We start from the raw sequence: 55,077 nt of genomic DNA, 5'->3' as shown, positions 1-55,077 counted from the left end.
CGATCAGCGGATTGTTTCCGCCCATCTCAAGGGCGAGGATCTTCTCCGGCTGTCCGGCAAGCTGGCGATGCAGCTGGTAGCCAGTGCTGGCGCTGCCGGTGAAAAGTAAGCCATCAAGATCCGGCAGGCTACTGAGGGCCTGGCCCGTTTCACGTCCGCCCTGCACCAGGTTGAGCACGCCAGCAGGAAGGCCCGCCTGCTCCCAGAGCTTCACCACCGCCTCGCCGCTGTGCGGCGTCAGCTCGCTGGGCTTGAAAACCAGCGTATTGCCCGCCAGCAGGGCTGGAATGATATGTCCGTTGGGGAGATGGCCCGGAAAGTTATAGGGGCCGAAGACCGCCAGCACGCCGTGGGGCCGATGGCGGAGGGTTGCCGCCCCATCCGCCATCCCCGTCTGCTGCTCGCCGGTTCGCACATGCCAGGCCTTCACCGAGATGGCAGCCTTGTTAATCATGGCTCCGACTTCGGTCGCGGCTTCCCAGCGCGGCTTGCCCGTCTCGCGGGCGATAATCTCCGTTAGCGCCCCCCTGTTCTCCTCCAGCAGCGCAGCAAATTTTTCCACGATGGCCTGGCGGGCAGCAAAAGGCTGTGACGCCCAGCCGGGAAACGCAGTGCGGGCGGCCCGGCAGGCCTCGGCTACCTGCTGTGCATCCGCATCCTCTCCCTGCCAGAGCAGATCGCCCTTCACCGGATCGCGTTTTTCACGCCGAACGCCCTGACCGGTCACCCAGTCACCGTTGATCCATAAGCTCATACTGTTTTCTCCTCGGCGCAAAGGCGTACCAGGCGCACCGTGTCGCCCGGCTGACATTTGAGAACATCTATTTGGGCGGCGCTCAGCACCAGCCGTTCGGTATCGGGGTTAGCGGCAACCAGCATGACGCGAAACTGATGGTACTGCTCATTAGCCACCATACAGAGCGGCCACTCGCCTGGTGCGGGCTGCCCTTCGACCACCTCTACCAGACGGCTTTTGCGAATGGCACGCACCCGGTCAATATCACACTCCAGCGTCGGCCCGCCGTCGAAAATGTCGATATAGTTGCGGTAGCGGAATCCCTCTTTCTCCAGCACCGCTCGCGCCGGGGCAGTTTGTGGATGCACTTCGCCAATCACCGCCTGCGCCTCTGCCGACAGGAACTGGGTATAGATAGGATGCTTAGGCATCAGCTCGGCAATAAAAGCCTTCTGCCCGATGCCGCACAGACGATCGGCGCGGCTGAAGGACATGGAAAAGAAAGTTTTGCCCAGGCTCTCCCAAAAAGGCGAGTAGCCGTCCTCACTAATCACGCCGCGCATCTCCGCCACCACCTTTTCGTTGAAGCGGTCGCGAAACGCGGCCATAAACATAAAGCGTGATTTAGAGAGCAGGTAGCCGTTGCCCGCCTTGCGCCAGTCAGGATCGAGAAACAGGGTGCACAGCTCGCTGCTGCCGGTGTGGTCATTGCTCAAAAACAGCGTGGGCAGGGCGTTGTAGACGTTAAGCTCTTTTGAGGCATGTACCAGGGTGCCCACCCGGTAGTTGTACCAGGGATCGTTCAGCCCAACGGCAACTTCAATGGCGCAGACTCCGGCTACCTCGCCGCTATCGCTATCCTCTAACACAAACAGATAGCCCTGCTCGCTCTTCGGCAGCTCGCCCTGCCAGGTCTGTCGCGCCCGGGTGATACGCGCCGCAAGCGTGGCCTCGTCGGCGGGCAGCGAGGTTAGCCCGCCCCCGGTTTTGCCCGCCAGCCGCATCAGGGCGGGCAGATCGCTATGCTCAATCGGACGGATCACCATCATGTTGCATACCCCGCAAGAAATCGTTCGCAGGCGCGAGAGAAGCGTGCCATGCCGGTGCGGATCTCCTCCTCGCTGATATTTAGCGCCGGGGCGAACCGCACCACGTTACCTCCGGCAATCAGCACCATCGCGCCCTCCTCGGCGGCTAGCTGAGCGATCTGTTTCGCTTTACCGGCCCAGGCGGTGTTCAGTTCACAGCCAATCAGCAGGCCGATGCCTCTGATCTCGTTGAACAGGTCTGAACGGGCGTTAATGGCCTGCAACTGCTCAACAAACGTCTGCTGGCGCTGCTTGACGCCGTCAAGGAAGGCGCGGTTATTGACGTTATCCAGCAGCTCACCCGCTACGGCGGCGGCCAGCGGGTTACCGCCGTAGGTTGTCCCGTGCGTGCCGACGGTCATTACGCTGGCGAACGCTTCCCGCGTCAGCATCGCCCCAATCGGGAAACCGCCTCCCAGCGCTTTGGCGGTGGTCAGTACGTCAGGCGTGACGCCGTAGTGCATATAGGCATAGAGATCGCCGGTACGCCCTACACCCGTTTGGACCTCATCAAAGATCAGCAGCGCGTTATGGCGATCGCAAAGTTCACGCAACGCCTGTAAAAATTCTGCTTTCGCAGGTACTACACCGCCTTCGCCCTGAATGGGTTCAACAATCACCGCGCAGGTATCATCGGTCATCAGCGCCTGGACAGAGGCAATATCGTTAAATACCGCGTGATGGATATCCGGCGGCAGCGGGGCAAAATCCTGGGAGTAGGCAGGCTGTCCCCCGGCGCTGACGGTAAACAGCGTCCGCCCATGGAAGGCATTTTTGAAGGCGACGATGCCGCTCTTCTGCGCGCCATAGCGGTCGTGGGCATATTTGCGCGCCAGCTTCAGCGCCGCCTCGTTGGCTTCAGCGCCGGAGTTACAGAAGAAAACCCGGTCGGCAAAGGTGGCGTTGATAAGCCGTTTCGCCAGCCGCAGCGCCGGCTCGTTAGTGTAGCCATTGCCGGTATGCCAGAACTTACTCGCCTGTTCGCTCAAGGCGCGGCAAAGTCCCGGATGGGCATGGCCCAGGGCGTTAACGGCGATACCGCCAGCAAAGTCGATGTACTCTTTCCCCTGCTGATCCCACAGGCGGGAACCCTCACCACGAACCGGAATAAAAGGCGCAGGCGCATACACCGGCAGCATCCACTCATCGAAACTCTCACGCGTTACTGACAGAGACATAGCAACCTCATCAGGTAAATAAAACGTTGTTAATATGTTAATTATTGTGAACATTGGCCCTGTGAATGTAGATTGCACGCATCGTGCCAGCCAGCGATAAAAATGCATAACGTCGGAGCGGCAACGAGATATCAATGAGTTACAGCAGAGCGCTATTCATATAAAATGCATAGAAAGTGAATAATTTTAGAAAGAACGCCGATAGCGATGCCTGAGAGCAGCAGATTTATGCAGGAATAAAATTTAATTCTGGAAGTGTGATCGCGAGCGAAACTTACCGCCGTTTCTTGCCCCATTGCGGTGCGCTATGCTCTTTTTCAGGGCGCAATGCGTATTCGCAATCCGGGGCGGATACGCTGCGCTTTTTCTGTTAACATCTGGGCTTATCAATTGGCTATGTGGCAGAAAATATGAAATTTGTTTCTTTTAATATCAACGGGCTGCGCGCGCGCCCCCATCAGCTGGCGGCGATCGTAGAGAAACATCAGCCGGACGTGATTGGCCTGCAGGAGACAAAGGTTCACGACGATATGTTCCCGCTCGAAGAGGTGGCGAAGCTGGGCTATAACGTCTTTTATCACGGCCAGAAAGGGCATTACGGCGTGGCGCTGCTCACTAAAGAGACGCCGGTCTCGGTACGCCGTGGCTTTCCGGGTGACGACGGCGAGGCGCAGCGCCGGATTATCATGGCGGAGATCCCTTCTGCACTCGGCAATATCACGGTGATTAACGGCTACTTCCCGCAGGGCGAGAGCCGCGACCATCCAACAAAATTCCCGGCGAAAGAGAAGTTCTATGCCGATCTGCAAAGCTATCTGGATAACGAGTTGCAGAAGGACAGCCCGGTGCTGATCATGGGTGATATGAATATCAGCCCCACGGATCTCGATATCGGTATTGGCGAAGAGAGCCGTAAACGCTGGCTGCGCGGCGGTAAGTGCTCATTCCTGCCGGAAGAGCGTGAGTGGCTGGGCCGCCTGCTGGAGTGGGGGTTGGTGGACACCTTCCGTAACGCGAACCCGGAGACCCAGGATCGCTACTCGTGGTTTGACTACCGCTCAAAAGGGTTTGATGACAACCGCGGGCTGCGTATCGATCTGCTGCTGGCCAGCCAGTCGCTGGCGAGCCGCTGCCTTGAGACCGGCATCGATTACGATATCCGCAGCATGGAGAAACCCTCCGACCATGCGCCGGTATGGGCTAGCTTTACGATCTGATTTAGATAGCGTTAATGCCGGGTGGCGGCTACGCCTTACCCGGCCTACTCCCGAACCCGCCGCCACACCAGCGGGTTTGTGCTGAGGGTACGCTCGTCGCGCTGGCACTGCAGCAGCACACTCTCCGCCTTGATCACCGCCCCTTCCGAATAGTTCTGATCCTGATAGATACAGCACAGATTACAGGGCTGCGCACGCTGTCCGCCGGAGCTAAAGACCTCCGGCGGGACGTTTACCTCCACGTCCGGGCGGATGCGGTCGGCCTGCGCCCCGGCAGATAACAGTCCAAGCAGTGCAATCACGTAACGGTTCATCGACGAAGCTTCCTTTTTTGGTCCTGATTATCACTATAACGGTAAACCGCACCGGTTCCTTTAATTTATCTGCCATCGTTTTTAGTTATGACCCGAGCCGGTTTATAAATTTCCCTTAGCAGGTTAATTTTTCGCTTGCCTGACAAAGCGGTGCGGGTGGTATAGTCGAAAACAGCGCTAAAACGCTCACACAACACGCATAATTTATTATAAGAGGAACTTATCTCTATGGATCAGGCACGCTCTCTGGAATCTTTTCTCACCCATGTCCAACAGCGCGACCCGCACCAGAGCGAGTTTGCGCAGGCCGTTCGCGAAGTGATGACCACCCTCTGGCCATTTCTTGAAGCAAACCCGCGCTATCGCCAGATGTCACTCCTTGAACGCCTGGTAGAGCCGGAGCGTGTGATCCAATTCCGCGTGGTTTGGGTAGATGATAAGAATCAGGTGCAGGTCAACCGCGCCTGGCGCGTGCAGTTTAACTCTGCCATCGGCCCGTTCAAGGGTGGTATGCGTTTCCATCCCTCGGTAAACCTGTCGATCCTTAAGTTCCTCGGCTTTGAGCAGACCTTCAAAAACGCCCTCACCACCCTGCCGATGGGCGGTGGCAAAGGCGGCAGCGACTTCGATCCCAAGGGCAAAAGCGAAGGCGAAGTAATGCGTTTCTGCCAGGCGCTGATGACCGAGCTGTACCGTCACCTGGGGCCAGATACTGACGTCCCGGCGGGCGATATCGGCGTCGGCGGCCGCGAGGTGGGCTTTATGGCGGGAATGATGAAAAAACTCTCCAACAGCAGCGCCTGCGTCTTCACCGGCAAGGGACTCTCTTTCGGCGGCAGCCTGATCCGTCCTGAGGCGACTGGCTACGGCCTGGTCTACTTCACTGAAGCGATGCTCAAGCGTCACGGCCTGAGCTTTGAGGGGATGCGCGTGGCGGTCTCCGGCTCCGGCAACGTAGCACAGTATGCTATCGAAAAAGCGATGGAGTTTGGCGCTCGCGTTGTTACCGCCTCCGATTCCGGCGGTACCGTGGTGGATGAGGCGGGCTTTACGGCTGAGAAACTGGCGCGCCTGTGCGAAATCAAAGCCAGCCGCGATGGTCGTCTCGCCGACTACGCCCGCGAGTTTGGCCTGGTCTGGCTGGAAGGCAAGCAGCCGTGGTCCGTGCCGGTGGACATCGCCCTGCCGTGCGCCACCCAGAACGAGCTGGGCGAGGATGCAGCCCGCCAGCTTATCGCCAACGGCGTGAAGGCGGTGGCGGAAGGCGCGAATATGCCCACCACCATCGAAGCCACCGATCTGTTCCTTGAGGCGGGCGTACTCTTTGCGCCGGGTAAAGCGGCTAACGCGGGCGGGGTCGCTACCTCCGGCCTGGAGATGGCCCAGAACGCTGCGCGCATGGGCTGGAAGGCAGAGAAAGTGGACGCGCGCCTGCACCATATCATGCTGGATATTCACAACGCCTGCGTAGAGTATGGCGGTGAAGGCAAACAGACCCACTACGTGCGCGGGGCGAATATTGCCGGGTTTGTGAAGGTGGCCGATGCGATGAGCGGGCAAGGGGTAATTTAATTTTACGGCTGTGCCGGGTGGCGGCTGCGCCTTACCCGGTCTACGGTTCAAGCCGTTGTAGGCCCGGTAAGCGGAGTGCCACCGGGCTTTTTCATGCCGAACTCTTCTTCTTTTTAAACGTTTTCTTCGTACCACCGCCCGGCGCAACGATCCCTTTAAACTGACGAACCGGCGTGCTACGCGCCTGATCGATTAGCTGATAGAGCGTGCCCACCAGCGGCTGCATAAAGTCCTGATAGCGGCACTGCTTCTCGCTGATCTGCGTCAGGACCGATTCCCAGTGGGCGGTCATGTCCGGCCTCGCGGCCATCTCCGGCAGAGAGTGGATCAACGCCCGTCCCGCGTCAGTAGAGAGAATGCTGCGCCCTTTCTTGTGCAGGAAACCGCGCTTAAAGAGCAGCTCGATAATGCCGGCGCGGGTCGCTTCCGTCCCCAGACCGTCGGTAGCACGCAGGATCTTCTTCAGATCCTTATCCTGTACGAAGCGCGCGATCCCGGTCATCGCCGAGAGCAGCGTAGCATCGGTAAAGGGCCGCGGCGGCTGCGTCTGACGCTCAACCACTTCGCCCTTCTCACAGAGCAGCTCGTCGCCCTTCGCCACTACCGGCAGCGGCGTGCCGTCGTTCTCTTCGTCGCGCTCTTTGCTGCCGAGCAGAGTTCGCCAGCCAGCCTGCGCCAGAAAGCGTGCCTTCGCCAGGAACTTGCCGTTGGCGATATCCAGCTCGATCTCGCACTTGCGGAACATCGCGTCCGGGCAGAACTGCATCAGATACTGACGGGCAATCAGGCCATAGACCTTCGCCTCATTGTCGTGCAGGTTCACCTTGCTGCTGCGCGCCGTGGGAATGATTGCGTGGTGAGCATCAACCTTTTTATCGTCCCAGCAGCGATTACGCCGATCCGTATCTACCACCGGCTGCGGCAGCAGATCCGGAGCATGCACGCCAATGGCCTTCATCACTGAATGGCGTCCGGCAAAGTGCTCCTCCGGCAGATAGCGGCTGTCGGAGCGCGGATAGGTGATCAGCTTATGGGTCTCATAGAGCTTCTGGCAGATATCCAGCACGTTCTGCGCGCTCAGTCCGAAGCGCTTCGCCGCCTCGATCTGTAAAGAGGAGAGCGAGAACGGCAGCGGCGCGGGTTCCGACTCCTGCTTGTCGTTGTAGCGGGTGACGTGCGCCGGCTGGCCGGTAATACGCTTAACCACGTGCTCGGCCAGGGTTCGGTTGAGCAGGCGCCCCTCTTCATCCTGATGCGGCTCGCAGGCCTCGCTCGGCTGCCAGGTGGCGGTAAACCGCTCATCTTTAGGGGTGACGATATGCGCCTTCACCTCAAAGAAATCTTTGGCAACAAAGTTCTCAATCTCTTCATCGCGACGCACCACCAGCCCCAGCACCGGCGTCTGGACCCGCCCCACGGAGAGCACGCCCTGATAGCCTGCGTTACGCCCCAGCAGCGTCCAGGCGCGGGTCATATTGATGCCGTAGAGCCAATCGGCTCTTGCGCGGGCCAGCGCCGAAACGCAGAGAGGTATGAACTCGCTGTTGGCGCGCAGGCGGCCAATCGCCCGCTCAACCGCCTGCGGGTTGAGATCGTTAATCAAACAGCGCTGGACCCGCTGGCGCTTCTCCGCCGGCAGCTGGAGATAGTCGAGCACCTCGTCTACCAGCAGCTGGCCCTCGCGATCCGGGTCACCGGCGTGGATAACCTCGCTGGCCTCACCAAGCAGACGTTTGATGACGTTGATCTGCTTAGTGACCGAGGCGCGCGGCTGTAGCTGCCACTTCTCCGGCACGATAGGCAGATCCGCCAGGTTCCAGCGGGCGTAGCGGCTGTCATAGACATCCGGCTGCGCCTGCTCGAGCAGGTGACCAATGCACCAGGTCACCACCTGGCCGTTTCCGCACTCGATATAGCCGTCGCCCTTGCGGTGCGGCTTTGGCAGCACGTCGGCAATGGCGCGGCCCAGGCTGGGTTTTTCGGCAATAAACAACCGCATTGCTTAAATTATCTCAATCATTGGGCGACCCGCACGGGCCGTTACCAGCTCGCCGATAGCGCTGAGGGAGATGTCAAACTCGGCGGCGGTGGCTTTCACCTCATCCTCCGCCTCCGGCGAGACCGCCAGCAGCAGACCGCCCGAGGTTTGCGGATCGCAGAGCAGATCCCGCCACGCCTGCGGCATCGGCCCCATCAGATGGCCGTAGCTGGCAAAGTTGCGCTGCGTACCGCCTGGCACCGCGCCCTGTTCGATATAGGCCTCTACGCCAGGCAGTTTGGGCACCGCCTCATAGCGGACCTGCGCCTGCACCCCTGCCCCCTGGCACACCTCGCTCAGATGGCCGAGCAGGCCAAAGCCGGTGACATCGGTCATGGCTTTCACCCCGGGGATGTTAGCGAAGGCCGCGCCAGCGATGTTCATCTGGCACATCACGTCCCGCGCCAGCCCCTGATGCTCCGGTTGCAGCAGCGATTTTTTCTCGGCGGTGGTCAGGACGCCAATCCCCAGCGGTTTGGTCAGGAAGAGCTTGCACCCCGCCTCGGCAGTGCTGTTTTTCTTCACTCGCGCGGTAGGGACGATGCCCGTTACCGCCAGGCCGAAAATCGGCTCCGGCGCATCGATGGAGTGGCCCCCGGCCAGCGCAATACCCGCCTGCTGGCAGGCAAAGCGCCCACCTTCGATCACCTCCCGGGCGATCTCCGGCGGCAGCGTAGCGATCGGCCAGCCGAGAATAGCGATCGCCATGATCGGTTTGCCGCCCATGGCATAGATATCGCTGATGGCATTGGTGGCGGCGATGCGGCCAAAGTCAAAAGGATTGTCCACGATTGGCATAAAGAAATCGGTGGTGCTGATGACGCTGGTTCCATTACCAAGATCGTACACCGCCGCGTCATCCCGCGTCTCATTGCCGACCAGCAGGTTGGGATCGACAAATTTCGCCTGCTCGCTGTGGAGAATGGTCTCCAGCACCTTCGGTGAAATTTTGCACCCGCAGCCTGCACCGTGGCTGTACTGAGTTAAACGAATAGCCTGCTGGCTCATGGACATCTCCTGTCAATACGGTTCCTGACTCATTAATAGCGTTATGGTAGCGCTTAGAAATAGCGGACGAAAGGGGATGTGTCCGGTATGCTCACCGTGGTAGCGGCTTTCAGCTGCGGCGTGCCGAGGTAGAGGAAACCTACTACCTGATCCTGCTCGCGGCAGTCGAGCGCGTCGCGCACTACCGGGCTGTCGGTCAGCGGTCCGCTGCGCCAGATGCCGTTAAAGCCCTGCGCCTGCGCCGCCATCTGCATCGCCATGACTGCGCAGCCGGCAGAGAGCAGCTGCTCCCAGCGCGGCACCTTCGGGTGCGCTTCACAGTGCGCAACTACCGCAATAATTAGCGGCGCGCGAAACGGTGCGCTGCGAGCCTTCTCAATACCCTTCTCATCCTGCCCGGCCTCGGTAGCCGCACGGGTCAGCAGCTGGCTAAAGCGCTCGCGCCCTTCTCCTTCGACGATGAAAAAGCGCCACGGTTGCAGCGTGCCGTGGTCTGGCGCACGCATACCGGCACGCAAAATATTTTCCAGAATCTCCCCTGCTGGCGCGGGTTCAGCCAGTCGGGAGGCGCTGCGACGGTTAACGAGCAGTTCAAGTGCGTCCATTAGTTAACTCCTGTCATCAAATTTGGGCATAAAATTAACATGGGCGGGAACTTTGTTACAGCACCGACGGTGATTCCTGCTGACAAGAGGCCGTCGGATAATTAGGATAACCGCACATTCCCGCACGGGGTGCGGTGGTTGTTAATCAGGTTAGGGAGAAGACATGCGAACCCTTTGGCGTATTATTGCCGGATTCTTTAAATGGACGTGGCGAACGCTCAACTTTGTGCGTGAACTGGTGTTCAACATTTTTTTCATCTTGTTGATTCTGGTAGGCGTCGGCATCTGGATGCAGCTGAGCTCTGGCCCAGTCGAGCATACCACCCGGGGGGCATTACTTCTTGATATCACGGGCGTGGTGGTGGACAAGCCCTCCAGCAGCAGCAAGCTGAGCGCGCTGGGTCGCCAGCTGTTTGGCGCCAGCTCCGACCGTCTGCAGGAGAACTCCCTGTTTGATATCGTCGAGACCATCCGTCAGGCACAGGCCGATCGCAATATTACCGGGATCGTCCTCGACCTGAAAAACTTTGCCGGGGCCGATCAGCCCTCAATGCAGTACATCGGCAAGGCGCTGAAGGCGTTCCGTGACAGCGGTAAGCCGGTCTACGCCGTCGGGGATAACTACAGCCAGGGACAGTACTACCTTGCCAGCTTTGCCAACAAGGTGTGGCTCTCGCCGCAGGGCGTAGTGGATTTGCATGGCTTTGCCACCAACGGCCTCTACTATAAATCGCTGCTCGACAAGCTGAAGGTCTCGACCCACGTCTTCCGCGTCGGTACCTATAAGTCCGCCGTTGAGCCGTTTATCCGTGACGATATGTCTCCTGCTGCCCGTGAAGCGGATAGCCGCTGGATTGGCGAGCTGTGGCAAAACTATCTGGGCACCATCGCCGCTAACCGCCAGATTACTCCGCAGCAGGTCTTCCCCGGCGCGCAGGGCGTGCTGGATGGCTTAAGCAAAGTAGGCGGCGACACGGCTAAATACGCGCTGGACAACAAGCTGGTCGATACGCTTGGCAGCAGCGCCGACGCCGAAAAAGTGCTGGTCAAACAGTTTGGCTGGAGCGATGAGGACAAAAACTATCGCGCGATCAGCATGTATGACTATCCGCTGAAAAAACCAAGCGAAGTAGGTAGCAGCGTGGCGGTGATCTTTGCCAACGGTGCGATCATGGACGGGGAAGAGACGGCGGGCAACGTCGGGGGTGACACCACCGCCGCGCAGATCCGCGACGCACGTATCGACCCGAATGTTAAAGCCATCGTGCTGCGAGTTAACAGCCCGGGCGGCAGCGTCAGCGCCTCAGAGGTGATCCGCGCCGAACTGGCCGCTGCGAAAGCGGCGGGCAAACCGGTAGTGGTCTCTATGGGCGGTATGGCGGCATCGGGCGGGTACTGGATCTCCACCCCGGCCAACTACATCGTGGCTAACCCCAGCACGCTCACCGGCTCCATCGGTATCTTCGGGGTGATCAACACCGTTGAGAAGAGCCTTAATGAGCTGGGCGTACACAGCGACGGCGTAGCCACCTCCCCGCTGGCAGACGTGTCGGTCACTAAAGCCCTGCCGCCGCAGGTGCAGCAGCTGATGCAGCTGAGCATTGAGAACGGTTATCAGCGCTTTATCTCCCTGGTGGCCCAGGCGCGTAAATCAACGCCGGAGCAGGTCGATAAGATTGCTCAGGGTCACGTCTGGACCGGTGAAGATGCGAAAAATAATGGCCTGGTGGATGCCCTGGGTGACTTCGACGATGCCGTAGCGAAAGCCGCCGAGCTGGCGAAGCTGAAGCAGTGGCACATTGAGTACTACCAGGACGAGCCAACCTTCTTCGCCCGGATGATGGACGGTTTCTCCGGTGAGATCCGCGCTCTGCTGCCGCAGGCCCTACAGGCTTACCTGCCCGCACCGCTGGCTGCGGCGGCGGATACGGTGAAAGCGGAAACCGACAAGCTGGCGGTGTTTAACGATCCGCAAAGCCGCTACGCGTTCTGCCTGACCTGCGCCAACATTCGTTAACTATCCTCCCCCCGTCAACGGGGGGATTTTCTTTGCGTTACCAGAACAGACTACCATGCAAAAAAAATCGATTTACGTCGCCTATACCGGCGGGACCATTGGTATGCAGCGCTCGGAGCAGGGCTATATTCCGGTCTCTGGCCATCTGCAACGCCAGCTGGCGCTGATGCCCGAGTTCCATCGCCCGGAGATGCCGGACTTTACTATCCACGAGTACGATCCGCTGATGGACTCGTCGGATATGACCCCCGAAGACTGGCAGCATATCGCAGACGATATCAAAGCTAACTACGATCGCTACGATGGCTTTGTGATCCTGCACGGCACCGATACCATGGCCTTTACCGCCTCGGCGCTGTCGTTCATGCTGGAGAACCTCGGCAAGCCGGTAATTGTGACAGGGTCACAAATCCCACTCGCTGAACTGCGCTCGGACGGGCAGATTAACTTGCTCAACGCTCTCTACGTGGCGGCGAACTATCCGATTAACGAAGTGACGCTGTTCTTCAACAACCGTCTGTTTCGCGGGAATCGCACCACCAAAGCCCATGCGGACGGCTTTAATGCCTTCGACTCCCCTAACCTACAGCCGCTGCTGGAGGCGGGCATCCATATTCGCCGCCTCGGTAACCCTGGCGCGCCGCGCTGCAATGGCGAGCTGGTTGTTCACCGCATCACCCCGCAGCCCATTGGCGTGGTAACGATTTATCCGGGTATCTCTGCCGACGTGGTGCGCAACTTCCTGCGTCAGCCGGTGAAGGCACTGATCCTGCGATCCTACGGCGTGGGTAACGCGCCGCAGAACGGCGAGTTCCTGCGGGAGCTGGAGGCGGCCAGCGCGCGCGGCATTGTGGTGGTGAATCTTACCCAGTGTATGTCCGGTAAGGTCAACATGGGCGGCTACGCTACCGGTAACGCGCTGGCGCATGCGGGCGTGATTGGCGGCGCGGACATGACGGTCGAAGCGACCCTGACTAAGCTACACTGGCTGTTAAGCCAGGATCTGGACGCCGAGGCCATTCGTCAGGCGATGACCCAGAACCTGCGCGGCGAGCTAACCCCCGACGATTAAGGAGCCTGTCATGATGCAACGAGCACTCTTGCTGGTGGATATACAGAACGATTTTTGCGCCGGTGGTGCACTGGCGGTGCCAGAGGGCGATAGCGTAGTAGACGTGGCTAACGCGCTGATCGACTGGTGTAAAGCACGGAGTGACGCCGTGGTGGCCAGTCAGGACTGGCACCCGGCCGATCACGGCAGCTTCGCCAGTCAGCACGGCGTAGAGCCTTATACGCAGGGAGTGCTGGATGGGCTTCCGCAAACCTTCTGGCCCGATCACTGCGTACAGGGAAGCGAAGGGGCTGAACTGCATCCCCTGCTGAAGCATAAGATGATTGACGAGGTCTTTCACAAAGGTGAAAACCGGAGTATCGACAGCTACAGCGCCTTTTTTGACAACGGCCACAAGCAGAAGACCGGCCTGGATGCCTGGCTGCGCATGCGCGGCATCACCGAGCTTATCGTGCTGGGCCTTGCTACGGACTACTGCGTGAAGTTTACCGTGCTGGATGCAATACGGCTGGGCTATCAGGTCAGCTTGATTACCGACGGCTGCCGGGGCGTTAACATCGACAAACAGGACAGCGCCCAGGCGTTTATGGACATGGCATCAGAGGGGGCAACGCTCTATACGCTGGCAGACTGGGTAGAGACGCACGCATAATTATTGCCCGGTGGCGCTACGCTTACCGGGCCTACAGGAGTGTGTAGGCCGGGCAAACGCAGTGCCGCCCGGCGTTTACCAACGCCTTACTTGAACGTGGCAATCGGTTTGGGCGTGATGCCAAACTCCTCTTTCAGCTGCTGCTTGCTCTTCATCACCATCTGACCGTTGGTATCAATGGTCATATGCTGCGCATCGGTGTTGTGACGCGCCTGCCAGAGCATTACCAGCTGCAGGCTGTTCTCTTTCTGCTCCGGGGTCAGCACCACACCATCAGGCCATTTCCCCGTCTCAACTGCCGTTGCCAGACGCTGATAAACCTCTGGCGTCATGCTGGCAACAAGCTCATTAATTTCCATCGTTCACGCGCTCCCGTGGAATAATTTGCTGAATCGATTCTTTAGCCTTTAATCTGCTCGCCGTCGGCCTCGTCATTGAAGCTCAGAGAGGCAGAGTTGACGCAAAAACGCTCGCCGGTCGGTTGCGGACCGTCAGGGAAAACATGGCCTAAATGCGCATCACAATTGCCGCAGCGGATCTCAATTCGCTGCATGCCGTGTGAGTAATCGTTAAGATAACGGATCGCATTTTCACTGACCGGTTCGTAGAAGCTCGGCCAGCCGCAGCCGGAGTCATATTTGCTCTGGGAGTTAAACAGCGCGGCATCGCATACCAGGCAGTGGTAGACGCCTTCGCGCTTATTATGCAACAGCTTACCGCTAAAAGGCGGCTCTGTACCGTGATTTTGCGTTACATGAAACTGCATTTCAGTAAGGCTTTTTTTCAGGTCATCCTGAGAGGATTGATTAGCCATTTGCTTGCTTCTCGCTATAGGGTCATTTACATCTTTTGTCTGATTCTAACAAAACATTAACAGTGCCGTCCTGACTTTTGTTCTAAACTTAGGCGGTGCGAAAATGTAGCGGAGGAATTGTGATCTATTTCACGTTTTTATCCTGCATGCCCTTTAAAATCCACGCCGGCGACCCCATACGGGTTGTAGCTGATTGGAATAGTGAGACGACATCGCCGCGCAAAGGTTATGCACAGGATTGATTTGTCGCAATGATTGACACGATTCCGCTTGACGCTGCGTAAGGTTTTTGTAATTTTACAGCCAACCTTTTATTCACTAACAAATAGCTGGTGGAATATATGACTATCAAAGTAGGTATCAACGGTTTTGGCCGTATCGGTCGCATTGTTTTCCGTGCCGCTCAGGAACGTTCTGACATCGAAATCGTTGGCATCAACGATCTGTTAGACGCTGACTACATGGCGTACATGCTGAAGTATGACTCAACTCACGGTCGTTTCAACGGCACCGTTGAAGTCAAAGACGGCCATCTGGTTGTTAACGGCAAAACCATCCGTGTTACCGCTGAAAAAGACCCGGCTAACCTGAAATGGGACGAAATCGGCGTTGACGTTGTTGCTGAAGCTACCGGTATCTTCCTGACCGACGAAACCGCTCGTAAGCACATCACTGCTGGCGCGAAAAAAGTGGTTCTAACCGGTCCGTCTAAAGACAACACCCCGATGTTTGTTAAAGGCGCTAACTTTGACAAATACGAAGGCCAGGACATCGTTTCTAACGCATCCTGCACCACCAACTGCCTGGCTCCGCTGGCGAAAGTTATCAACGACAACTTCGGCATCATCGAAGGCCTGATGACTACCGTTCACGCGACCACCGCTACCCAGAAAACCGTTGACGGCCCGTCTCACAAAGACTGGCGCGGCGGCCGTGGCGCGTCCCAGAACATCATCCCGTCCTCTACCGGTGCTGCTAAAGCAGTAGGTAAAGTACTGCCAGAACTGAACGGCAAACTGACCGGTATGGCGTTCCGCGTTCCGACTCCGAACGTATCCGTTGTTGACCTGACCGTACGTCTGGAAAAAGCAGCATCTTACGAAGAGATCAAGAAAGCTATCAAAGCCGCTTCTGAAGGCGACATGAAAGGCGTTCTGGGTTACACCGAAGATGACGTTGTTTCCACCGACTTCAACGGCGAAATCTGCACTTCCGTGTTCGATGCCAAAGCAGGTATCGCACTGAACGACAACTTCGTTAAACTGGTCTCCTGGTACGACAACGAAACCGGCTACTCTAACAAAGTACTGGACCTGATTGCTCACATCTCCAAATAAGATGTGACACTCAACTTAAGAGCGACTTCGGTCGCTCTTTTTTTTGGCTTAAGACAGAGGATTGAGGAATACGAATATGATCAATAAAATTTTTGCTCTTCCAGTAGTCGAAAACATTACGCCGGTCATTTCCCGTCGCCAGCTGGACGAGCTGGAGCTGATTGTGGTCGACCACCCGCAGGTTAAAGCCTCTTTCGCGCTGCAGGGCGCACACCTGCTCTCTTTTAAACCGGCAGGGGAAGAGGAAGTGCTGTGGCTGAGCGGTAACACGCCGTTCAAAAATGGCGTCGCGCTGCGCGGCGGCGTACCGGTATGCTGGCCGTGGTTTGGCCCGGCGCAGCAGCAGGGCCTGCCCGCCCACGGTATTGCCCGCATCCTGCCCTGGACGCTGACCGCCCATAACGAAGATGAGAACGGCGTGGTGCTGACATTTGAACTGCAAAGCAGCGACGCGACCCGTGAACAGTGGCCGCACGATTTCACCCTCTTTGCCCGCTTTAAGCTCTGCCAGACCTGTGAAATTGAGCTGGAAGCCCACGGAGAGTTTGAAACCACCTCTGCCCTGCACACTTACTTCAACGTAGGCGACATCAGCGCGGTGAAAGTCAGCGGGCTGGGCGATCGTTTTATCGATAAGGTGAACAACGCGCAGGAAGATGTGCTGGCCGACGGCGTGCAGACCTTCCCGGACCGTACCGACCGCGTCTATCTGAACCCGGAAGCGTGTAGCGTGATCCACGACAGCGCGCTGAATCGTGCAATTGAGGTGATCCACCATCACCACAGCAACGTGGTGGGCTGGAACCCAGGCCCGGCGCTCTCTGCCAGCATGACCGACATGCCGGACGACGGCTATAAGACCTTTGTTTGCGTAGAGTCAGCCTGTGTGACCGTACCGCAAAAGACCACCGAAGAGAAGCCGTCCCGCCTGGCGCAGACTATTCGCGTGAGCAAGCGTTAATCATTAAAAACGCTATGCCCTCTCACCCAGAGAGGGCATTTTCTCTACACTACGTCCAGCGGCGTTTTGCGGCCTGGCGCCGGAAAGGCACGATCCAGCTGGTTCAGCTCAGACTCACTCAGATTTAAACCGAGCGCAGCGGCGTTCTCTTTGACGTGCGCGACGCTGGCGGCCTTCGGGATCGCCATCACGCCCTGATGACTGATAACCCATGCCAGCAGCACCTGGGCGGCGCTTACGCCATGCCCATGGGCGATCTCGCGCACGGTGGCGTTCTCCAGCAGGCCATCGCGTAGGCGTCCGGCCTGGGCCAGCGGACAGTAGGCCATCACCGGCAGAGACTGCTGCTGACACCAGGGCAGCAGATCGTACTCAATGCCCCGGGAGGCGAGATGGTAAAGCACCTGGTTGGTGGCGCAGGCTTGACCGCCTTCAACACGCCACAGTTCCTGCATATCGCTATAGTCGAGGTTAGAGACGCCCCAGCGGCGGATCTTGCCCTGGCGGATTAGCATGTCCATCGCCTCGACGGTTTCGGCCAGGGAGTAGTTACCGCGCCAGTGCAGCAGGTAGAGATCGAGATAGTCTGTACCAAGACGGCGCAGGCTGGCTTCACAGGCGGCAATCGCTTTCTGACCGCCCGCGTTCCATGGGTAAACCTTTGATACCAGGAATACCTCGTCGCGCTTGCCCATAATGGCCTCGCCGACCACCTCCTCTGCACCCCCGTCGGCGTACATCTCAGCGGTATCGATAAGGGTCAGGCCAAGATCGATCCCTGCTCGTAGCGCCGCCACCTCGTTTTGCCGCTGACGGGGATTTTCACCCATATACCAGGTGCCCTGGCCGATAGCGGCCAGCGGCTGGCTGTCGGCAAACTGCACGCGTTTTTCTGCCATGGTGTCCTCCAGAAATGATTGCCCTACCCTAAAACAAACAGGGCGCAAGCGCCCTGTTTGAATGCACGAGAATCAGCATGTAAGCATTAGAAGCTATAGGTCACACCGGTAGAGAATGCACCGGCCCAGGACTTATCGACCATCGGGCTGTCTTTGATCTCATCCCCCAGACGGGTATAGCGTCCTACACCATACACGCTCCAGCTGTCGTTCAGCTGGTAGCTAGCGCTCAGCTCCAGATAAGGACTCCAGTCGCTATCCGGATCGTAAGTGCGTAGGCCGCTGTTGCGAGACTCCTTACCCGAGACACCGTAGTAGTACTCGTTCTGGTTTTCGCTGCTCCACTCGGCACCGATCCCCGGGGTCAGGGTCAGGCCGCCGTTGGTGTAGCGGTAGAGCCAGGCCAGATCCCAGGTGATACCGTTGCTGTTATCCAGCGTATCGCCGGCCAGCGTGGTGCGCAAAAATCCGTACTGGGTGTTATGCACATAAGACAGGCCCGCCATCAGCGTAGATTTACGCTTATCGAGCTGGCGCAGCTGCCAGTCATCGCTGTCTTTCGGCCGGAAGTGGAAGGGGTTGTAGTAGGCGGTGACAGAGAGCTTATCGCTTTCGTCATTCCACAGATAGTAGCCGCCGCCGAGGCCGCGGAACCAGAAGTTATCCCCTTCGTAGGTGATCACCGGGACGGGGACGACTTCGCGATCGTAGTCTTTGTAAGGAGACTCAAGCACACCGACACCCGCGCCAATAGACCAGGGGCCCGCTGCGTTTGCCGTTGCGGCACATGACGCGATAAATACACCAAGCGCCAGAAATTTGAGTTTGGTCACAATCCTTTCCTTCCTGTAGTCAAATAATCAGCGGGAGCAGTGTAACCGCCCGCCTCCGTCATCCCAAATTTTTTCACTGATTATTATATAACTGAACGCGACAGCATGCTGTTTTAGCGTGACAACCTGCTTAAGGATAAATGACAGAGAGATGAATCTTTCGCAACACCCTTTATCTATAAAGAAAATAAATTCAGATGAGTTATTGATATGTCATTGAAAGTAGATTGGCGTGCAATGCAAGTTTTGCAAATGCCATCTACGCTTAACTTTAAGAAGGTGTATCGCGGGCGCGTTAACTGCTGGCGTTCACAACCTGGCATAAGGGTTGCTGCATTCCGGTGCTGAAGTAGAGCTAGCGTCGTTCAGCTTATCTCTTCCGGGAGCCTCCACTATTCATATGAACGGCTCTTTTCTTGTGCTAAAACGAAAGGACGGCATGCCATGAATATATTCGATCACTATCGCCAGCGTTATGAAGCTGCCAAGGACGAAGAGTTCACCCTGCAGGAGTTTCTCACCATCTGCCGCCAGGATCGCAGCGCCTATGCGAATGCGGCAGAAAGGCTACTTACGGCTATCGGCGAGCCCGTGATGGTAGATACTGCTCTGGAGCCCAGGCTTTCCCGTCTATTTTCGAATCGGGTTGTCGCACGTTACCCAGCGTTTGAAGAGTTTTATGGCATGGAAGATGCCATCGAACAGATTGTCTCCTATCTGAAACATGCTGCCCAGGGGCTGGAAGAGAAGAAACAGATCCTCTACCTGCTGGGGCCAGTGGGTGGCGGTAAATCATCCCTTGCTGAACGCCTGAAATCACTGATGCAGCGCGTGCCTATCTATGTACTGAGCGCCAACGGCGAGCGTAGCCCGGTTAACGATCACCCTTTGTGCCTGTTCAATCCACAGGAGGATGAGCAGATCCTGGAGAAAGAGTATGGCATTCCGCGCCGCTACCTCGGTACCATTATGTCACCGTGGGCGGCGAAACGCCTGCACGAGTTCGGTGGCGATATCACCAAGTTCCGCGTTGTGAAGGTATGGCCCTCTATTCTGCAACAGATCGCCATTGCGAAAACCGAACCCGGCGATGAGAACAACCAGGATATCTCAGCGCTGGTGGGTAAAGTCGATATCCGCAAACTGGAAAACCACGCTCAGAACGATCCCGACGCCTACGGCTACTCCGGCGCGCTGTGCCGGGCCAACCAGGGGATCATGGAGTTCGTCGAGATGTTTAAAGCGCCTATCAAGGTGCTGCACCCGCTGCTGACGGCAACTCAGGAGGGGAACTACAACGGGACAGAGGGTATTTCCGCCCTGCCGTTCAACGGCATTATTCTGGCGCACTCAAACGAATCTGAGTGGGTAACGTTCCGTAACAACAAGAACAACGAAGCCTTCCTTGACCGCGTTTACATTGTGAAGGTGCCATACTGCCTGCGCATATCGGAAGAGATCAAAATTTACGAGAAGCTGCTTAACCACAGCGAACTGGCTCATGCCCCTTGCGCGCCGGGAACCCTGGAGACGCTCTCCCGCTTCTCTATTCTTTCGCGTCTGAAAGAGCCAGAGAACTCCAGCATCTACTCAAAAATGCGCGTCTACGACGGTGAGAGCCTGAAAGACACCGATCCGAAAGCCAAATCCTACCAGGAGTATCGGGACTACGCCGGGGTAGACGAGGGGATGAACGGGCTATCCACGCGCTTCGCGTTTAAAATCCTCTCCAGGGTCTTTAACTTTGACCACGTTGAGGTGGCGGCGAACCCGGTGCACCTCTTCTATGTGCTGGAGCAGCAGATCGAGCGCGAGCAGTTCCCGCAGGAGCAGGCTGAACGTTATCTTGAGTTCCTGAAAGGCTATCTGATCCCGAAATATGCTGAGTTTATTGGCAAAGAGATTCAGACCGCCTATCTGGAGTCCTATTCTGAATATGGTCAGAATATTTTTGACCGCTACGTAACCTATGCGGATTTCTGGATCCAGGATCAGGAGTATCGCGATCCCGATACCGGCCAGCTGTTTGACCGTGAATCGTTGAACGCCGAACTGGAAAAAATTGAGAAGCCTGCCGGGATCAGCAACCCGAAAGACTTCCGTAACGAGATCGTTAACTTCGTACTGCGCGCCCGCGCCAACAATAGCGGCCGCAATCCGAACTGGACCAGTTATGAAAAACTGCGCACGGTTATCGAGAAGAAAATGTTCTCGAACACCGAGGAGCTGCTGCCGGTGATTTCGTTCAACGCCAAAACCTCTACGGATGAGCAGAAGAAACACGACGATTTTGTCGACCGGATGATGGAGAAAGGTTACACCCGCAAACAGGTGCGCTTGCTGTGCGAATGGTATCTGCGCGTTCGTAAATCGTCCTAAAACAGATGCCCGGTGGCGTTCGCGTCACCGGGCCGACCACTGGAACGGCAAAGCACCGTGGATGGAGGGCTTATGACCTGGTTCATCGACCGGCGTCTTAACGGCAAAAACAAGAGCACGGTTAACCGCCAGCGTTTCTTGCGCCGTTATAAATCGCAAATCAAGCAGTCGATCTCCGAGGCGATTAACAAGCGTTCGGTGACCGACGTAGAGAGCGGCGAGTCCGTCTCTATTCCTTCAGAAGATATTAGCGAACCAATGTTCCACCAGGGGCGCGGTGGCCTGCGTAACCGTGTTCATCCTGGTAACGATCACTTTGTGCAGAATGACCGCATCGAACGCCCGCAGGGCGGCGGTGGCGGAGGGGGCAGCGGCCAGGGCCAGGCCAGTCAGGATGGCGAAGGCCAGGACGAGTTTGTCTTTCAGATCTCAAAAGACGAGTACCTGGATCTCCTGTTTGAAGACCTGGCGCTGCCGAACCTGAAGAAAAACCAGCACCGGCAGCTAAACGAGTACAAAACGCACCGCGCTGGCTACACTGCTAACGGCGTGCCGGCCAACATCAGCGTGGTTCGCTCGCTACAAAACTCGCTGGCGCGCCGGACTGCGATGACGGCAGGTAAACGTCGCGAGCTGCGGGCGCTGGAAGAAGATCTCTCCAGCGTGGCGAATAGCGAGCCAGCCCAGCTGCTGGAAGAGGAGCGGCTGCGCAAAGAGATTGCCGAGCTGCGGGCCAAGATCGAGCGTGTGCCTTTTATCGATACTTTTGACCTACGTTATAAAAACTACGAGAAACGACCGGAGCCATCCAGCCAGGCGGTGATGTTCTGCCTGATGGACGTCTCTGGCTCGATGGATCAGTCCACTAAGGATATGGCTAAGCGTTTCTATATTCTGCTCTATCTCTTCCTGAGCAGAACCTATAAGAACGTGGAGGTGGTCTATATCCGCCACCATACGCAAGCCAAGGAGGTCGACGAGCATGAGTTCTTCTACTCACAGGAGACCGGCGGGACCATTGTCTCCAGCGCGCTGAAGCTGATGGATGAGGTGGTGAAGGAGCGTTACGATCCGGCGCAGTGGAACATCTATGCCGCGCAGGCCTCGGACGGCGATAACTGGGCCGATGATTCACCGCTGTGTCATGAGATTCTGGCCAAGAAAATTTTGCCGGTGGTGCGTTACTACAGCTATATCGAGATCACCCGCCGGGCACATCAGACCCTGTGGCGTGAGTACGAGCATCTGCAAGCGACGTTTGAGAACTTTGCTATGCAGCATATCCGCGACCAGGAGGATATCTACCCGGTCTTCCGCGAACTGTTCCATAAGCAGACGTCAGATTCTCACAACTAACGCTAAATCAGCCGGTAATAACCTTTACCGGCTGCCCGGCGGCGCTCCGCTTGCACGGGCCTACAACAGCACGCAGAACATGTAGGCCGGGTAAGGCGCCAGCCGCCACCCGGCGTCTCTGACATTAGAGCCTTCACGATCTTTAACGTCTACCGATCCTTTAATATCTGCATCACCGTCATCTTTTAGCCATAAATACTGAGGGGTAGGCATTTCATTTGCTCCTTACTGTTTTGACTAACTTTAACGTTATGAAATGCAAAATAATGGAAGATACCAAGTTAAAAACAATTAAAATATAGTCATAACTATAATAAATATCTTCAGGTGTAGGCCCAGAACTAAACCAGTATGCGATTTTGATTGCGATATCATTGCTAATTATTGGATTTTCAGAGAAGTAACGAACATCTACCCATGACACGACGCAAAAGAGAGTAATAAACCAAACCAGCTTTAGCAGGCTAAGGGCAACCTTGCGAATAACCACTATCGACTACCTCAATTGTTCCATGTGCATCAGAATCTTTACCCGGTACTTTATCTTTTAATTCATATTGATTTGTAGGCTAATCGTATACCTACATAGCCAGAAAAGGGAACTTTATTTTCTGATTTTTTTAAAATGAAAAATAAGCGATACTAAACAATAAGTTACTCACTTAAATTACAGAAATCTGTAATAAATGTTTAACTGTGTAGGGAAATGGTTTAACCGCAGCTAAGTAACATTTTGTATTTATTCTAGCCGATATAATTATCGATAGATATAGTTTATATTTTTCATGATTATGGAACAACCAAAATCATTCATAAACAGCATAGCACAAATTGCACTAAACATAATGTCTGTTTATGTTTATATAGTCATACTTAATATAAAACATAGTTACTCTTCGCTAAGGATTTCTTATGGCAATTCCTGCTTATTTATGGCTTAAAGACGATGGTGGCGCAGATATTAAAGGTTCAGTTGATTTAAAAAATAGAGAAGGCAGTATAGAAATATTATCGTTTGGTCATAACCTGCATATACCAACCGACAGCGGCTCTGGTAAACTGACTGGCACGCGCCTACATTCCCCCCTTACTATCGAAAAAGAATTTGATAGTTCATCTCCTTATCTCTATCGGGCAGTATCTACAGGGCAAACGCTAAAATCCGCAGAGATTAAATGGTATAAAATCAATGATGCGGGTCAGGAAGTAGAATATTTCAATATGTTTCTTCAAAATGTAAAAATTGTTGGCATTACACCAGTAATGCATAATATAAAAAATGCTGAGATGGAAAAACACAATCATAATGAATCTGTAGAGTTACGTTATGAAAAAATCACCTGGACATATTGCGACGGAAACGTTCAGTTTAGTGATGGTTGGAATATGAGAGTAACAGCATGATTGTTGCCCGATTTTCACTCAACGGTTTACCAACATCAATATTGAGCGTTCCCGGAGTCGGTAATTTTCCGGCATTCTCAGGGCAAAAAGGTGGGCGCAATAATTCAAATTTGAGTAGTGTAGTTAACATCGGACCAATACCTCCTGGAAGATATTTTATTGTTGGACGTCATAGCGGTGGCCGATTAGGTAGTATTTATGATTTTTATTTGAAAAACTTTTATGGCACAGACAGATCAGAGTGGTTCGCTTTGTATGGTGATGACTGGCAAATTGATGACTCTGTTTTTATCGAAACGATAAAACGTGGAGGGTTTCGGCTGCATCCAATCGGACCTCGGGGATTAAGTGAGGGTTGCATCACGCTAACACAGGCTAGTGATTTTGATTACCTCAGAAAAGCACTGCTTAAAACTACAATGACTCAAGTTCCATGTTGTAGCTTCAAAGCCTATGGGACAATCACTGTATCATGATCATCATTCTTCTTAGAATATCGAAGATAGCCCTATTTTTTATGATTTGGTTTTTCACCTGCGCTACGCTTTGGGCGCAACTCTTCCCGATTGAAAACGTCTACTGGCTTGCCGGGACGCTAAGCATTTATGGCGAAGAGAACATTTATGACCTGGCAGCAGCGCTTGGCATTGTCGTCTCAGGCGCGGGTTCGCTGGCGCTAACGTGGCTGTCTCTCAAGTGTTTAAGACGCAACGCTTGTCGCCTCACCTCACCCCATACGCTCAAGGATAAACACCGACGCCACCAGCACGGCGGCAATGGCTAAAAAGGAAGAGGCAATAATCAGCGTCTCGGTCAGCATCGGATCGTTCATTTTGTCGTCTCTTTTCTGCGCGATACAGCATTCATAATAGAGCGACATGAACATTCAATGACAGCCAAACTGATTTTAAGTGAAACTTTTAGGAACTTTCGGCTCGGGTTGAAAAAATTCTGCTGCCACATGCAGATAGGGTAAAGTAAGCGGGCTTATATTTCTGCCTGGAATCCTCTTTTATGTTCGATACCACTCTGTTTATTCTGCTTGGCCTGACTGCCCTCGGCTTTATTAGCCACAATACCACCGTTGCCGTGTCGATCATGGTACTGATTATGATCCGCATGACCCCGCTGAACGTCTATTTTCCATGGATTGAAAAACAGGGCCTGACCATCGGGATTATCATTCTGACCATTGGCGTGATGGCCCCTATCGCCAGCGGTACGCTGCCGCCCTCGACGCTGCTGCACTCCTTTGTTAACTGGAAATCGCTGATCGCCATTGCGGTAGGGATCTTTGTCTCATGGCTTGGCGGACGCGGCGTGGCGCTGATGAGCGCGCAGCCCTCGCTGGTGGCAGGGCTGCTGGTGGGTACAGTGTTGGGCGTGGCCCTGTTCCGGGGCGTCCCGGTCGGGCCACTGATTGCGGCGGGCCTGGTATCGCTGCTACTTGGCCGCCAGTAAGCTACGGCGCTGCCAACGCTTAACCGAGTGCTCCAGTAGGGTACAGAGCAGGTAGTAGACCACCCCGGTAAAGATAAACAGCGCTGCCGGGTAGATCTGCACGCGGTTGTTAACCTGCCCTGCAACGGTGGTCAGCTCCGGGACATTGACGATAAACGCCAGCGATGTGTCCTTTAGCAGGGCAATCAGCAGCCCCATGTACGAAGGGAGCGCGTTGCGCAGTGCCTGCGGGAGCAGCACCCAACGCAGCAGTTGAAGGCTACTGAAGCCTCCCGCCAGCGCCGCCTCATGCTGTCCCTTTGGCAGAGAGCCGATGGCGGCGAGCGTGGAGTACATCACCGAGGCGGAGGTGAACCACGCCAGCGCCAGGGTCACGGTCACCGCTCCAGGCAGATCGGCCCCGGTCAGCATCGGCAGTAAAAACCAGAGCCAGAAGATAACGAAGATCAGCGGAATGCCGCGAATGATCTCCGCCCAGGCGAACAGTACCCGCCGCGGCCAGCCCTTAAAACACCATGCAAAACAGGCCAGCGTGATACCGCCGGGAAAGGCCAGCAGCGCCGCGCCGAGGGTCATCAGCACTGACAGCAGTACCCCGCCTGGCTCGCCCTGAGCAGTACGGCCAAGCAGCAGATAGTCCAGGTTATCGGTAATTACCGTGATATTAGCGATCATCCTGCATCTCCCTGCGCGCCAGCGCCCTCTCCTGTCGCGCCGCACGCCACCACATGGGAGCGTTGAACAGCAGGCTCATCACCAGCCCCAGCAGCAGATAGAGCACGCTGCCGACGGCAAACGCCTCCAGGGCATGGGCGTTGTAGCTCTCAATCTGCCGGGTCTGATAGGTCAACTCGGCAAAACCAATCCCGGTTGCCAGCGAGGAGAGCTTCATCAGGTTCAGATACTGCCCCACCACCGGCTGCCAGGCGTTGCGTAATCCCTGGGGCAGCAGCACCCAGCGAAACAGTGCCAGCTCGCTAAACCCCTGCGATTTAGCTGCCTCAATCTGCCCCTTCGCCACGGCATGCAGCCCGGCTTGGATCTCCTCCACCAGAAAGGCGGCGGTAAAGAGTCCCAGCGCCCAGGCAGAGCTGAGAAACTCTGGCGTAAACCACCAGACATCCCCCGGTAAAATGCTGAAGGCGTGATCGTCATTAACATACTGACGAAAGCCCAGCGGCAGCAGGTTCCAGGCAGCAAAGTACCAGAACAGGAGCTGAACCAGCAGCGGCGTATTGCGAAACAGCGACACCCATACCGCCACCGCTCCGCGCCCCAGCGTGCCTCCTGCCAGCCTGAGGGCTAGCAGCAGGGCGGTCAGCACCGTGGCCAGCACGATGCCGACAACGGTTACCCAGATTGTGGTGAGAAAGCCAGAGAGGATCCACTGCGCAGGCTGGCCGGTAAGCACCCCGGCCCAGTCGAGATGGATGTGCATTACAGCTCCCTGTTTTCTGCGTGCAGCGGGTTGAGAACCTTCTGCAGGAAGCGCTGCGCCCGGGGATGCTGCGGGGCGGTAAAGAACTGCTCCGGAGCGGCCTGCTCAAGGATCTCGCCGCCGTCGATAAAGATCACCCGATCGGCAATCTCGCGGGCAAACTGCATCTCGTGCGTCACCACAATAAGCGTCATGCCGCTGTGCGCCAGGCTGCGCATGACCTGTAATACTTCACCGATCGTCTCGGGATCGAGCGCCGATGTCGGCTCGTCAAACAGGATGATGTGCGGCCTGGCGGCCAGCGTGCGGGCGATAGCCACCCGCTGCTGCTGGCCGCCGGAGAGCTGAGATGGGAGGTGGTGTGCCTTATCGCGCAATCCAACCCGCTCCAGCAGAGCCAGCGCTTTCTCCTCTGCTTCACGCTGCGGCTGGCCGTGCACTTTGGTTAGCGCCAGGGTGATGTTATCCAGCGCGTTAAGGTGGGCGTAGAGGTTGAACTGCTGGAAAACGAAGCCTACATGGCGACGCAGCTCGCGCAGCGCCCTACCTTTCAGGGTGCTGGTGGGTTTCCCATCAACGTAGATTTCGCCCCCGCTCACCGTCTCAAGCTGGTTGATCAGGCGGATCAGGGTCGATTTACCCGAGCCGGAAGGCCCGCAAACGGCAAGTACCTCTCCAGCGCAAACCTGAAGGTCGATCTGCTTTAGAACCTGATGATCGCCATAGCGTTTGCTGACCTGACGGAACTCGACCGTGCCTTCCTGCACGGGAAACGCCTCCGTGGCACTGGCCACAGAGGCGGAGAAGAGACCTGCAAACATATTACTTCGCTTCTATTTTAAAGCTGCGCGGCTGGGGCGTTTTGGTCTGCGGACCAAACCAGGTATCGTAGATTTTGGCCGCTTCGCCACTCTGCTCAAGCTTGACCAGCTCGCTGTTTACCGTATTCAGCAGCGCCGTTTCGCCTTTGGTCACGCCCACGCCAATCTCCTCTTTAGAGAGCAGATCCGGCAGGATTTTGAATTTTGCTTTATCCGGCGCTTCCGCCAGCAGGCCCGCCAGAATGGTGCTGTCCTGAGTGATCGCCTGCACGTTGCCGTTACGCAGCGCGGTCAGGGCCAGCGGGATATCGTCATAGGCCAGCACGCGTGCCTGCGGGAAGCGCTGATGCAGCGCCTGCTCGCCGGTAGTGCCTTTCACCGCGCCGATACGCGACTTACTGTAGGCGTCCAGCTTATCCGCGCCGTCTGCCGCCACCAGGAACTGTTGGCCCGTAACAAAATACGGCGTAGAGAAGTCGATAACCTGCGCACGCTCTGGCGTAATGGTGATGTCAGCCACGATCAGATCCACCTTGCCGGACTGCAACAGCGGAATACGATTTGCCGGGTTAGTGGCAACCAGCTCCAGCTTTACCCCGAGGCTTTTGGCCAGCGCTTTAGCAAAATCTACGTCATAGCCCACAATGTCATGGGTTTTAGCATCGACCGAGCCAAACGGCGGGTTTGCATCAAAGGTGGCGACTTTCACCACGCCAGCCGATTTAATATCGGCCAGCTTGTCAGCGTGAGCGGCAAAAGAGAGCGTTGAGAGGAGTGCCAGCGCCGAGAGCGTCCAGGCTTTTTTAGTCTGTGTAATAATTGCCATGCTTAATCCCTGTTATCCCTTGTTATAAGTATTAAGCGCTACGTTCACATAAGCTTTGGCGTCAGACAAATATCAAAAAGTGCATTACATATCCATAAACAGAATAAGGCTATAGAGGCAGGCGCTTTCCGTTACTTTCATCGCAGCGAAAAAGCGTTATCCTATCGGCAACGTATTCAACCTGAGAAAACAATGACTAGCCAGACCTCCTCCGGTCGCAAGCAGGGGCTGCTGCTGATTGCCGGGATCTTAATGATTGCCACGACTCTGCGGGTCACCTTTACCGGTGCCGCCCCGCTGCTGGATGCCATCCGCGCCGACTACGGCCTAACCACGGCGCAAACCGGACTGCTGACGACCCTGCCGCTGCTGGCCTTTGCTCTTATCTCCCCGCTGGCGGCCGGTGCTGCTCGCCGCTTTGGCATGGAGCGCAGCCTCGCCACGGCGCTGATCCTCATCTGCGCGGGCATCGCCCTGCGCTCGCTGCCGTCCTCAGCGCTGCTGTTTATCGGTACGGCGGCTATTGGCTGCGGGATTGCGCTGGGTAACGTGCTGCTGCCCGGCCTGATTAAACGCGACTTTCCCGGCCAGGTTGCAAAGCTAACCGGGGCCTATTCGCTGACCATGGGGGCTGCTGCGGCGCTGGGGTCGGCGCTGGTTGTTCCTCTGGCGCTGCACGGGTTTGGCTGGCGGGGGGCGCTGCTGATGCTAATGGCTTTCCCGCTTCTCGCCCTGCTGCTGTGGCTGCCCCAGACCGGTCGTCGGGCAACGAGTAGCCTGACCCAGGCAGGCAGCCTGCAAAACCGAGGGATCTGGCGATCGGCCCTGGCCTGGCAGGTTACGCTTTTCTTAGGCATCAACTCGCTGATTTACTATGTGATTATCGGCTGGCTGCCGGCGATCCTGCTAAGCCTGGGCTACAGCGAAACCCAGGCGGGTTCCCTGCATGGCCTGCTCCAGCTGGCAACCGCCGCGCCGGGCATTGCCATCCCGCTGATCCTGCACCGCCTGCGCGATCAGCGCAGCATCGCCGCTCTGGTGGCGCTGATGTGCGCCGTTAGCGCCGCCGGACTGTGGCTGGTTCCCACCCATGCGGTGTTGTGGACGGTCATTTTTGGCTTCGGCTCGGGGGCAACAATGATCCTCGGTCTGACCTTTATTGGCCTGCGTGCCAGCTCGGCGCATCAGGCTGCGGCCCTCTCCGGCATGGCCCAGTCGGTGGGTTATCTGCTGGCGGCGTTTGGCCCCCCGCTGATGGGTAAGATCCACGACGCCAGCGGTGACTGGCATATTCCGCTTATCGCCTGCGCCCTGCTCGCGGTGGTGATGGCCGCGTTTGGCGTCTTTGCCGGACGCGACCGCGAGATCGACGCCCGGTAAACCCACAGTTAGTTACTGGCGACGCGCAGCAGAGCATGAACCAGCGGAGCCGGGCGTCCGCTCAGCGCCGCGCGCTCGTGCTGGAACAGGGTTGCAACAAAGAACGGGTGCGTGATCAGCTCAACGGCACGTACTTCGCCCTCTTCATCCCAGCCGGTGACCCGAAGATCGGTCTTATCCAGCTCGGCGGCAAACGCCGGCGAAATGCCATAGCTGCAATGATAGCCCTCATCAATGGCATCTTTGCCGTAGGCGCGGGCAATCAGGGTATTGGCACGCAGCTCGATCGTGCCGGTTTGCTCCACCAGCGAGCAGGCTAGCGGCGTCACCACCATTCGGCCTGCGCTGTCGGTTTCAGCATGAGCCGCATCGTCCCAGCCCATTACGTTGCGGGCATATTCGATTAGCGCATGCTGAAACCCACCGCAGGTGCCGAGAAACGGCACGCCGTTTTCCCGAGCGTAGCGAATGGCCGTAAGCGCCCCTTCCGCACTTTTGTAGGGGCTGGCAGGCACCACCCAGATGGCGTCATAGCCCACTAAATCGTCTGCGCTGGCGATCTCATCGGTTGCCAGCCAGTCATAGTCGGCAGTAAGTTCCTGCACGGCGGCGGCGTCATCAATAGCCAGAGGGATAGCCTGATGCGCAATAACGTCAGGGTTATAGTCGCCAACGAGGGCAATGCGCAGCGTTTCTTTCGGAGGAGTGTGTTCCATGCAGGAGTCCTTATGTCAGGAGCAAATTACGGATAACATAAGGAACCTCAGACTACCGATCTTTTACTGGTATCACAATACCTTAAAATAGGTGGGCGGCGAATTACAGCTTTTCTCATACCACTGTATTACCCTGTGACGATTCTCCCCTCGCCCTCTCTGAAACCATGAAAACGAAGATCCTCGTAAGCGCCTGCCTGATGGGCTTTAAGGTACGCTATAACGGCAGTGAAAAGCAGGCGATAGAGGAGACCCTGGCACGCTGGCAACGGGAGGGACGGCTAGTGATCCACTGTCCTGAGCTTGCTGCCGGACTGCCGGTGCCCCGACTGCCGGCGGAAATTAGCGGCGGTAACGGGATGGACGTGATGCAGGGCGCGGCCCGCATCAGGGAGAGTGACGGTACGGACGTGACCGAACACTATCAGCTGGCCGCCTGGCTGGCACTGCGTACAGCACAGGAGGCAGACTGCCGCGCCGCGCTGTTAACCGACGGTAGCCCCACCTGCGGCAGCCGCGCTATCTACGACGGTAGCTTTCGCGGTCAGCGCCAGCCAGGCATGGGCGTGGCAGCAGCGCTGCTGGCCAGGCATGGCATTACGGTATTTTCAGAGCAGGAGCTGCCCGCGCTGGTGGCCTGGATCAACGCACGCGATGCAGGTTAGCACCACTCGCGGGCATCGACCTCTTCCGGCAGTGAATCAGGCAGAAGCGGCATCAGATGCTCGGCACGCACGAACGCAAAACCAGGCTGCCCGTCAAAGGCCACAACGTCCCCTGTCACCAGCCATAGCGCACGGGGAGCGGTCGCCGGCATATCGGTCATCACGCCGTTAACCGGGTTCAGGAAACGTTCTCCCGGCTGGCATAGCGCAAACAGCTCCACGGATTTACCAATATTGCGGCGTCCAGCTGGAGTTTGTGCGCCAATAATCATTGCCAGGCTGCCCGGTTTTAACTGAAACATAGCTCTCTCGTTCACAGAAAAATAGAATTTGCGGTTAGGATAATTCCTAAGTGAAATTTTACTCCGAGAGTCATGTCGTTGTCACGACAGTAATTCATGCCTGCGATCAAAACCGCTGATGATTTCTTGCAGATGAGAAAACATGATATATGAATCTGCTGCTTTTCATGTTTTACTGTACACATAGTCCAAATATTCACCATAACGTATAAGGGGTTTTTGCCTTATACCGGAGTAAAAGATAGTCATGTCAGATATTATTCTGGCTCGCGTCTCGGAAACGCTCTCAAGTGAACAAACCGTTGAAAGCCTGGTCCGCCAGCTGCTGGAGATGCTTGAGCTGGTAACCGAGATGGAGTCAACCTACCTGACCAAAATCGATGTTGATACCCGCCTGCAGCATATTCTCTATGCCCGTAACAGCAAGCAGATGCATATCCCGGAAGGACTCTCGGTGCCCTGGGGAGATACGCTCTGCAAGCGTGCCCTGGATGAAGAGTGCTTTTTCAGCAATGACGTAACGGAACACTGGAGCGACTGTGGGCCGGCTCGCGCATTGGGCATCACAACCTATCTCAGCACACCGGTACATCTGGCCGATGGGACGCTGTACGGCACGCTTTGTGCTGCCAGCGCCGAAACCCATGCGCTAAGCGTGCGGGCAAATCAGGTCCTGCAGCTCTTTGCCGGGTTGATTTCGCAGGCGATCCAGAAGGAGTCGCTGGTGGCGCAGCTGCGAGAGGCCAACGCGGCGCTCATCTCCCACTCCTATACCGACGCCCTCACCGGCCTGCCTAACCGGCGGGCAATATTTGATAACCTCACAACCCTCTTCTCGCTGGCGCGTCATCTGGACGTGCCGGTGATCATCGCCTTTATCGATCTTGATAACTTTAAGTCAATCAACGATAGCTTTGGTCATGACGTGGGCGATCTGTTCCTTGTTCAGGTAGGTCAGCGGATCATGCGGCAATGCAACGACAACGATATGGCTGGCAGATTGGGCGGCGACGAGTTTATGCTTGCCTGTCCGGGCAGCGCACGCGGGAAAAGCAACGAGGTCTATCTTAGCGAGTTAAAGGCGCGCCTGAGCGAGCATATTACCGGGGATTACACCCTTGGGGATCTACGTATTTATTATCCCGGTGCCAGTATCGGTATCGTAGAGGTTGACCCGATGCAAACCGACGCAGATACTGCCCTGCGCATGGCCGATGTTGCCATGTATCAGGAGAAGAAGATCCGGCAAAAAGGCCCTATCATTCGTCTGGATTAATAATTTACCGTATCGTCGTGTTGATTCATTATTTAACCGACCCTCAGGAGCAAGGCGTGAAAAAAACAACCGTTATTATGCTGATCGTGGCGATCGTTGTCGTTGCCGGCACGCAGCTGGGCTGGTGGTAACTTCCCTTCGTTTATCCTCTTCCTTTATATCGTCTGCCCGCTTTCTGCAAACAGACGATATATTATGTACCTCTTTCTCTCATTGCTAATGCGTTTTTACCCGTTTGACGTTGGCTATACTTTAAAAAAACAGTCGCGCATGGATGAGATGTTAATTTAGTGTTAAAAATAATATTGCGTCAGTACGGAATTTGAATATTTAAGATCGTAACCTGGGCAGGAGCTCATACATGTTCAGCGGACTCAACCAACAAGAAGCAAAAAGACTGGCGGCGCTTGCGCTCTTACGCAAGCATGATAAAGCGAGGGACACCGCCCTTGGCAAATTTGCGAGTCTGGCCAGCGATATAATGGGCGTTAGCGGATGCTTCGTCACTATTTTTGACGACCAGTATCAATATATTAAATATGTAAAGAACATCTCCCGGCTGCAACGAAAATCACCCATCCCCGAAACGATGTGCCAGTATGCCGTCGCCAGCGCTGAACCGGTGATCTGCTACGATACCCGTACCGATAGCCGCTTTGCCAATCACGCCCTGGTTACCGGAAGGCAGGTTATCTTCTACGCCGCTGCACCTCTGCAAACCAAAGAGGGATTTGTGCTGGGTACGCTGTGCGTCAGCCATGTACAACCCGTCGCGCCTACGCCTGAGCAGATTGAAAACTTCCTACGCGTTGCCGCTCTTGCCAGCACCTATCTGGAAGCCTGGTACTCGCTGGGCCGCATCGATGGCTTGACCGGACTACCCAACCGCCAGTTCCTGTTGAAAGAGATAGAGAAGCTGGTGCTGGATAATAACGAAAAGTGCTGGTCGCTCATTCTTTTCGACTGTATTGATATGCCCCGCGCCTATGAGCTGGCACGCTACCTTGGCGTGCCGGAGGTAGAGAAGATGCTGCGCGGGTTTGGCCCGCTGCTGCGTCTGCGCCTGAAGCTGCCCTCGCGGATGACCCTGTTTGCCTTTGCGCCAGGGCGTTATGCCGTGCTGGTCGACGCCGTTATCGCAGAAACGCTGGTGCAAAAGGCAGCAGACCTGCCAGCTATCGAGGCGCAGATCCGCGGCGATATTGATATTCAACTCAAGATCCATACTGGCTACGTCAATTTCATACCTCAGGATAACGATCCACATGAGATCCTGCGCCAGGGTATCAGTGCCCTGCACGAGGCGATGCGCGAACAAATTCCTGTTCTGGCATTCGATCCTATTCTTGATCAGAAGCGCAATAATCACTTCCGTCTGCTGCACGATCTTAGCGAGGCGATTAAAGCGCAGGATCAGCTCTATATGGTCTACCAGCCAAAGATATCTCTGCACACCGGGCTGACTGAAGGCTGTGAGGCGCTGCTTCGCTGGCATCATCCTGTGCAGGGCAACGTGCCTCCATCAACCATCGTTCAGCTTGCGGAGAAGACCAGCCTGATGACGGATATTACCCACTGGGTAATCAAAACCGTGATTGCCCAGCTTCAGGCCTGGCGTAAAGCCGGGATTGGCCTGCCTATTTCGATAAACGTCACGGTGAGCGACTTCTCGCGTCAGGGTTTTGCTGACGAGCTGGAGAAGAAGATTATTCGCGCCGGACTCACCGTAGCGGATCTGCGCATCGAATGTCTGGAGACCGAGAAAGTACTGGAAAGCGACGAAGCGCTGTACGAGCTTGGCGAGCTGAAAAAGAAGGGTTTTAAAATCCTGCTGGATGATTTTGGCGCGGGCTACAGCAATATCAGCTATCTTCGACGCATTCCCATCGACATTATCAAGCTCGACCGGTCGCTCATCAGCCAGATTGTTTCCGACTCCGATAGCCGAATTATCGCCCGCAACGTCATCATGATGCTGAAGGATCTGAACTATCTGGTGCTGGCGGAGGGGATTGAAGATCGGCAAACCGCCATAATGCTGAAAGAGTATGGCTGCGACGAGGCGCAGGGGTACTACTTCTCCAGGCCGATCCCCGCCGCGGAGATCCCGGCCTGGCTGGCAAAGGGCAGCGCAATGGATAAGCTACCTGGCCTGCTGCGCCGTGGAGCCTGTTAGCGTTTACTCAGGGCGAGTTTAGCGGCAAAGAGAATAAACAGCGTGCCGGTCGTGCGATCCATCCAGCGCATTACCGCGCTGCGTTTCAGGAAGCGGCCCAGCGGACGCGTCGCCAAAATGAGCACCGTTGACCATGTCTGGCCCAGCACCACATGGATAGCCACCAGCCCAAAGGTCCAGGCGATTAACGGCTGACCATGGGGAATAAACTGCGGTAAGAAGGAGACGTAAAAAACGCCCATTTTAGGGTTTAACAGATTACCCAGCAGCCCCTTCATAAACCCGCTCTGCTTTGCTTTTGGCGCATCACCCTCTGCCGCTGCGGTTAACCCACCTCCGCGGCTCAGCAGCATGTTTACTCCCAGCCAGCAAAGGTAGGCCGCACCGCAGTATTTTAGAATCGAATAGGCCAGTTCAGAGACTGCAATCAGCGCCCCGAGACCAAATGCCACCATCGCTCCCCAGATAAAGCACCCGGCATTGATCCCCAACGCCACTTTAAACGCCTGCGCCCGGCTCTCCACCGAGGCGGTGCGCAATACCAGAGCGGTATCCAGCCCTGGCGTCAGGGTAAGCAGCGCGGCGGCCAGCGTAAACGCCAGCAGGGAGTCATAAATGGTCACGGGGTTTCTCCATGGTTATGTAAAAGATGCCTAAATCATGCTTTACGTCAGACGATCGCCGTCTATACTTCTCTCATTGTAAATGCCCGGCAATCATCGTGAAATCTTTGTCGTTTGGCATACACTATTTTTGGTAGTTTTTACTTCATTGAATTGGTTTAAACTCCCCGTCACTTAACCGAAAGGACGCAACAATGAATGTATCAAGCAGAACGGTAGTCTTGCTGAATGTGTTAGCCGCAGCGGGTCTCTTTCTGACACTCTCTTCTAAGTACAACTGGTTTTGACGCTGTTGCAGACCGGGTTGTCATGGGTAATAAAAAAACGGGAACCGACTGGCTCCCGTTTTTTTTTACCGTACTAGTGTCGAATGATAGCAATTCTATTACAAGTCGATGAAAGATAATAACATTATGCCATTGATAGCATTATGGTTACTGGTCGTTTATGCATACATAGAAGCAAGTGGTAGAATGCCATTACTTCTACATTAAACTGGCGATAGCATATGACCACTTTAAACGGCATGGAGAAAAAGGTTCTCTCTGTTTTTGATTTTGACGGAACCCTCACCCGACGAGACAGCTTCATTCCCTTTTTGAAGTTTGCATTCGGCCAGAGGCTGTTCACCAGGAAAATTTTGCAACTGGTTATCCCTACGCTTCGTTGTTTCCGTCGCAAGCTGACGCGGGATGAACTCAAAGAAGTCCTGATCACCACGTTCCTCTCCGGGATTGAGGAGAAATGGGTACAGGACAAAGCGGTTGCATACTGCACTCAATACTGGGACAGATTAATGCGCCCAAATGGTTTACTCGCAGTTGCCAAAGAAATATCTACCGGGGCTGAGGTTACACTGTGCTCTGCGTCGCCAGTGCTGGTGCTTCAGCCCTTTGCCGATAAGCTCGGGATTAAGTTAATTGGCACGCAGCTGGAGAGCAAGGATGGCGTGCTCACGGGCCGTATAACCGACCATAACTGCCGGTGTATTCATAAGATAAAACGGCTCGAATCAGTCTATGGCTCACTCAGTGATTATCATTTGAGAGCATGGGGAGATTCACGGGGCGACTATGAAATGTTGGCTGCGGCCAGTGATGCCTACTGGCGTCATTTCCATCCGGTCTGGCTCAGGAAGAACCGGCCTTTCGAACCTTTCCGCAATGATATTATAAAATAACTTCGTTAAAAAGCGCCCCTAAGGGCGCTTCTGTTAAAGAAGGTTCAATTTTTTGGCTTCATCTACCCAAGGTCTGAACTCTTCCAGTAAATTATCGTAGAGTTTTTCATCACTGACCGTAGAGAAATCATCCATTGCAAAGAAATGGGTGTTATCTACACGACGATCTACAAAGTCATCAAGGTTTTTGAGGATACCGTAATTTGAACCGCCGAGTCCGACAAACTTCCAGAATATAGGGTAGTCTGCCGATCTGCGTATGGCATCCTTAATAGCCTTTGTTTTGCTGATCCCCCCATCCGTAATGAAGACAATAAATACCGGAGTCCTGCTGTTTCGGTAGTATTCAACAATCTCCTCCATCACAGGTGGCTCGTTATTGGTACCACCCAGTCCCGGGAGTATCTCCCATGCAGAACGCTTACCTACCCCTTGGATTGTAGCAATATAATCGTCCAGATTATCCAGCGTCACGTTGCCATATTTTTTATGGCGTTCGGCAAAGCCCCAAACATCCATTTCGCCATCATCATCGAACTGAACTGCAAGCACAGCGATACGGTCAAGTACTGACTGTACGTGTCCTTTTTTAAACTGACCTTTCATCGATCCTGAAGCATCGAGAACAAACCCTACGCTGGCCTCAAGTGTGTCAAGCTTGTGTTTGGTCAGGCTTACGGTTGCCTTTTTCGCAAGGCTAATGAGCCGTGGAGATTTACTCTCAAGTTTTTTCTCAAGGCTGACCCGTGTGGAAACCGCTGGCTGTGGCGCAGGCTGAGCGACGTCCACACCAAAACTCACAGCCAGAGGCTCAAGCCCACCATCAAAGCCCTGTCCCAGAGTCCGTAGTTTCCACGCTCCGTTATGACGGTATACCTCGGCCATGATGATGGCTTTTTCGCTACGTCCGTGTGTGTCTACCGTAAATTCTGCGATGCCCTGAGCGTGGATGGTCAGCATTTCAAGCCTGCTGATGGTCTCGTTGCCATCGATGACAACCGTGACAGCAATTTTATGTATGGGGGGCGGGACGCGTTCCAGTTCGATACTGACCACGGATTGTTGATGCCCGGTTATGAGTTTTACAGCTCCTTCAGGTGATGACAGGTTGTTATAAAAAATGAAGTCATCATCTCCACTGACCTTACCCTGGTTATTGAGCATGAAAACACAGGTATCGGGATTGCTATTAAACCCATTGTGTGCAGGATAGTTCAGGTTAAGAGTGATACCGGATACCTGTAAAGGGATGTTCTGACCAGCCTGTAGCTGCATTTTTGGTCCTTAATTAATAGCCGTAATCTCTTCCGCCCCTGACACGGGTACGGGCCTGAAGTGCAGAAATACATTCATCGCGTTTTTGTTTGTTGGTAAAAGCGATTTTTCTCGAGCCGAAATCTCCGTGAATGTAAAAACTGATACCTTTTTCACGCGTTATGTTTGTAATTTTACCAATTTCAATTCGGTCCTGTTCTCCGAGAGTGCTTAGAAATCTTAGCCGCAATTTTTCGCCAAAACTCATGTTATCAATATCAGCCGGAAGTAATAAGGTGTTGTCATTGTCATTAAAAATAATACCAAAATACTCAACAGCTACTCTTTCTGCCATCTTCTTTAATGGCCAGAACATGATGACCGGAAAACTAAACAGCAGGAACAAACTCATCTCATGTGCAAAATCAGGACTCGCATTTTTCTGAGAAACCAGACTTAGCCCAATGAATAAAAACGCGACTACCATTACTGAACCTATTGCATTCCCTATAGTGCTGTAAAGCATGCCAACATCAAATACCCGCTGTATATTAGGAATAGCATTAAAGGTTTTTTTTAGTTTACGGTAACGGTGAAAAGAAAATGCCAGAAAAGGCAAAAATATCAAAAATGCTACAACGACAAGTAGCAACCCCATTGAACCATCGTCTTTTTTCTTTGCCATGTCAAAAACCCTATAAAAAACCCCGGCATCATGGCCGGGGTTGAAATTATTTTTTTATTATCAGACGTTCACGCCATGCTGGGATGCCAGTGCGGACAGTCCACCAGCAAAGCCCTGACCCACTGCCTTGAATTTCCATTCAGCACCGTGGCGGTACAGTTCACCAAATACCATAGCGGTTTCGGTTGATGCATCTTCAGACAGATCAAAACGAGCGATTTCGGTGCCGTTGTCATTGTTATAAACGCGCATAAAGCTGTTGCTTACCATGCCGAAGTTCTGCTTACGGGTTTCGGCATCGTAAATGGTCACAGCAAATACCAGCTTTTTAACATCAGCAGAGACTTTGGACAGATCAATTTTGACCTGCTCGTCATCACCATCCCCTTCACCGGTACGGTTGTCACCCTGGTGCTCAACGGCTCCATCAGGGCTAACTTTGTTGTTGAAGAAAATGAAATGGTTATCAGACAATACCTTGCCGTCCTCACCCACGGCGAAGACAGACGCATCGAGGTCAAATCCCTGACCGTCAGTTACACGTGCATCCCAGCCAAGCCCAACCATCGCAACATTCATGGTTGGTGCTTCTTTAGTCAGAGATACGTTACCGCCTTTTACGAGAGAAACTGCCATTTTTAGCTCCTGCTTACAATTGAGGTTGGGCAGCCGAAACAGCCCCGGGCGTTAAAAGTTACTTTTCTGTCAGGATGCATTGATGCCGTACTGGGCACACACTGATCCCAGACCACCTGCATAACCCTGGCCGACAGCACGGAACTTCCATTCGCCGTTATGGCGATACAGTTCCCCAAACAGCATGGCGGTCTCAGTGGAAGCATCTTCAGTCAGATCGTAGCGAGCCACCTCGGTCTGGTTATCGTCATTAACCAGACGGATGAACGCACCGGATACCTGACCGAAGCTCTGACGACGGGCCTGAGCGTCATGTATAGTGACAACGAAGATGATTTTATCGACATCAGATGGCACGGTATCCAGTTTGATCTTCAGGGATTCATCATCACCATCGCCTTCACCGGTACGGTTATCGCCAGTATGGGTTACAGAACCGTCAGAGGAGGTCAGGTTGTTGTAAAAAATGAAGTCGGCATCACCGCGTACCTTGCCATTTGCAGCCAACAGAAATGCAGAGGCATCAAGGTCGAAGTCCTGACCATCGGTAGAGCGGGCATCCCAGCCAAGGCCAACCAGGACATTTTTCATTGACGGAGCTGCTTTGCTCAGGGAGACGTTCCCGCCTTTAGAAAGAGAAACACTCATAAAAAAACCTCTTCGATTAGTAATGGGTTTAAATTAATACGTCAGGAGATCAGCTCTCCTTTTCCTCTGCTTCTGATTTGCCTGGGAACATGATGCTGGCAAGAATACCCAGTGCCAGCACACCCAGAACAACATAAAGGCTGGTAGTCGCGGCAATGTTGTATCCATGGTGCCAGATATGATCGGTGGCATTGAGGCCCAGTTTTACTGCAATGAAGAACAGCAGGACAATAACGGCTTTCTCCAGATGAACCAGGTATTGTTTCAGCGCTTCCAGTACAAAATAGAGAGTACGCAGGCCCAGGATAGCAAACATCATGGCGCTGTAGACGATTAAAGGCTCACGGCTGACTGCGATGATTGCCGGAACGGAGTCAAAGGCAAACATCACATCAGAGAGTTCAACCACGGCCACACACAGCATCAGCGGGGTTGCATACAGGGCCGCTTTTTTTCCACGTCCGATGGTCACATCACTGTTCTCTGGTTTCGTCAGTTCCTCATCCACTTCCTTCTGATTCAGCAGGAAAGAGTTACCTCTCAGCTTCGGCCAGATAGGAAAGAAACGTTTTACCATGCGATACGCCAGGTGCTGGGAGTAGTCTTCAATCTCGTCATCATCATCACCACTTTTGAGCATCATGACCGCAGTCCAGGCTACGACGATGGCGAACACGACTTCCACATAGGGTCCAAGGCTCAGCAGACTTGTCCCGATGGCAACAAAGATGCCCCTGAAGACAATTGCGCCGATGATGCCCCAGTAAAGCACCCGGTGGCGGTAACGATCCGGCACAGCAAACCAGGAGAAGATGGCCATCATGACGAACAGGTTATCGACTGACAGTACTTTTTCCAGGGCGTAGCCCGTAACGAACAGGCTGGCCACTTCGGCCCCGTGGTGGATATAAAGGAAACCGGCAAATGCCATCGCAACCGCAACCCAGAATAGAGACCAGAGAGCGGCACTCTTCAGGGAGATAGGCTTGTCACCGCGGTGCATGAACAAGTCAATAAAGATGGCACCGACCGACAACGCAATAAATACGATGACTGTTTCAGTCGGGAAACCGATATGTGTTGAAACCATAATTTACCCTTAAGGATGCAGATCAGAGACCAAATTCGGCCGGGTCAAAGCCCAACGCGATAGCAATTTCGCGGGCGGCAAGTTTCTCATCCTGGTCGAAGTTACCGTCGCTTTTTGCAACGGCAATACCAACCCGCAAAGCCAGTTGGGCAGCTTCGGGCTGATCCTTCAGTGCCAAGATGTACTTCATGGTTTCGCCTTTGCCGATCTCAACATCGAAATCAAAACTTGAAACCAGCTTGTTGAAAAATTCGATAACCTCATTGGTATCGAAAACCTTCAGCTCTTCAGAAGAGCGCAGAAAGCCCATCATTTTCTGTTTTTCTTCTGAACTGACACCGTCGCTGGATACAGCAATGCGGGCGCAGACAGCGACAGTACCCTGCATAAATTTTTTGTTTTTGAAGCGGCCCACCTGGCGGGTCAGTTCGTCACGCCCGGAATTAATGGCGCCTTTTACTTTGTTAAAAAAGCTCATACCTTGATCCTTTGTTGCGATATTATTTAGAACCAGCGCTCCAGCGAAATCCCCAGCCAAAAGCCCGGTCCATGTCATTCTGACCTTTAAAGTACTGGTTGATACGCTCCACCTTAATGGCACCATTTTCGTTTACGAGTCTGGCAATAGCGCAGAGTGTGCGACGGTTTTCACCTTCAGTCAGACGTGTCTCAATAGGCGGCTGATCAGGTACGTGAATAGTGACGACACCATCCGTCTTATCCCAGCTCGGTACGCCTTCATAGATAAAGGCATAAATAAGCACTTCACGGATGTGCTTCCATTCCCGGCCATTAATGTGCAGCCACTCGCCGTCTGATACCTCACCGGTGCGGTCATCACCTTGGAGCTGGACATAGGGTTCATCGCGGTAATTACCAAAGGCATTACCCAGAGCCTGAATGACCGACTTGTATCCATCCTGAAGCTCAACAAAAGCCCCCAGATCCAGGTCGATGCCTTTAGAACCAAACATACCAGCCAGCCCTGTTTTGCTGTTACCACGATGCCAGTTTAGATTAATCCGGATTTCACCAAAGTTATCCCGTTTGGTCAGGCTGATAGCGGGCTTCTCTTTGGTCAGGGAAACCTTACTCAGGCTAATTTTGTTTGCAGCTGGTGGGGGAGTAACTGGAGGTGAAGAAGGAGGCGGTGTAACCGGTACCGGCTCGTCAGCAATATTCACGCCGAAGTGCTCTGCAAGCGGTTTAAGACCACCGTTAAAACCCTGAGCAACGAAGCGGAATTTCCATTCATTATTGCGGCGATAGAACTCGCCCAGGATAAGGGCAGCTTCCTGCCGGCCAGTAAGATCAACAATGCCGGTAACAAGGCCAGTTGCGCCCTGCTCTACCTCAATAGATAAATTGCGCAGCCCGGATACTGTCTGGCCACCATCACATGTGACAGTAAAGGCAATTTTTTGTACATCTGCTTTTAGCCGGTTAAGTGAAACAGTGAATGTAGAATATTGCCCTTCACTCGCTAGTCCAATGGTACCGTCATCGTTACGTGGCTGGCCGTAAAACACCATATCCGCGTCACCCTGTACTTTACCGTCTGCAAAGAGACGGAATGCAGAGGCGTCAACTGGGCCACCGGCAGTAACCCGTACCCGGAGTTCTTGCGCTGGGACGGGGGCATTGCCCCCCGGCATCAGGTTCATCAGCGAACCACCGTTGTAACGATATCTGAGTGCATATCGTCAATCGTACGGCCACGGCAGGCATGACCATGAGCAGTGAAATCCCAGTTACCGCTGTTGCGGCTCAGGGATGCGATGACAATCCCTGTATGGGAACCCTGCTCAGTGAGTTTGAAGCGAGCCAGCTCTTTTTTAGACTGATCGACCACACGACAGAACGCGTTATCAACATCATTGAAACTCTGACCACGGAAACTGTTAACCGTGAAGGCCAGGTATTCCACGCTGGATGGCAGCTTGCTCAGATTAACTTTGATCACTTCATCATCGCCATCGCCTTCACCCGTGAGATTATCGCCGGTGTGAATAACAGAGCCACAGCTTGATTTAAGTTTGCGGAACCAGATTGTGTCAATTTTATTACCGGCGCTGTCCATTAATACACAACCAGCGTCGAGATCAATAGAATCACTGCCACCTAACAACCCACCGAAAAAGCCTTTCTTCTTTATCGGATCCCAGCCCAGGCCAAACTCTAGCTGACTTAATACAGGAGATTGCTTGCTGAGAGATACCGTCTGGTTCTTACTTAATGAAACCATACTTTATTCCTTAAATGGTAATGACAGAGACAATCAAAGGTATGTTTTTTTGCTTACTAAGAAAATCATATCATGATGAACTTCTCTGACAAGACAAATTTTGGTAGGTATGGAAATGGTTTACATTTATTTACTTATCAAGCATTCATCAAATTTATGTATCTCATTGAAATATAATAGTTAAGAAATATTTCTTCGAGCTATAGTTTATGACGCCCACTAAATATTATAAATCATATTATGATTGACATGTCTTTATGACATTCATAGACTCACATCAAAGGCGCTAGTCAACATAACTTCCCGGGTAATTAGAAAAATATGAACAGAAAAATTTGGCTTATGGAAGGTTTATCATCCCAGAGAGATATTATTCAGGGAGTAAAGACGTTCGCAGACAAACAGAACTTTTATATTACGGTTTTTGCATCCCACCGAAATGAACGTAATGAAATTTTATCTGTTGCTGATTGCTCGCTGCTCGAGCCAAAGGATTCTGATAATCGCCTCCAGTTTATTCTGGAAACGGTAGCTCAGTATGGTATTAACAGTATCCATACGGGCCGAAACAGTCCCTGGTTCGAAGAAAACCGTGCAGCAATTGAGGCGTCCGGCGCCACTTTAACGACCGGAGCGACAGGAACAGACTGGCTCACGTTATCTGAAGAAAAAGTCACTTTTGCAAAGTTCATGGAACAAAATAGCCTCCCGGTTGTGCCATCCTGGCGGGTAAACACGCTTAATGAGCTTAAATCGCATCTTGCCTCACCACCTTTCAGTGACAGCCCGGTCTGTGTAAAACCGATAACGGGTATTTATGGCATGGGTTTCTGGCGCTTTGATGACACTGCATCATCTATGGACATTTTCAACTATCCAGAAAGCCGCACCGTCAACCCGCAACAGTATATTGCAGCCGCATCAAAGGCTGAGTCGTTTAAGCCCCTTGTTTTGATGCCTTATCTGCCAGGCCCGGAATTTTCAGTCGATATTCTTGCCGACAAAGGCGAAATTCTCGCAGCAGTAGGGCGTCGTAAAGAAGGTGCCATTCAGTATCTCGTAAATGAAGGTGAGGCCTTCGAACTGGCATGTGCCTGCGCCCGGACCATGAAAGCAGACGGGCTGGTCAACGTCCAGACACGCAACGATCATACAGGTAAGCCTCTTCTCCTTGAGACAAACATGCGTCCGTCGGGCGGGATTGGTTACACCCTGCATAGCGGTGTCAACCTACCCGGGTTGTTTGCTGCTTATAAGCTCGGCCTGATGCAAAAAATTGACGTTATCGGGAACGCTCGGACATCCTTTTCTCCGGTTGCTGTGAGATCCGTTACAGATGTGATCGTGTACCCGGAACAGCTTACTAACAAACTGAATTAAGGCTAAATTATGTCTTTGCTCAACGAAGATACTATTTATCATCGTACACTCTCCAGCGGCACAATTCAGGTCACTCGTGATCAGGGTGAAACTGCATTCGATGATTTGTTTGATATTGCCGAGAGACGTAATCCTAAACGGGCTTTTCTCTTTGTCAGTAAGGTGCTTGGTCGGCACATTCCGGTGTCGCCGTCGGTAATGCGGCGTGTCTATAAGCAGCTTGCCAGTCAGTTTGCCATCTCACTTCCAGGGCCAGTTTTGTTTATTGGCCTGGCCGAAACAGCTGTCGGGCTTGGCGCTGGTGTATTTGATGAACTCAGACACCAGTATAGTGAAACCATTTACCTGACCTCCACCCGTCATCCTGTAGACGGCGATCTGTTGTGTGAATTTAAGGAAGAGCACAGCCATGCAACCGATCACTTGATCTACCTGCCGGATGACCCAGAGATGCGTCGTTTTGTTACCGGTGCGCGGACTCTCGTGTTGATTGATGATGAAGCAACAACCGGCAATACGTTTATTAACCTGTTCTCTGCTCTGCGTAGTACGGGCAGGCTTGCGTGTCTGGAACAGGTCTTCGCAGTGACGCTCACCGACTGGAGCCGGGATGCATTATCAGAGCGATGTCCACTTCCCGTCACCTCGGTTTCGCTTGTGAGTGGCCAATGGGACTGGATTCCACTTCCAAATGCGCCAGTGCCAGTAATGCCAGCAGTCAATGTGACCTCCCGGGGAGCCTGGGAAATAACGGGAAAACAGTCCTGGGGGCGTCTGGGTATGACTGCACCCGCCGGGGATTTGGGTCAGGGCATCTCAGTATCAAATGGCGAGCGTGTGCTGGTCTTGGGAACCGGAGAATTTGTCTGGGAGCCGTTCCTGCTGGCTGAGCGCCTGGAAGCTGAAGGTGCCCGGGTATTTTACAGCTCGACGACCCGATCACCTATTGCGCTGGGGTATGCCATTGAATCAGCCATCTCCTTTACAGACAACTATGGGCTGGGCATTCCTCACTTCGTTTATAACGTGGCCCACCAGCAGTTTGATCGCGTGCTGTTGTGTATAGAGACGCCTGTCAACAGTGTAGATAGTCAGTTACTTAAAGCACTGGCTGATGTAGCCCCCGTTGTGGAGATTATTAACTATGAATAAACCTGTCATCCTTAGCGATCTCGACGACACGCTTTTCCAGACCCGCCGAAAAATGGTGGATGAACTGGCGCTGGAGCCTTTCCGGACCGGTGCCCTCGACCGTAGTCTGGCCCCCCGCAGCTTTATGACAGAAGAGCAGTCAATGCTGGTTGACTGGCTTCTGGATCAGGCGGAGCTCATCCCGGTAACCGCCAGGGGAACGGAAGAAATCAGTCGCGTTCAGATCCCGTTTCGATCATGGGCGGTTACAACCCACGGGGCCGTTATTCTGACTCCTGAAGGGAAACCTGACGAGGAGTGGCAGGCGCATATGCTCCTTAATCTCGCCCCCTTCACGGAAAGGCTGGTCTCGATGCAGCGCATCATCACTGAGATGATGGAAGCGAAAGGCATAAATGCGTGGGTAAGGCTGAATTATGAGTATGGCGATACCCCTGTCTATATGGTGATGAAACACCGGGACAGTACCCGCCTTGATGAGCTCAACGCTATCGCTGACGAAATAGAGAACGTATTTTCTACCGAAGGATTTTACATTCACCGCAACGGCAATAACGTCGCCTGGCTTCCTGTGCCGGTTGAAAAGGGGCTTGCCGTCAGCTGGCTGCTCGACAAACTCCGGTCTGAGCGTGGCATTTTTCCAGTGATTGGCCTCGGTGACAGTCTCAGCGATCACCGGTTTATGAAGCTGTGCAGCTGGTTTGGTATTCCTCGCCAGAGCCAGTTCGCAGATGCCATTTCACAGCGTGTTTTTGGAGAAAAATAAGATGCAGCCACTTAACACATTCTCAGGCTCTTACTTGCCTGGCGACGTGGAGTTTTTGCTGAAACCTGTCGAAATGGAAATGACCTCCGTGGAGCGCAAAGAAGAGCTGATCCAGTCAGGTAAAAAGCATTACTCCGAAATGCTCAGCCAGGAGCCAGCACCTACACAGTGGCATCTGGATTTATTTGCCCGGGCCCTTGATGGTGGAGCGGAAAGGCTGGCAAAAGAAGTCACACAAATAGCCATCGCCCTGGTTGATCGTTTCGTTAACGAACCCGTGATTTTAGTCAGTCTCGTCAGGGCGGGTGTCCCACTGGGGGTTATGCTGCATCAGGCCCTGCGTGATATGGATAAAACATCTTTCCACTACGGCATTAGTATCATCCGTGACCGGGGGATAGACTCTGCGGCACTGGAAATAATTGAGAAACGTCATGGCACAAGGGGAATAGTGTTTGTTGACGGTTGGACAGGTAAAGGTGCAATTACAGAGGAGCTGGTACGGTCACTGAAAGACCGTGAAGGGTACCCGGAACAGCCCCGCCTCGTTGTATTGGCCGACCCCTGTGGGTGTTCCTGGCTGGCGGCCAGTGACGACGACTGGTTGATCCCGTTCGGCATTATGGGCGCACCCGTGTCCGGGCTCATTTCCCGTTCTGTCTGGTCAGCAGAAGGCCTTCATGGCTGCGTCGTTTGTGACCATCTCAGCGAGTATGAATGCAGCCGGATGCTGGTGGATACCGTATCTCATTTTCGGACTAAGCTGGCCCCCTCTTCACTCAGCCAGCTGAACTGGGATCAGGAGTCCGCTGAAGTTTTATGGCAAAAAAGCCGCAAAGTAATTGCTCATTTGGCTGGGACATTCGCAGTCGACAGTATTAACCGGATCAAACCAGGCATTGCTGAGGCAACCCGGGCCGTACTACGTCGTGTTCCGGATCATGTATTTGTTCGCTCCAATGACGATCCTGACGTTGCTCTTCTCGTTGGGCTTGCTCGAGAAAAAGGGATTACTGTCACTGAGATGGGTAGCATCCTCGGCCAGTACCGGGCCGTCACAATTATCAAAAAGGTGCTCTGATGAATAACCGCCTTTCCCCCTGGAATCTGGGGGCTACGCTTTATATGCCAGCGACACGGGAGGATATCGCCGATGCGGTGATACATCGTAAGATCCCGGGCCTGCGTTCACTTGTCATTTGCCTTGAAGATGCAGTCAGCGATGCGGATGTTCCCGCTGCCTTGGCAAATCTTAAACATCTATTGCAGGAATTAAATGAGGCCAAACCTACCAGTACCAAAAACGACTGGCCGCTGGTTTTTATTCGCCCACGGCATACAGAAATGGGAAAATGGTTGACTGAACACCTTGATCTGGCTGCGGTTGACGGGTTTGTACTTCCGAAGTTTACTCTCGGCTCGTTACCTGTCTGGTGGAGTTTCATGGCATGTACACATCTTTGCCTGATGCCAACCCTCGAAACAGAAGATGTTTTTGACGTACTTCAGATGCGTGAGCTGGCCACCCGACTGGAAACCCACCCCGGTCACGACCGTATCATAGCCTTGCGAATCGGTGGAAACGACCTAATGAATGTAGTATCCCTGCGTCGCCCCCGTAACCTGACGCTCTATGACGGCCCGATGGGATACGTGATCAAAATGCTGGTGTCAGTATTCAGTCCACGTGATTTTGCCCTCACGGCACCTGTATGTGAGCATATTGATGACCCAGCTGTGATGGCGAGGGAGTTGTCTCTCGATATTGCTCACGGGCTGGTGGGTAAAACAGCTATCCATCCTCGTCAGCTAGACGTTATCGAACAGGCTCTCATGGTCACCCAGGGAGAGCATTCAGACGCCCTGCGTATTCTTAATTCAACACAAGCCGTGTTCAAATCGCAGGGAGCAATGTGTGAACCCGCAACCCACCGCCGCTGGGCTGTGGGGATTCTTGAGCGGGCCCGCGTGTATGGATTGCATAGTGAACAAAGCGATGAGGCAATCAGATTACTACCCGTGACACAACATAAATAAGGAAATCATAATGGGATTCAGGTTCCGTAAGTCGATCAATATTATACCTGGTGTTCGTCTCAACCTGAGTAATGGCTCTCCCAGTCTGAATATTGGCCCCCGAGGGGCATCCGTTTCGTTTGGTAGCCGGGGCACATTTGCAAATCTGGGGTTACCGGGAACGGGACTGAGTTATCGTACCCGCCTCGACCATGCTGCTCGCTCTCGTGGTGGTAACCGAACGGCCAGCAATCCGGCACTCAGGCAGAGCCTTGAGCAGCAAGCGGCCGAACTCATGTCTGCGGTAACAGCAATCAGGAATATACACGAACTGACGCCAGACCCACGGACAGGTGTGAGCTGGTCAGAGCTGGAAATAGCTTACCTGCAAAGCAGAATGGTGCCGTTTAATGTTCCGGCACCTGAGCGGCCAGAAAAACCAGAATATCTGCTACTACCGGAACAACCCGGAGACAGTGATGGTGTCAGTTTTTTGGGGAAATGGTTTGAGTCGGAATCAGCAAAATCTGAGCGTCATGCTGAAAACCTTCAGCGTTGGCAGCAGGAAGTGGCCGACATTGAGCGTGAAAATATGCTCCGCCAGCACCGATACCTGCAACAGCGAACAACATGGGCAGAGCAATATGCTCACTGGAAATTTGATGCCGAAAAGCATGAGGCCAGGCTTGCAACGGCTGAATCAGACGCCCAGCATCAGTTTTGCACTGACACGGCATTTTTTGAGTCATATCTGGCTGGCGTACTTACCGAAACAGAATGGCCACGTGAGACATTAGTCACTTTCGAAGTGAAACCAGAGCAATCTACGGTCTTACTGGATGTTGATTTAGCTGAGATTGAGGATATGCCTGATAAAATTTTCAGCATGAATGCTCGAGGGACAGAACTGACTGAAAAATCAATGACACAAAAGACCCAGCGAGAGAATTATGCCCGTCACATCCACGGTTGCCTGTTTCGCCTGGCTGGTATTATTTTACATACGCTGCCCTTTGAGAATGTGATCATCTCTGGTTTTACCCAGCGGATCAGTAAGCGTACTGGATACCTCGAAGATGAGTATATTCTTTCGTGCAAATGCAGCCGCAGACAGATGGCATCCATAAATTTTGCTGGGATTGAAGAGGTTGATCCGGTTGAAGCATTAGGCGATCACCTGATTATACGAAAGATGAGCAGTACTTTCATTTTTCAGCCCATTGAACCACTTACCTTGAAAACAGGCTAGAATTTACGATGCAATTAAACACCAGACAGGCCCGGATCTTTACTCTTGCCAACTTACTGGGTACCGGCAAACCCGTATCCGCCGCTGACATCATTAACAGTCTGGATTGTTCTGAGCCAACGTTAACAAGGGCTCTGAAAGAGCTTCGCGAGTCATATTCAGCGGAGATTAAATACAGCAAGGCAGGCCATTCCTACCAGCTTATCAACCCCGGGCAACTGGATAAAAAAACGCTACGCCGGATGAACGAAGCACTGGTTTCACATGCTGAGCTTAAAACCAGCGCTACCGTTGGCAGAGTTGTTTTGGATAAAGACAAAAAGACAACAGTATCCTTATCTTTGCGCATGAGAGTACTCAGGAAAATCGATCGCCTGGCAATCCTGAGCGGTACTTCACGTAGTGAAGCGGTTGAAAAAATGGCTGAGCATGTTGTGGACGAACTCATAAAAGGTTTCAACGTCAAAAAAATGCCCCGCTGAATTTAGCAACATGCATTTGCTATCTGTGATAACTACGGCCATAGCCTTCCAAAATTAGATAAGAGCATAAGGGAATAATGTTACTTTGTTCATTTTAAATGCTTAATTTTTCTATTCGCGGACAGTTTAGATGGCGTTAATAATTCAGGGCTGAGCGTGATCAATATAAGCTAATGCCTCAAGGCACAAATCGAAACAGGTGATTTTCAACTACGCTTCTTAAGTGAAATTTTAATCTTGCTCAGGAGAGCGCAATGCCGCCTTTAACTCCCCCACTACATTCCGACTTAAAACGATCCCTAACCGCCACCGTTCCGCTTGGCATCGGTATGATGGCGGCGATTGATGAGGTGGTGTTCCATCAGATCCTCGCCTGGCATCACTTTTTTGACTGGGGCACACCGGCTTTTAGCCTGCTTTCTGATGGGCTGCTGCACTCCGCTGAGCTGATCTTATTTGTGCTCGGCTTTTTTATGTTTGCCAGGCTCCATCGCCGCGGCACGCTTAACCGGACAGCAGCATGGGCGGGATTCGTTTTTGGCATGGGCGGTTTTCAGCTGTTTGACGGGATTGTCGATCATAAGCTGCTCAGGCTGCATCAGATCCGTTACGTTGATAACGTTCTGCTCTACGATCTTATCTGGAACGGGGTCGCCCTGCTGCTGTTACTGGCAGGTTATTTGATATGGCGTCGTGCACGCCGTACGGCGAGGGGCTAAGCCGTGGAGCCGATGATGCACCATCCAGAAGGCGCACCTTCAATCGCACTGTTCATTCTTCTGGTCATTATTCCTGTGGTGGTGCTCTGCTCTTATCTCTTCGCTGCCATCCGCATACGTCGTACCGCTAGCTGGAGCAGCTGGCGCATCGCCAGCTTTACCGCCGGAACCCTGTTGATCGTGGCCGCCATGCTGCCGCCTCTGGCAAGCTGGGCCCATCACGATCTGCGCGGCCATATGTTGCAGCACCTGTTTTTAGGGATGTTTGGACCTCTCGGGCTGGTATTTGGCGCACCGGGTTCGCTGTTGCTACGCAGCGTGCCCGCACGTACGGCGCGCGGCATTATGGCTATTCTCCGCATCCGTCCGATACGTTTTTTGATCCACCCGGTTACCGCTGCGTTTCTGGATATCGGCGGGATGTATCTGCTCTACCTCACGCCCTTTTACGCGTTGAGCATGGGCGATCCCGTGCTGTTTGTGTTCCTGCATCTGCATTTTGTCCTCTCCGGCTACCTGTTTACCTGGTCCGTCGCCGGGCCGGATCCTGCCCCCCATCGTCCGTCGAGAAACGTCCGGCTGATAGTGATTTTCTTAGCTACCGCCGCGCACGCGATTCTCGGCAAGCTAATGTACGGCTATGGGTATCCGCAGGGCACCTCGGCCAGCCTGGAGGAGATTCAGGCGGCGGCGCAATGGATGTATTACGGCGGCGATCTTGCCGAGTTTTTGATTATTGTCGGCTTTTTTGCGGCATGGTTTCGCCAGCGAAGCACGTTGCCAGGTGTGCTGAAGAGTTATTAGCGGCCATAAAAAACGGGAGCGCCATCCATCTTAACTCGTCATAGCCAATACCAAATAGAATGACCACGAGAGCGATCGGTAGAACCGTTCGAATGCTAAAGGTCATTCTTCCCCTCTGCCAGTCACAAGCTGCGCTCCATCTCGCGCCGGTTCTGCACCCTTTCCAGCGCATACCACCAGCGTAAACCCAACGGCGCATTTCCTCGCACGCTCCCTTGTGAGCGCCACGGTTGAGCTTACGCAGCAGAGTGGACCTGGAGAACGTAGCAGCAAGCATTTACGATTACCATGTCAACAAAATTTGAAAATATCAAGCAAGGAGCGGCTAAAAATTTTTCACTATGTATGAGCTGAAGAGTTATGTTGACATAAGACCAAATAAAGACTAAATTTAGTCTTGCTCAATGAGCACACTCGCTAGCGGGCGGGTACTAAAATTTGATGGTTTATATGATAAGCGGCTTCGGTGCCGATGATTTGTTGACCACTTAACGTCAACACGGAGTGAGAACACTCTCTAAAGAGATGCTTCGTAAATAGAGGTTACAAAATAGAGGAAAGACTATGAAAGTCGAAACTATTAGTTATTTAAAAAAGCATGCCGCGATGCTTGATCTTTCTGAGCCAATACTGGTCACGCAAAATGGTGTACCTGCGTACGTAATCGAATCTTATGAAGAGAGACGACAGCGCGACGAAGCTATTGCTTTGCTCAAGCTTTTAACCCTTTCTGAAAAAGACCTAAAAGAAGGACGCACGTATACACGTGACCAGTTATTGGCAAGTATTTAACTTGTTAATATCTGGAGGACATTATGTCCAATCAAAAAAGCAGTACCGTGAGTGTAAACTATACAGAATCATTTCGTTTTACTCTCATTGACGTGGTCGAGTTTTTAGCTGAAAGCATTACAAACCCTAAGGCTTTCGCTGATAAGCAGTTAGACGAGTTCGAAGGTAGAATCGAAGTATTTCCATGTGGATGCCGCGTTTCGCCAGAGTTGGAAAAATTAGGGTGTGTAAGATACCGCGAATGCATAACTAACGATGGGTATCGAGTTTTGTACACCTATGATGAAGAAGCTAACTTAGTTACTGCCCATGCATTCTTGAGCAAAAGACAAGATATACAGAATCTTTTGTTTAAAAGAATCATAGCGATTTAAAAAAGAAAGCCACGAATGTGGCTTTTTGTATTTACTCGGCTGTGATTTGCCGCAACTTGTTTTCAGCAAAAGACTCTTCCTGCCAGCATTTAGTCAAAAGCTGATCAATAATGTCGACGTAGCCGTTGTACCATTGATAACTGGTCAGGGTGGGTACCAATATGCTGATCTGGCGACTTATCAGTGTAGTTGGTAGACGGGCATAACCTTTTCCATTGCAATACATACACTTTTCTTCAGCAACCTCATCGCGTATTGTTGCCTGAACACCTTTTACACTAGGGTGGTTTTCTACTAGTTCTCTGACTTCTACTTTTAAAAAGGCAAGGGTTAAGTGCGGAATTAAATGGGAGAAAGACAATGCGCCGACTTTTCATGAACAATGCTCCCTGTCGGAACGTCTTTACCGTAAACAAGGGTTAGATACGCAAAAATTGCTGGGCCATAAGTCTAAAAAAATGAGCGCGGAAAGACTGGGTTGTTGTAAGCGCGAAAACGAATTCATGAGAAGGGGTTTTTGTAAAAGCATTTTGGAGAAAGTTTTGGGGAAGATATTTTAGCGGCCATAAAAAACGGGAGCACACTGGCTCCCGTTGTCATCTAATCCAGAAAATGGATTACATGTTTTCGATGATCGCGTCACCAAACTCTGAACATTTCAGCAGCTTAGCGCCGTCCATCAGACGTTCAAAGTCATAGGTCACGGTTTTGTTGTTAATCGCGCCTTCCATGCCTTTAACGATCAGGTCTGCGGCTTCGAACCACTCCATGTGGCGGAGCATCATCTCAGCGGAGAGGATGATCGAGCCTGGGTTGACCTTGTCCTGGCCTGCGTATTTCGGTGCAGTACCATGGGTTGCTTCGAACAGCGCGCACTCGTCGCCAATGTTCGCACCCGGTGCGATACCGATCCCGCCAACCTGAGCTGCCAGGGCGTCGGAGATATAGTCACCGTTCAGGTTCATACAGGCAATAACGTCGTACTCGGCCGGACGCAGCAGGATCTGCTGCAGGAACGCATCGGCGATCACATCTTTAATGATGATCTCTTTGCCGGTGTTCGGGTTTTTGATCTTCTGCCACGGGCCGCCGTCGATCAGTTCACCGCCGAACTCTTCCTGGGCCAGCTGGTAGCCCCAGTCTTTGAATGCACCTTCGGTGAACTTCATGATGTTGCCTTTGTGCACCAGGGTCACGGAGTCACGGTCGTTGGTGATCGCATACTCAATGGCTGCACGCACCAGACGCTTGGTACCCTCTTCCGAGCACGGCTTGATGCCGATACCGCAATGTTCCGGGAAGCGAATTTTCTTCACGCCCATCTCTTCGCGCAGGAATTTGATCACTTTCTCAGCGTCAGCGCTGTCGGCTTTCCACTCAATACCCGCATAGATGTCTTCTGAGTTTTCACGGAAGATCACCATGTCGGTCAGCTCCGGGTGTTTAACCGGGCTTGGCGTACCCTGATAGTAACGTACCGGACGCAGGCAGACGTAAAGGTCAAGCTCCTGGCGCAGGGCAACGTTCAGGGAACGAATACCGCCGCCGACTGGAGTCGTCAACGGACCTTTGATTGCTACACGATACTCACGGATCAGATCCAGGGTCTCAGTCGGCAGCCAGACATCCTGGCCATACACCTGGGTCGATTTCTCACCGGTATAAATTTCCATCCAGGAAATTTTACGCTCACCGTTGTAGGCCTTTTGCACGGCGGCATCGACCACCTTGATCATCGGCGGCGTGACGTCCACACCGATACCATCACCTTCGATAAACGGGATGATCGGATTGTTAGGCACGTTCAGCTTGCCGTCTTGCAGGGTGATCTTACTACCTTCCGCCGGAACAACTACTTTGCTTTCCATTCACCTCTCCTTCGAGTTCGAGCGTGTTTTCGTTCTGCTGTTTTGTTAATAAATTGTAATGGGCCTGTCAATACTAACTGATTGTCGGCTAGCATGAAAGGCGCAAGTTATTCCGCTATAATGCGGCAATTGCTAACATCTGAAAATACCATGCGCAAAACTTCTTTTACAGATCACCGGGTTAAGCGATTCAGCTCACAACAACCCACTCAACGTAACGGCAAAAACCACCCAAAACGTGTGATTTTGTTCAATAAACCCTACGATGTGTTGCCGCAGTTTACCGACGAGGCCGGCCGCAGCACGTTGAAAGATTTTATCCCCGTAGCTGGCGTCTACGCCGCAGGCCGTCTCGATCGTGACAGCGAAGGGTTGCTGGTTCTGACCAACGATGGCGCATTGCAGGCGCGGCTGACGCAGCCGGGTAAGCGCACCGGGAAGATCTACTACGTTCAGGTTGAGGGCGAACCTGGCGAGGAGGCGCTGACGGCGCTGCGTAACGGGGTGACGCTCAACGATGGCCCTACCCTGCCCGCAGGCGTCGAGTTGGTCAGCGAGCCAGCGTGGCTCTGG

60 protein-coding genes and 2 pseudogenes (1 of these 62 running past the window's edge) are annotated in these 55,077 nt (G+C 53.6%); 31 read left to right on the top strand and 31 right to left on the bottom strand.

The window, feature by feature from the left end:
• The 3 genes in view from astD to RTP97_RS01035 are tightly spaced (each overlapping or abutting the next) and all read right to left on the bottom strand, a layout consistent with a single transcriptional unit that may run on beyond the window.
• Positions 1 to 754, bottom strand: the 5' portion of a protein-coding gene (astD, locus tag RTP97_RS01045) for a succinylglutamate-semialdehyde dehydrogenase (RefSeq protein ID WP_312410056.1). The gene continues 725 nt to the left of window position 1, outside the view; only the first 754 of its 1,479 coding nucleotides appear in the window; the start codon lies at positions 752 to 754; the stop codon falls past the left edge of the window.
• Positions 751 to 1,785 (bottom strand): arginine N-succinyltransferase, encoded by a 1,035-nt coding sequence (gene astA, locus RTP97_RS01040; RefSeq protein WP_312410053.1) that lies wholly within the window; start codon positions 1,783 to 1,785, stop codon positions 751 to 753. Before astA ends, astD begins: the two co-directional genes overlap by 4 nt.
• Positions 1,782 to 3,002 carry an aspartate aminotransferase family protein gene (locus RTP97_RS01035; protein WP_312410050.1) on the bottom strand — a complete coding sequence of 407 codons (1,221 nt, stop codon included), beginning with the start codon at positions 3,000 to 3,002 and terminating at the stop codon, positions 1,782 to 1,784. Before RTP97_RS01035 ends, astA begins: the two co-directional genes overlap by 4 nt.
• A 410-nt stretch (positions 3,003 to 3,412) precedes the next feature.
• Here RTP97_RS01035 and xthA point away from each other — a divergent pair, with 410 nt between their 5' ends.
• Positions 3,413 to 4,219, top strand: coding sequence for an exodeoxyribonuclease III (gene xthA, locus RTP97_RS01030; RefSeq protein WP_312410047.1), 807 nt, complete (start codon positions 3,413 to 3,415; stop codon positions 4,217 to 4,219).
• 44 nt (positions 4,220 to 4,263) lie between these two features.
• On the opposite strand, the gene RTP97_RS01025 is transcribed toward xthA, so the two are convergent.
• Positions 4,264 to 4,533 carry a DUF1496 domain-containing protein gene (locus RTP97_RS01025; protein WP_312410044.1) on the bottom strand — a complete coding sequence of 90 codons (270 nt, stop codon included), beginning with the start codon at positions 4,531 to 4,533 and terminating at the stop codon, positions 4,264 to 4,266.
• Positions 4,534 to 4,761: 228 nt separating this feature from the next.
• Between RTP97_RS01025 and gdhA the strand changes: the two genes are divergently transcribed.
• Positions 4,762 to 6,105 (top strand): NADP-specific glutamate dehydrogenase, encoded by a 1,344-nt coding sequence (gdhA, locus tag RTP97_RS01020; RefSeq protein WP_312410039.1) that lies wholly within the window; start codon positions 4,762 to 4,764, stop codon positions 6,103 to 6,105.
• Between the two features lie 91 nt (positions 6,106 to 6,196).
• Here gdhA and RTP97_RS01015 read toward each other — a convergent pair whose 3' ends face one another.
• The 3 genes from RTP97_RS01015 to RTP97_RS01005 are packed head-to-tail and all read right to left on the bottom strand — an operon-like array spanning position 6,197 to position 9,756.
• Positions 6,197 to 8,104: a DNA topoisomerase III gene (locus RTP97_RS01015; protein WP_312410036.1), complete on the bottom strand. Its 1,908-nt coding sequence runs from the start codon at positions 8,102 to 8,104 to the stop codon at positions 6,197 to 6,199.
• Between the two features lie 3 nt (positions 8,105 to 8,107).
• Positions 8,108 to 9,151 carry a selenide, water dikinase SelD gene (selD, locus tag RTP97_RS01010; protein WP_312410034.1) on the bottom strand — a complete coding sequence of 348 codons (1,044 nt, stop codon included), beginning with the start codon at positions 9,149 to 9,151 and terminating at the stop codon, positions 8,108 to 8,110.
• A gap of 53 nt (positions 9,152 to 9,204) precedes the next feature.
• On the bottom strand, positions 9,205 to 9,756 hold the full coding sequence (locus RTP97_RS01005) for an NAD(P)H nitroreductase (RefSeq protein WP_312410032.1): 552 nt from the start codon (positions 9,754 to 9,756) through the stop codon (positions 9,205 to 9,207).
• 163 nt (positions 9,757 to 9,919) lie between these two features.
• Here RTP97_RS01005 and sppA point away from each other — a divergent pair, with 163 nt between their 5' ends.
• Genes sppA through pncA form a run of 3 tightly spaced genes read left to right on the top strand, consistent with a single transcriptional unit; the run spans position 9,920 to position 13,497 of the window.
• On the top strand, positions 9,920 to 11,773 hold the full coding sequence (sppA, locus tag RTP97_RS01000) for a signal peptide peptidase SppA (protein ID WP_312410029.1): 1,854 nt from the start codon (positions 9,920 to 9,922) through the stop codon (positions 11,771 to 11,773).
• 55 nt (positions 11,774 to 11,828) lie between these two features.
• Positions 11,829 to 12,845, top strand: coding sequence for an asparaginase (ansA, locus tag RTP97_RS00995; protein WP_312410027.1), 1,017 nt, complete (start codon positions 11,829 to 11,831; stop codon positions 12,843 to 12,845).
• Positions 12,846 to 12,855: 10 nt separating this feature from the next.
• A complete protein-coding gene (pncA, locus tag RTP97_RS00990) occupies positions 12,856 to 13,497 on the top strand; it encodes a bifunctional nicotinamidase/pyrazinamidase (protein WP_312410025.1) in 642 nt (213 codons plus the stop codon).
• An 86-nt stretch (positions 13,498 to 13,583) separates the two neighbouring features.
• Here the strand turns inward: pncA and RTP97_RS00985 are convergent, their stop codons facing one another.
• Together RTP97_RS00985 and msrB are read right to left on the bottom strand one after the other, a co-directional pair.
• The gene (locus RTP97_RS00985) at positions 13,584 to 13,856 is read right to left on the bottom strand and encodes a YeaC family protein (protein WP_312410023.1); all 273 of its coding nucleotides are present in this window, start codon (positions 13,854 to 13,856) and stop codon (positions 13,584 to 13,586) included.
• A 41-nt stretch (positions 13,857 to 13,897) separates the two neighbouring features.
• On the bottom strand, positions 13,898 to 14,311 hold the full coding sequence (gene msrB / locus RTP97_RS00980; protein WP_312410020.1) for a peptide-methionine (R)-S-oxide reductase MsrB: 414 nt from the start codon (positions 14,309 to 14,311) through the stop codon (positions 13,898 to 13,900).
• A gap of 341 nt (positions 14,312 to 14,652) precedes the next feature.
• Between msrB and gapA the strand changes: the two genes are divergently transcribed.
• Positions 14,653 to 15,648, top strand: a complete 996-nt coding sequence (gapA, locus tag RTP97_RS00975) for a glyceraldehyde-3-phosphate dehydrogenase (protein WP_042392940.1) — start codon at positions 14,653 to 14,655, stop codon at positions 15,646 to 15,648.
• Between the two features lie 76 nt (positions 15,649 to 15,724).
• The gene (locus RTP97_RS00970) at positions 15,725 to 16,609 is read left to right on the top strand and encodes a D-hexose-6-phosphate mutarotase (protein WP_312410017.1); all 885 of its coding nucleotides are present in this window, start codon (positions 15,725 to 15,727) and stop codon (positions 16,607 to 16,609) included.
• 44 nt (positions 16,610 to 16,653) lie between these two features.
• Here RTP97_RS00970 and RTP97_RS00965 read toward each other — a convergent pair whose 3' ends face one another.
• On the bottom strand, positions 16,654 to 17,508 hold the full coding sequence (locus tag RTP97_RS00965; protein ID WP_312410015.1) for an aldo/keto reductase: 855 nt from the start codon (positions 17,506 to 17,508) through the stop codon (positions 16,654 to 16,656).
• Positions 17,509 to 17,594: 86 nt separating this feature from the next.
• A complete protein-coding gene (locus tag RTP97_RS00960; protein ID WP_312410014.1) occupies positions 17,595 to 18,341 on the bottom strand; it encodes a MipA/OmpV family protein in 747 nt (248 codons plus the stop codon).
• Between the two features lie 444 nt (positions 18,342 to 18,785).
• Between RTP97_RS00960 and yeaG the strand changes: the two genes are divergently transcribed.
• Both yeaG and RTP97_RS00950 read left to right on the top strand, forming a co-directional pair.
• Complete coding sequence (gene yeaG / locus RTP97_RS00955; RefSeq protein WP_312210894.1) at positions 18,786 to 20,720, top strand: protein kinase YeaG; 1,935 nt, start codon at positions 18,786 to 18,788, stop codon at positions 20,718 to 20,720.
• Between the two features lie 72 nt (positions 20,721 to 20,792).
• Positions 20,793 to 22,076: a YeaH/YhbH family protein gene (locus tag RTP97_RS00950; protein WP_312410011.1), complete on the top strand. Its 1,284-nt coding sequence runs from the start codon at positions 20,793 to 20,795 to the stop codon at positions 22,074 to 22,076.
• 126 nt (positions 22,077 to 22,202) lie between these two features.
• On the opposite strand, the pseudogene RTP97_RS00945 reads toward RTP97_RS00950, so the two are convergent.
• Positions 22,203 to 22,289, bottom strand: a pseudogene (locus RTP97_RS00945) (type VI secretion system tube protein Hcp); the annotation flags it as partial.
• Positions 22,290 to 22,988: 699 nt separating this feature from the next.
• Between RTP97_RS00945 and RTP97_RS00940 the strand changes: the two are divergent.
• The gene (locus tag RTP97_RS00940; protein ID WP_312410008.1) at positions 22,989 to 23,480 is read left to right on the top strand and encodes an Hcp family type VI secretion system effector; all 492 of its coding nucleotides are present in this window, start codon (positions 22,989 to 22,991) and stop codon (positions 23,478 to 23,480) included.
• Positions 23,477 to 23,956, top strand: a complete 480-nt coding sequence (locus RTP97_RS00935; RefSeq protein ID WP_312410005.1) for a DUF2778 domain-containing protein — start codon at positions 23,477 to 23,479, stop codon at positions 23,954 to 23,956. The genes RTP97_RS00940 and RTP97_RS00935 overlap by 4 nt, the downstream gene beginning before the upstream one ends.
• A gap of 251 nt (positions 23,957 to 24,207) precedes the next feature.
• On the opposite strand, the gene yoaI is transcribed toward RTP97_RS00935, so the two are convergent.
• Positions 24,208 to 24,312, bottom strand: a complete 105-nt coding sequence (yoaI, locus tag RTP97_RS00930; RefSeq protein WP_312410002.1) for a small membrane protein YoaI — start codon at positions 24,310 to 24,312, stop codon at positions 24,208 to 24,210.
• A 182-nt stretch (positions 24,313 to 24,494) separates the two neighbouring features.
• Here yoaI and RTP97_RS00925 point away from each other — a divergent pair, with 182 nt between their 5' ends.
• Positions 24,495 to 24,941, top strand: coding sequence for a DUF441 domain-containing protein (locus RTP97_RS00925; protein WP_103821151.1), 447 nt, complete (start codon positions 24,495 to 24,497; stop codon positions 24,939 to 24,941).
• Here RTP97_RS00925 and RTP97_RS00920 read toward each other — a convergent pair.
• Genes RTP97_RS00920 through RTP97_RS00905 form a run of 4 tightly spaced genes read right to left on the bottom strand, consistent with a single transcriptional unit; the run spans position 24,924 to position 28,026 of the window.
• A complete protein-coding gene (locus RTP97_RS00920) occupies positions 24,924 to 25,616 on the bottom strand; it encodes an ABC transporter permease subunit (RefSeq protein ID WP_312409999.1) in 693 nt (230 codons plus the stop codon). The genes RTP97_RS00925 and RTP97_RS00920 overlap by 18 nt on opposite strands.
• Positions 25,606 to 26,379: an amino acid ABC transporter permease gene (locus tag RTP97_RS00915; RefSeq protein ID WP_312409996.1), complete on the bottom strand. Its 774-nt coding sequence runs from the start codon at positions 26,377 to 26,379 to the stop codon at positions 25,606 to 25,608. The genes RTP97_RS00920 and RTP97_RS00915 overlap by 11 nt, the downstream gene beginning before the upstream one ends.
• Entirely contained in the window at positions 26,379 to 27,200 is an 822-nt protein-coding gene (locus tag RTP97_RS00910) for an amino acid ABC transporter ATP-binding protein (protein ID WP_312409994.1), read from the bottom strand. Before RTP97_RS00910 ends, RTP97_RS00915 begins: the two co-directional genes overlap by 1 nt.
• Before the next feature lies 1 nt (position 27,201).
• A complete protein-coding gene (locus RTP97_RS00905) occupies positions 27,202 to 28,026 on the bottom strand; it encodes an ABC transporter substrate-binding protein (RefSeq protein ID WP_312409992.1) in 825 nt (274 codons plus the stop codon).
• Between the two features lie 192 nt (positions 28,027 to 28,218).
• Here RTP97_RS00905 and RTP97_RS00900 point away from each other — a divergent pair, with 192 nt between their 5' ends.
• Positions 28,219 to 29,406: a CynX/NimT family MFS transporter gene (locus RTP97_RS00900; protein ID WP_312409989.1), complete on the top strand. Its 1,188-nt coding sequence runs from the start codon at positions 28,219 to 28,221 to the stop codon at positions 29,404 to 29,406.
• 8 nt (positions 29,407 to 29,414) lie between these two features.
• Here the strand turns inward: RTP97_RS00900 and RTP97_RS00895 are convergent, their stop codons facing one another.
• Positions 29,415 to 30,122 (bottom strand): CTP synthase, encoded by a 708-nt coding sequence (locus RTP97_RS00895; protein WP_312409987.1) that lies wholly within the window; start codon positions 30,120 to 30,122, stop codon positions 29,415 to 29,417.
• Between the two features lie 167 nt (positions 30,123 to 30,289).
• On the opposite strand from RTP97_RS00895, the gene RTP97_RS00890 reads away from it, so the two are divergent.
• A complete protein-coding gene (locus RTP97_RS00890; protein ID WP_312409984.1) occupies positions 30,290 to 30,787 on the top strand; it encodes a DUF523 domain-containing protein in 498 nt (165 codons plus the stop codon).
• Here RTP97_RS00890 and RTP97_RS00885 read toward each other — a convergent pair.
• Entirely contained in the window at positions 30,784 to 31,089 is a 306-nt protein-coding gene (locus RTP97_RS00885; protein ID WP_312409981.1) for a hypothetical protein, read from the bottom strand. The two genes, RTP97_RS00890 and RTP97_RS00885, sit on opposite strands and share 4 nt — an antisense overlap.
• Positions 31,090 to 31,336: 247 nt before the next feature.
• Between RTP97_RS00885 and RTP97_RS00880 the strand changes: the two genes are divergently transcribed.
• The gene (locus tag RTP97_RS00880) at positions 31,337 to 32,365 is read left to right on the top strand and encodes a sensor domain-containing diguanylate cyclase (protein WP_312409978.1); all 1,029 of its coding nucleotides are present in this window, start codon (positions 31,337 to 31,339) and stop codon (positions 32,363 to 32,365) included.
• 361 nt (positions 32,366 to 32,726) lie between these two features.
• A complete protein-coding gene (locus RTP97_RS00875; RefSeq protein WP_312409976.1) occupies positions 32,727 to 34,541 on the top strand; it encodes a sensor domain-containing phosphodiesterase in 1,815 nt (604 codons plus the stop codon).
• On the opposite strand, the gene RTP97_RS00870 is transcribed toward RTP97_RS00875, so the two are convergent.
• On the bottom strand, positions 34,538 to 35,164 hold the full coding sequence (locus RTP97_RS00870) for a LysE family translocator (RefSeq protein ID WP_312409974.1): 627 nt from the start codon (positions 35,162 to 35,164) through the stop codon (positions 34,538 to 34,540). The two genes, RTP97_RS00875 and RTP97_RS00870, sit on opposite strands and share 4 nt — an antisense overlap.
• Before the next feature lie 194 nt (positions 35,165 to 35,358).
• On the opposite strand from RTP97_RS00870, the gene yncL reads away from it, so the two are divergent.
• On the top strand, positions 35,359 to 35,451 hold the full coding sequence (gene yncL / locus RTP97_RS00865; protein WP_103821162.1) for a stress response membrane protein YncL: 93 nt from the start codon (positions 35,359 to 35,361) through the stop codon (positions 35,449 to 35,451).
• Between the two features lie 221 nt (positions 35,452 to 35,672).
• Positions 35,673 to 36,344 (top strand): HAD family hydrolase, encoded by a 672-nt coding sequence (locus RTP97_RS00860; protein ID WP_312409971.1) that lies wholly within the window; start codon positions 35,673 to 35,675, stop codon positions 36,342 to 36,344.
• A gap of 33 nt (positions 36,345 to 36,377) precedes the next feature.
• Here RTP97_RS00860 and RTP97_RS00855 read toward each other — a convergent pair whose 3' ends face one another.
• From RTP97_RS00855 to RTP97_RS00820, 8 genes are all read right to left on the bottom strand, one after another.
• Positions 36,378 to 37,619, bottom strand: coding sequence for a VWA domain-containing protein (locus tag RTP97_RS00855; protein ID WP_312409969.1), 1,242 nt, complete (start codon positions 37,617 to 37,619; stop codon positions 36,378 to 36,380).
• A 13-nt stretch (positions 37,620 to 37,632) separates the two neighbouring features.
• The gene (locus RTP97_RS00850) at positions 37,633 to 38,283 is read right to left on the bottom strand and encodes a hypothetical protein (RefSeq protein ID WP_312409966.1); all 651 of its coding nucleotides are present in this window, start codon (positions 38,281 to 38,283) and stop codon (positions 37,633 to 37,635) included.
• 60 nt (positions 38,284 to 38,343) lie between these two features.
• Positions 38,344 to 38,919 carry a TerD family protein gene (locus RTP97_RS00845; protein ID WP_312175999.1) on the bottom strand — a complete coding sequence of 192 codons (576 nt, stop codon included), beginning with the start codon at positions 38,917 to 38,919 and terminating at the stop codon, positions 38,344 to 38,346.
• Positions 38,920 to 38,988: 69 nt separating this feature from the next.
• Positions 38,989 to 39,567: a tellurium resistance membrane protein TerD gene (gene terD / locus RTP97_RS00840; protein ID WP_312409963.1), complete on the bottom strand. Its 579-nt coding sequence runs from the start codon at positions 39,565 to 39,567 to the stop codon at positions 38,989 to 38,991.
• A 49-nt stretch (positions 39,568 to 39,616) separates the two neighbouring features.
• Positions 39,617 to 40,657: a tellurium resistance membrane protein TerC gene (terC, locus tag RTP97_RS00835; RefSeq protein ID WP_312409960.1), complete on the bottom strand. Its 1,041-nt coding sequence runs from the start codon at positions 40,655 to 40,657 to the stop codon at positions 39,617 to 39,619.
• A 22-nt stretch (positions 40,658 to 40,679) separates the two neighbouring features.
• Positions 40,680 to 41,135 (bottom strand): tellurite resistance TerB family protein, encoded by a 456-nt coding sequence (locus RTP97_RS00830; RefSeq protein WP_312176008.1) that lies wholly within the window; start codon positions 41,133 to 41,135, stop codon positions 40,680 to 40,682.
• A 22-nt stretch (positions 41,136 to 41,157) separates the two neighbouring features.
• The gene (locus RTP97_RS00825) at positions 41,158 to 42,321 is read right to left on the bottom strand and encodes a TerD family protein (protein ID WP_312409957.1); all 1,164 of its coding nucleotides are present in this window, start codon (positions 42,319 to 42,321) and stop codon (positions 41,158 to 41,160) included.
• Entirely contained in the window at positions 42,321 to 42,902 is a 582-nt protein-coding gene (locus RTP97_RS00820; RefSeq protein WP_312409954.1) for a TerD family protein, read from the bottom strand. The genes RTP97_RS00825 and RTP97_RS00820 overlap by 1 nt, the downstream gene beginning before the upstream one ends.
• Positions 42,903 to 43,223: 321 nt before the next feature.
• Between RTP97_RS00820 and RTP97_RS00815 the strand changes: the two genes are divergently transcribed.
• The 9 genes from RTP97_RS00815 to RTP97_RS00775 all read left to right on the top strand — a co-directional run bounded on the left by RTP97_RS00815 (position 43,224) and on the right by RTP97_RS00775 (position 51,470).
• Positions 43,224 to 44,282: an ATP-grasp domain-containing protein gene (locus RTP97_RS00815; RefSeq protein WP_312409952.1), complete on the top strand. Its 1,059-nt coding sequence runs from the start codon at positions 43,224 to 43,226 to the stop codon at positions 44,280 to 44,282.
• Between the two features lie 9 nt (positions 44,283 to 44,291).
• Positions 44,292 to 45,434, top strand: a complete 1,143-nt coding sequence (locus RTP97_RS00810; protein ID WP_312409949.1) for a phosphoribosyltransferase domain-containing protein — start codon at positions 44,292 to 44,294, stop codon at positions 45,432 to 45,434.
• Complete coding sequence (locus RTP97_RS00805; protein WP_312409946.1) at positions 45,427 to 46,200, top strand: hypothetical protein; 774 nt, start codon at positions 45,427 to 45,429, stop codon at positions 46,198 to 46,200. The genes RTP97_RS00810 and RTP97_RS00805 overlap by 8 nt, the downstream gene beginning before the upstream one ends.
• A gap of 1 nt (position 46,201) precedes the next feature.
• A complete protein-coding gene (locus tag RTP97_RS00800) occupies positions 46,202 to 47,281 on the top strand; it encodes a cysteine protease StiP family protein (RefSeq protein WP_312409943.1) in 1,080 nt (359 codons plus the stop codon).
• Positions 47,281 to 48,237, top strand: coding sequence for an HpcH/HpaI aldolase/citrate lyase family protein (locus RTP97_RS00795; protein WP_312409940.1), 957 nt, complete (start codon positions 47,281 to 47,283; stop codon positions 48,235 to 48,237). The genes RTP97_RS00800 and RTP97_RS00795 overlap by 1 nt, the downstream gene beginning before the upstream one ends.
• Before the next feature lie 10 nt (positions 48,238 to 48,247).
• Positions 48,248 to 49,465, top strand: coding sequence for a DUF4236 domain-containing protein (locus RTP97_RS00790; RefSeq protein WP_312409939.1), 1,218 nt, complete (start codon positions 48,248 to 48,250; stop codon positions 49,463 to 49,465).
• A gap of 8 nt (positions 49,466 to 49,473) precedes the next feature.
• Positions 49,474 to 49,947, top strand: a complete 474-nt coding sequence (locus tag RTP97_RS00785) for a tellurium resistance protein TerW (RefSeq protein ID WP_312409937.1) — start codon at positions 49,474 to 49,476, stop codon at positions 49,945 to 49,947.
• Between the two features lie 254 nt (positions 49,948 to 50,201).
• Positions 50,202 to 50,666 (top strand): DUF2243 domain-containing protein, encoded by a 465-nt coding sequence (locus RTP97_RS00780; RefSeq protein WP_312409935.1) that lies wholly within the window; start codon positions 50,202 to 50,204, stop codon positions 50,664 to 50,666.
• Between the two features lie 15 nt (positions 50,667 to 50,681).
• Complete coding sequence (locus RTP97_RS00775) at positions 50,682 to 51,470, top strand: cytochrome c oxidase assembly protein (RefSeq protein ID WP_312409932.1); 789 nt, start codon at positions 50,682 to 50,684, stop codon at positions 51,468 to 51,470.
• Here the strand turns inward: RTP97_RS00775 and RTP97_RS21400 are convergent.
• Positions 51,400 to 51,747 carry a glycoside hydrolase family protein gene (locus RTP97_RS21400; RefSeq protein WP_409455918.1) on the bottom strand — a complete coding sequence of 116 codons (348 nt, stop codon included), beginning with the start codon at positions 51,745 to 51,747 and terminating at the stop codon, positions 51,400 to 51,402. The genes RTP97_RS00775 and RTP97_RS21400 overlap by 71 nt on opposite strands.
• 287 nt (positions 51,748 to 52,034) lie before the next feature.
• Between RTP97_RS21400 and RTP97_RS00765 the strand changes: the two genes are divergently transcribed.
• Together RTP97_RS00765 and RTP97_RS00760 are read left to right on the top strand one after the other, a co-directional pair.
• Entirely contained in the window at positions 52,035 to 52,262 is a 228-nt protein-coding gene (locus tag RTP97_RS00765) for a type II toxin-antitoxin system Phd/YefM family antitoxin (protein WP_312409929.1), read from the top strand.
• A 23-nt stretch (positions 52,263 to 52,285) separates the two neighbouring features.
• Complete coding sequence (locus RTP97_RS00760; protein WP_312409928.1) at positions 52,286 to 52,636, top strand: addiction module toxin RelE; 351 nt, start codon at positions 52,286 to 52,288, stop codon at positions 52,634 to 52,636.
• Positions 52,637 to 52,667: 31 nt separating this feature from the next.
• Here the strand turns inward: RTP97_RS00760 and RTP97_RS00755 are convergent, their stop codons facing one another.
• Positions 52,668 to 52,862 carry an antitermination protein gene (locus RTP97_RS00755; protein WP_312410087.1) on the bottom strand — a complete coding sequence of 65 codons (195 nt, stop codon included), beginning with the start codon at positions 52,860 to 52,862 and terminating at the stop codon, positions 52,668 to 52,670.
• A 64-nt stretch (positions 52,863 to 52,926) separates the two neighbouring features.
• Here RTP97_RS00755 and RTP97_RS00750 point away from each other — a divergent pair.
• Positions 52,927 to 53,143: pseudogene (locus tag RTP97_RS00750) on the top strand (integrase); the annotation flags it as partial.
• 110 nt (positions 53,144 to 53,253) lie between these two features.
• On the opposite strand, the gene icd reads toward RTP97_RS00750, so the two are convergent.
• A complete protein-coding gene (gene icd, locus RTP97_RS00745; protein ID WP_144812267.1) occupies positions 53,254 to 54,504 on the bottom strand; it encodes an NADP-dependent isocitrate dehydrogenase in 1,251 nt (416 codons plus the stop codon).
• A gap of 120 nt (positions 54,505 to 54,624) precedes the next feature.
• Here icd and RTP97_RS00740 point away from each other — a divergent pair.
• Positions 54,625 to 55,077: pseudouridine synthase (locus RTP97_RS00740; protein WP_312409927.1), on the top strand; the 453-nt coding region annotated here is incomplete at its 3' end.

This window comes from Pseudescherichia sp., from assembly GCF_031998825.1.
Lineage (GTDB): Bacteria > Pseudomonadota > Gammaproteobacteria > Enterobacterales > Enterobacteriaceae > Pseudescherichia.
This window is presented reverse-complemented; position numbering and strand designations above follow the sequence as displayed.

Bases quoted from the DNA above. Each gene is read 5' to 3' on its own strand.
- RTP97_RS00765 (WP_312409929.1), top strand. From the start codon at position 52,035: ATGAAAGTCGAAACTATTAGTTATTTAAAAAAGCATGCCGCGATGCTT.
- selD (WP_312410034.1), bottom strand. From the start codon at position 9,151: ATGAGCCAGCAGGCTATTCGTTTAACTCAGTACAGCCACGGTGCAGGC.
- RTP97_RS00805 (WP_312409946.1), top strand. From the start codon at position 45,427: ATGAATAAACCTGTCATCCTTAGCGATCTCGACGACACGCTTTTCCAG.
- RTP97_RS00880 (WP_312409978.1), top strand. From the start codon at position 31,337: ATGTCAGATATTATTCTGGCTCGCGTCTCGGAAACGCTCTCAAGTGAA.
- sppA (WP_312410029.1), top strand. From the start codon at position 9,920: ATGCGAACCCTTTGGCGTATTATTGCCGGATTCTTTAAATGGACGTGG.
- RTP97_RS00755 (WP_312410087.1), bottom strand. From the start codon at position 52,862: ATGTATTGCAATGGAAAAGGTTATGCCCGTCTACCAACTACACTGATA.
- RTP97_RS00850 (WP_312409966.1), bottom strand. From the start codon at position 38,283: ATGGCAAAGAAAAAAGACGATGGTTCAATGGGGTTGCTACTTGTCGTT.
- RTP97_RS01015 (WP_312410036.1), bottom strand. From the start codon at position 8,104: ATGCGGTTGTTTATTGCCGAAAAACCCAGCCTGGGCCGCGCCATTGCC.
- RTP97_RS00950 (WP_312410011.1), top strand. From the start codon at position 20,793: ATGACCTGGTTCATCGACCGGCGTCTTAACGGCAAAAACAAGAGCACG.
- gdhA (WP_312410039.1), top strand. From the start codon at position 4,762: ATGGATCAGGCACGCTCTCTGGAATCTTTTCTCACCCATGTCCAACAG.
- terC (WP_312409960.1), bottom strand. From the start codon at position 40,657: ATGGTTTCAACACATATCGGTTTCCCGACTGAAACAGTCATCGTATTT.
- RTP97_RS00890 (WP_312409984.1), top strand. From the start codon at position 30,290: ATGAAAACGAAGATCCTCGTAAGCGCCTGCCTGATGGGCTTTAAGGTA.
- RTP97_RS01025 (WP_312410044.1), bottom strand. From the start codon at position 4,533: ATGAACCGTTACGTGATTGCACTGCTTGGACTGTTATCTGCCGGGGCG.
- RTP97_RS00920 (WP_312409999.1), bottom strand. From the start codon at position 25,616: ATGATCGCTAATATCACGGTAATTACCGATAACCTGGACTATCTGCTG.
- RTP97_RS00825 (WP_312409957.1), bottom strand. From the start codon at position 42,321: ATGAACCTGATGCCGGGGGGCAATGCCCCCGTCCCAGCGCAAGAACTC.
- terD (WP_312409963.1), bottom strand. From the start codon at position 39,567: ATGAGTGTTTCTCTTTCTAAAGGCGGGAACGTCTCCCTGAGCAAAGCA.
- RTP97_RS00985 (WP_312410023.1), bottom strand. From the start codon at position 13,856: ATGGAAATTAATGAGCTTGTTGCCAGCATGACGCCAGAGGTTTATCAG.
- RTP97_RS01005 (WP_312410032.1), bottom strand. From the start codon at position 9,756: ATGGACGCACTTGAACTGCTCGTTAACCGTCGCAGCGCCTCCCGACTG.
- RTP97_RS00970 (WP_312410017.1), top strand. From the start codon at position 15,725: ATGATCAATAAAATTTTTGCTCTTCCAGTAGTCGAAAACATTACGCCG.
- RTP97_RS00875 (WP_312409976.1), top strand. From the start codon at position 32,727: ATGTTCAGCGGACTCAACCAACAAGAAGCAAAAAGACTGGCGGCGCTT.
- RTP97_RS00780 (WP_312409935.1), top strand. From the start codon at position 50,202: ATGCCGCCTTTAACTCCCCCACTACATTCCGACTTAAAACGATCCCTA.
- RTP97_RS00800 (WP_312409943.1), top strand. From the start codon at position 46,202: ATGCAGCCACTTAACACATTCTCAGGCTCTTACTTGCCTGGCGACGTG.
- RTP97_RS01035 (WP_312410050.1), bottom strand. From the start codon at position 3,002: ATGTCTCTGTCAGTAACGCGTGAGAGTTTCGATGAGTGGATGCTGCCG.
- yoaI (WP_312410002.1), bottom strand. From the start codon at position 24,312: ATGAACGATCCGATGCTGACCGAGACGCTGATTATTGCCTCTTCCTTT.
- RTP97_RS00830 (WP_312176008.1), bottom strand. From the start codon at position 41,135: ATGAGCTTTTTTAACAAAGTAAAAGGCGCCATTAATTCCGGGCGTGAC.
- icd (WP_144812267.1), bottom strand. From the start codon at position 54,504: ATGGAAAGCAAAGTAGTTGTTCCGGCGGAAGGTAGTAAGATCACCCTG.
- RTP97_RS00760 (WP_312409928.1), top strand. From the start codon at position 52,286: ATGTCCAATCAAAAAAGCAGTACCGTGAGTGTAAACTATACAGAATCA.
- RTP97_RS00900 (WP_312409989.1), top strand. From the start codon at position 28,219: ATGACTAGCCAGACCTCCTCCGGTCGCAAGCAGGGGCTGCTGCTGATT.
- RTP97_RS00860 (WP_312409971.1), top strand. From the start codon at position 35,673: ATGACCACTTTAAACGGCATGGAGAAAAAGGTTCTCTCTGTTTTTGAT.
- RTP97_RS21400 (WP_409455918.1), bottom strand. From the start codon at position 51,747: ATGCTTGCTGCTACGTTCTCCAGGTCCACTCTGCTGCGTAAGCTCAAC.
- RTP97_RS00790 (WP_312409939.1), top strand. From the start codon at position 48,248: ATGGGATTCAGGTTCCGTAAGTCGATCAATATTATACCTGGTGTTCGT.
- RTP97_RS00815 (WP_312409952.1), top strand. From the start codon at position 43,224: ATGAACAGAAAAATTTGGCTTATGGAAGGTTTATCATCCCAGAGAGAT.
- RTP97_RS00855 (WP_312409969.1), bottom strand. From the start codon at position 37,619: ATGCAGCTACAGGCTGGTCAGAACATCCCTTTACAGGTATCCGGTATC.
- msrB (WP_312410020.1), bottom strand. From the start codon at position 14,311: ATGGCTAATCAATCCTCTCAGGATGACCTGAAAAAAAGCCTTACTGAA.
- RTP97_RS00940 (WP_312410008.1), top strand. From the start codon at position 22,989: ATGGCAATTCCTGCTTATTTATGGCTTAAAGACGATGGTGGCGCAGAT.
- RTP97_RS00795 (WP_312409940.1), top strand. From the start codon at position 47,281: ATGAATAACCGCCTTTCCCCCTGGAATCTGGGGGCTACGCTTTATATG.
- RTP97_RS00820 (WP_312409954.1), bottom strand. From the start codon at position 42,902: ATGGTTTCATTAAGTAAGAACCAGACGGTATCTCTCAGCAAGCAATCT.
- RTP97_RS00845 (WP_312175999.1), bottom strand. From the start codon at position 38,919: ATGGCAGTTTCTCTCGTAAAAGGCGGTAACGTATCTCTGACTAAAGAA.
- RTP97_RS00925 (WP_103821151.1), top strand. From the start codon at position 24,495: ATGTTCGATACCACTCTGTTTATTCTGCTTGGCCTGACTGCCCTCGGC.
- RTP97_RS00810 (WP_312409949.1), top strand. From the start codon at position 44,292: ATGTCTTTGCTCAACGAAGATACTATTTATCATCGTACACTCTCCAGC.
- gapA (WP_042392940.1), top strand. From the start codon at position 14,653: ATGACTATCAAAGTAGGTATCAACGGTTTTGGCCGTATCGGTCGCATT.
- yncL (WP_103821162.1), top strand. From the start codon at position 35,359: ATGAATGTATCAAGCAGAACGGTAGTCTTGCTGAATGTGTTAGCCGCA.
- pncA (WP_312410025.1), top strand. From the start codon at position 12,856: ATGATGCAACGAGCACTCTTGCTGGTGGATATACAGAACGATTTTTGC.
- RTP97_RS00785 (WP_312409937.1), top strand. From the start codon at position 49,474: ATGCAATTAAACACCAGACAGGCCCGGATCTTTACTCTTGCCAACTTA.
- RTP97_RS00775 (WP_312409932.1), top strand. From the start codon at position 50,682: ATGCACCATCCAGAAGGCGCACCTTCAATCGCACTGTTCATTCTTCTG.
- RTP97_RS00935 (WP_312410005.1), top strand. From the start codon at position 23,477: ATGATTGTTGCCCGATTTTCACTCAACGGTTTACCAACATCAATATTG.
- xthA (WP_312410047.1), top strand. From the start codon at position 3,413: ATGAAATTTGTTTCTTTTAATATCAACGGGCTGCGCGCGCGCCCCCAT.
- RTP97_RS00885 (WP_312409981.1), bottom strand. From the start codon at position 31,089: ATGTTTCAGTTAAAACCGGGCAGCCTGGCAATGATTATTGGCGCACAA.
- RTP97_RS00905 (WP_312409992.1), bottom strand. From the start codon at position 28,026: ATGGCAATTATTACACAGACTAAAAAAGCCTGGACGCTCTCGGCGCTG.
- RTP97_RS00915 (WP_312409996.1), bottom strand. From the start codon at position 26,379: ATGCACATCCATCTCGACTGGGCCGGGGTGCTTACCGGCCAGCCTGCG.
- astA (WP_312410053.1), bottom strand. From the start codon at position 1,785: ATGATGGTGATCCGTCCGATTGAGCATAGCGATCTGCCCGCCCTGATG.
- RTP97_RS00895 (WP_312409987.1), bottom strand. From the start codon at position 30,122: ATGGAACACACTCCTCCGAAAGAAACGCTGCGCATTGCCCTCGTTGGC.
- yeaG (WP_312210894.1), top strand. From the start codon at position 18,786: ATGAATATATTCGATCACTATCGCCAGCGTTATGAAGCTGCCAAGGAC.
- ansA (WP_312410027.1), top strand. From the start codon at position 11,829: ATGCAAAAAAAATCGATTTACGTCGCCTATACCGGCGGGACCATTGGT.
- RTP97_RS00910 (WP_312409994.1), bottom strand. From the start codon at position 27,200: ATGTTTGCAGGTCTCTTCTCCGCCTCTGTGGCCAGTGCCACGGAGGCG.
- RTP97_RS00965 (WP_312410015.1), bottom strand. From the start codon at position 17,508: ATGGCAGAAAAACGCGTGCAGTTTGCCGACAGCCAGCCGCTGGCCGCT.